At 41.0% G+C, this 56731-nt stretch carries 60 protein-coding genes and 5 tRNA genes (2 of these 65 only partly in view); 46 read left to right on the top strand and 19 right to left on the bottom strand.

The annotated features are described in order from the left end of the window. Positions 1–615 carry the 5' portion of a DMT family transporter gene (locus SDEL_RS10990; protein ID WP_012857932.1) on the bottom strand. 255 nt of this gene lie to the left of the window's left edge, so 615 of the gene's 870 nt are visible here — the first part of the coding sequence; its start codon is at positions 613–615; the stop codon falls past the left edge of the window. A gap of 148 nt (positions 616–763) precedes the next feature. Between SDEL_RS10990 and SDEL_RS10985 the strand changes: the two genes are divergently transcribed. The 10 genes from SDEL_RS10985 (at position 764) to SDEL_RS10945 (ending at position 9559) form a co-directional block, all read left to right on the top strand. Further along, on the top strand, positions 764–1078 hold the full coding sequence (locus SDEL_RS10985; RefSeq protein ID WP_012857931.1) for a hypothetical protein: 315 nt from the start codon (positions 764–766) through the stop codon (positions 1076–1078). Then, positions 1075–2256: an ABC transporter permease gene (locus SDEL_RS10980; protein WP_012857930.1), complete on the top strand. Its 1182-nt coding sequence runs from the start codon at positions 1075–1077 to the stop codon at positions 2254–2256. Before SDEL_RS10985 ends, SDEL_RS10980 begins: the two co-directional genes overlap by 4 nt. Beyond that, positions 2253–2921: an ABC transporter ATP-binding protein gene (locus SDEL_RS10975; RefSeq protein WP_012857929.1), complete on the top strand. Its 669-nt coding sequence runs from the start codon at positions 2253–2255 to the stop codon at positions 2919–2921. Before SDEL_RS10980 ends, SDEL_RS10975 begins: the two co-directional genes overlap by 4 nt. Then, a complete protein-coding gene (locus tag SDEL_RS10970; RefSeq protein ID WP_012857928.1) occupies positions 2918–3880 on the top strand; it encodes a hypothetical protein in 963 nt (320 codons plus the stop codon). The genes SDEL_RS10975 and SDEL_RS10970 overlap by 4 nt, the downstream gene beginning before the upstream one ends. Then, the gene (locus SDEL_RS10965; RefSeq protein WP_012857927.1) at positions 3877–4380 is read left to right on the top strand and encodes a hypothetical protein; all 504 of its coding nucleotides are present in this window, start codon (positions 3877–3879) and stop codon (positions 4378–4380) included. The genes SDEL_RS10970 and SDEL_RS10965 overlap by 4 nt, the downstream gene beginning before the upstream one ends. Positions 4381–4406: 26 nt before the next feature. After that, a complete protein-coding gene (locus SDEL_RS10960; protein WP_012857926.1) occupies positions 4407–5543 on the top strand; it encodes a nitrous oxide reductase accessory protein NosL in 1137 nt (378 codons plus the stop codon). 125 nt (positions 5544–5668) lie between these two features. Next, positions 5669–7264: an NAD-binding protein gene (locus SDEL_RS10955; RefSeq protein WP_012857925.1), complete on the top strand. Its 1596-nt coding sequence runs from the start codon at positions 5669–5671 to the stop codon at positions 7262–7264. Continuing rightward, on the top strand, positions 7261–7959 hold the full coding sequence (locus tag SDEL_RS10950; RefSeq protein ID WP_012857924.1) for a potassium channel family protein: 699 nt from the start codon (positions 7261–7263) through the stop codon (positions 7957–7959). The genes SDEL_RS10955 and SDEL_RS10950 overlap by 4 nt, the downstream gene beginning before the upstream one ends. A gap of 78 nt (positions 7960–8037) precedes the next feature. Continuing rightward, positions 8038–8172, top strand: coding sequence for a hypothetical protein (locus tag SDEL_RS12405; protein ID WP_280938027.1), 135 nt, complete (start codon positions 8038–8040; stop codon positions 8170–8172). 145 nt (positions 8173–8317) lie between these two features. Beyond that, on the top strand, positions 8318–9559 hold the full coding sequence (locus tag SDEL_RS10945) for an ATP-binding protein (protein WP_012857923.1): 1242 nt from the start codon (positions 8318–8320) through the stop codon (positions 9557–9559). A 75-nt stretch (positions 9560–9634) separates the two neighbouring features. Here SDEL_RS10945 and SDEL_RS10940 read toward each other — a convergent pair whose 3' ends face one another. The 14 genes from SDEL_RS10940 to tig all read right to left on the bottom strand — a co-directional run bounded on the left by SDEL_RS10940 (position 9635) and on the right by tig (position 18571). Further along, positions 9635–9958 carry a hypothetical protein gene (locus tag SDEL_RS10940; protein WP_041666376.1) on the bottom strand — a complete coding sequence of 108 codons (324 nt, stop codon included), beginning with the start codon at positions 9956–9958 and terminating at the stop codon, positions 9635–9637. A gap of 203 nt (positions 9959–10161) precedes the next feature. After that, positions 10162–10246, bottom strand: a tRNA-Leu gene (locus tag SDEL_RS10935). Between the two features lie 47 nt (positions 10247–10293). Continuing rightward, positions 10294–10370: transfer RNA gene (locus tag SDEL_RS10930), tRNA-Arg, on the bottom strand. Positions 10371–10386: 16 nt separating this feature from the next. Further along, positions 10387–10463: transfer RNA gene (locus tag SDEL_RS10925), tRNA-Arg, on the bottom strand. A gap of 21 nt (positions 10464–10484) precedes the next feature. Then, positions 10485–10561: transfer RNA gene (locus SDEL_RS10920), tRNA-His, on the bottom strand. Between the two features lie 33 nt (positions 10562–10594). Then, positions 10595–10672: transfer RNA gene (locus tag SDEL_RS10915), tRNA-Pro, on the bottom strand. 78 nt (positions 10673–10750) lie between these two features. Continuing rightward, positions 10751–11542, bottom strand: a complete 792-nt coding sequence (locus tag SDEL_RS10910) for a thiazole synthase (RefSeq protein WP_012857921.1) — start codon at positions 11540–11542, stop codon at positions 10751–10753. A gap of 2 nt (positions 11543–11544) precedes the next feature. Further along, the gene (gene purN / locus SDEL_RS10905) at positions 11545–12123 is read right to left on the bottom strand and encodes a phosphoribosylglycinamide formyltransferase (RefSeq protein WP_012857920.1); all 579 of its coding nucleotides are present in this window, start codon (positions 12121–12123) and stop codon (positions 11545–11547) included. Further along, positions 12114–13511: a bifunctional ADP-dependent NAD(P)H-hydrate dehydratase/NAD(P)H-hydrate epimerase gene (locus SDEL_RS10900; RefSeq protein ID WP_012857919.1), complete on the bottom strand. Its 1398-nt coding sequence runs from the start codon at positions 13509–13511 to the stop codon at positions 12114–12116. The genes purN and SDEL_RS10900 overlap by 10 nt, the downstream gene beginning before the upstream one ends. Before the next feature lie 8 nt (positions 13512–13519). Further along, positions 13520–15055 carry a YifB family Mg chelatase-like AAA ATPase gene (locus tag SDEL_RS10895; RefSeq protein WP_012857918.1) on the bottom strand — a complete coding sequence of 512 codons (1536 nt, stop codon included), beginning with the start codon at positions 15053–15055 and terminating at the stop codon, positions 13520–13522. 2 nt (positions 15056–15057) lie between these two features. After that, entirely contained in the window at positions 15058–15573 is a 516-nt protein-coding gene (gene def / locus SDEL_RS10890) for a peptide deformylase (protein WP_012857917.1), read from the bottom strand. Continuing rightward, complete coding sequence (locus SDEL_RS10885) at positions 15570–16667, bottom strand: GGDEF domain-containing protein (protein ID WP_012857916.1); 1098 nt, start codon at positions 16665–16667, stop codon at positions 15570–15572. The genes def and SDEL_RS10885 overlap by 4 nt, the downstream gene beginning before the upstream one ends. An 18-nt stretch (positions 16668–16685) precedes the next feature. Next, the gene (clpP, locus tag SDEL_RS10880) at positions 16686–17276 is read right to left on the bottom strand and encodes an ATP-dependent Clp endopeptidase proteolytic subunit ClpP (RefSeq protein ID WP_012857915.1); all 591 of its coding nucleotides are present in this window, start codon (positions 17274–17276) and stop codon (positions 16686–16688) included. Beyond that, positions 17276–18571 carry a trigger factor gene (gene tig, locus SDEL_RS10875; protein WP_012857914.1) on the bottom strand — a complete coding sequence of 432 codons (1296 nt, stop codon included), beginning with the start codon at positions 18569–18571 and terminating at the stop codon, positions 17276–17278. The genes clpP and tig overlap by 1 nt, the downstream gene beginning before the upstream one ends. A gap of 128 nt (positions 18572–18699) precedes the next feature. Here tig and folE point away from each other — a divergent pair, with 128 nt between their 5' ends. The 9 genes from folE to SDEL_RS10830 all read left to right on the top strand — a co-directional run bounded on the left by folE (position 18700) and on the right by SDEL_RS10830 (position 25936). Next, positions 18700–19275: a GTP cyclohydrolase I FolE gene (gene folE, locus SDEL_RS10870; protein ID WP_148209260.1), complete on the top strand. Its 576-nt coding sequence runs from the start codon at positions 18700–18702 to the stop codon at positions 19273–19275. Further along, positions 19275–20579 (top strand): flagellar protein export ATPase FliI, encoded by a 1305-nt coding sequence (fliI, locus tag SDEL_RS10865; RefSeq protein WP_012857912.1) that lies wholly within the window; start codon positions 19275–19277, stop codon positions 20577–20579. Before folE ends, fliI begins: the two co-directional genes overlap by 1 nt. A 92-nt stretch (positions 20580–20671) precedes the next feature. Then, entirely contained in the window at positions 20672–21862 is a 1191-nt protein-coding gene (locus SDEL_RS10860; protein WP_012857911.1) for a NifS family cysteine desulfurase, read from the top strand. Between the two features lie 43 nt (positions 21863–21905). Then, positions 21906–22895 (top strand): iron-sulfur cluster assembly scaffold protein NifU, encoded by a 990-nt coding sequence (locus tag SDEL_RS10855; protein ID WP_012857910.1) that lies wholly within the window; start codon positions 21906–21908, stop codon positions 22893–22895. A 72-nt stretch (positions 22896–22967) separates the two neighbouring features. Next, entirely contained in the window at positions 22968–23189 is a 222-nt protein-coding gene (locus SDEL_RS10850; protein ID WP_012857909.1) for a MoaD/ThiS family protein, read from the top strand. Positions 23190–23192: 3 nt separating this feature from the next. Beyond that, positions 23193–23639, top strand: a complete 447-nt coding sequence (locus tag SDEL_RS10845; protein ID WP_012857908.1) for a molybdopterin synthase catalytic subunit — start codon at positions 23193–23195, stop codon at positions 23637–23639. After that, entirely contained in the window at positions 23636–24850 is a 1215-nt protein-coding gene (locus SDEL_RS10840; protein WP_012857907.1) for a molybdopterin molybdotransferase MoeA, read from the top strand. The genes SDEL_RS10845 and SDEL_RS10840 overlap by 4 nt, the downstream gene beginning before the upstream one ends. 62 nt (positions 24851–24912) lie before the next feature. After that, positions 24913–25419: a hypothetical protein gene (locus tag SDEL_RS10835; protein WP_012857906.1), complete on the top strand. Its 507-nt coding sequence runs from the start codon at positions 24913–24915 to the stop codon at positions 25417–25419. An 82-nt stretch (positions 25420–25501) separates the two neighbouring features. Next, a complete protein-coding gene (locus tag SDEL_RS10830; RefSeq protein WP_012857905.1) occupies positions 25502–25936 on the top strand; it encodes a hypothetical protein in 435 nt (144 codons plus the stop codon). Positions 25937–26100: 164 nt separating this feature from the next. Here SDEL_RS10830 and SDEL_RS10825 read toward each other — a convergent pair whose 3' ends face one another. Together SDEL_RS10825 and SDEL_RS10820 are read right to left on the bottom strand one after the other, a co-directional pair. Then, positions 26101–26520, bottom strand: a complete 420-nt coding sequence (locus SDEL_RS10825) for a YqaA family protein (protein WP_012857904.1) — start codon at positions 26518–26520, stop codon at positions 26101–26103. Between the two features lies 1 nt (position 26521). After that, positions 26522–27838 carry an MFS transporter gene (locus SDEL_RS10820; protein ID WP_012857903.1) on the bottom strand — a complete coding sequence of 439 codons (1317 nt, stop codon included), beginning with the start codon at positions 27836–27838 and terminating at the stop codon, positions 26522–26524. Positions 27839–27985: 147 nt separating this feature from the next. Here SDEL_RS10820 and SDEL_RS12175 point away from each other — a divergent pair, with 147 nt between their 5' ends. From SDEL_RS12175 to SDEL_RS10805, 4 genes are all read left to right on the top strand, one after another. After that, positions 27986–28156, top strand: a complete 171-nt coding sequence (locus SDEL_RS12175; protein ID WP_012857902.1) for a hypothetical protein — start codon at positions 27986–27988, stop codon at positions 28154–28156. 44 nt (positions 28157–28200) lie between these two features. After that, positions 28201–29271 (top strand): murein transglycosylase A, encoded by a 1071-nt coding sequence (gene mltA / locus SDEL_RS10815; RefSeq protein ID WP_012857901.1) that lies wholly within the window; start codon positions 28201–28203, stop codon positions 29269–29271. A 48-nt stretch (positions 29272–29319) separates the two neighbouring features. Then, positions 29320–29910, top strand: coding sequence for an RdgB/HAM1 family non-canonical purine NTP pyrophosphatase (rdgB, locus tag SDEL_RS10810; protein ID WP_012857900.1), 591 nt, complete (start codon positions 29320–29322; stop codon positions 29908–29910). A gap of 207 nt (positions 29911–30117) precedes the next feature. Continuing rightward, the gene (locus SDEL_RS10805; protein ID WP_012857899.1) at positions 30118–31332 is read left to right on the top strand and encodes a saccharopine dehydrogenase family protein; all 1215 of its coding nucleotides are present in this window, start codon (positions 30118–30120) and stop codon (positions 31330–31332) included. Positions 31333–31403: 71 nt separating this feature from the next. Here the strand turns inward: SDEL_RS10805 and SDEL_RS10800 are convergent, their stop codons facing one another. After that, on the bottom strand, positions 31404–33530 hold the full coding sequence (locus SDEL_RS10800; RefSeq protein ID WP_012857898.1) for a methyl-accepting chemotaxis protein: 2127 nt from the start codon (positions 33528–33530) through the stop codon (positions 31404–31406). A 135-nt stretch (positions 33531–33665) separates the two neighbouring features. Between SDEL_RS10800 and nspC the strand changes: the two genes are divergently transcribed. From nspC to SDEL_RS10725, 15 genes are all read left to right on the top strand, one after another. After that, positions 33666–34808 (top strand): carboxynorspermidine decarboxylase, encoded by a 1143-nt coding sequence (gene nspC, locus SDEL_RS10795; protein WP_012857897.1) that lies wholly within the window; start codon positions 33666–33668, stop codon positions 34806–34808. Between the two features lie 27 nt (positions 34809–34835). Continuing rightward, entirely contained in the window at positions 34836–35546 is a 711-nt protein-coding gene (locus SDEL_RS10790; RefSeq protein WP_012857896.1) for a response regulator transcription factor, read from the top strand. Then, positions 35531–37081 carry a PAS domain-containing sensor histidine kinase gene (locus tag SDEL_RS11730; protein WP_012857895.1) on the top strand — a complete coding sequence of 517 codons (1551 nt, stop codon included), beginning with the start codon at positions 35531–35533 and terminating at the stop codon, positions 37079–37081. Before SDEL_RS10790 ends, SDEL_RS11730 begins: the two co-directional genes overlap by 16 nt. A 113-nt stretch (positions 37082–37194) precedes the next feature. Continuing rightward, positions 37195–38583, top strand: a complete 1389-nt coding sequence (locus SDEL_RS10780) for a membrane protein (RefSeq protein WP_012857894.1) — start codon at positions 37195–37197, stop codon at positions 38581–38583. Between the two features lie 10 nt (positions 38584–38593). Further along, positions 38594–39754 (top strand): MBL fold metallo-hydrolase, encoded by a 1161-nt coding sequence (locus SDEL_RS10775; RefSeq protein ID WP_012857893.1) that lies wholly within the window; start codon positions 38594–38596, stop codon positions 39752–39754. 50 nt (positions 39755–39804) lie between these two features. Continuing rightward, on the top strand, positions 39805–41595 hold the full coding sequence (locus tag SDEL_RS10770) for a CobW family GTP-binding protein (RefSeq protein WP_012857892.1): 1791 nt from the start codon (positions 39805–39807) through the stop codon (positions 41593–41595). 89 nt (positions 41596–41684) lie between these two features. Then, complete coding sequence (locus SDEL_RS10765; RefSeq protein ID WP_012857891.1) at positions 41685–42014, top strand: winged helix-turn-helix domain-containing protein; 330 nt, start codon at positions 41685–41687, stop codon at positions 42012–42014. Then, the gene (locus tag SDEL_RS10760; RefSeq protein WP_012857890.1) at positions 42011–42559 is read left to right on the top strand and encodes a hypothetical protein; all 549 of its coding nucleotides are present in this window, start codon (positions 42011–42013) and stop codon (positions 42557–42559) included. Before SDEL_RS10765 ends, SDEL_RS10760 begins: the two co-directional genes overlap by 4 nt. A 193-nt stretch (positions 42560–42752) precedes the next feature. Then, positions 42753–43676, top strand: coding sequence for an EF-hand domain-containing protein (locus SDEL_RS10755; RefSeq protein ID WP_012857889.1), 924 nt, complete (start codon positions 42753–42755; stop codon positions 43674–43676). 74 nt (positions 43677–43750) lie between these two features. Next, positions 43751–44422 carry a response regulator transcription factor gene (locus SDEL_RS10750; protein WP_012857888.1) on the top strand — a complete coding sequence of 224 codons (672 nt, stop codon included), beginning with the start codon at positions 43751–43753 and terminating at the stop codon, positions 44420–44422. Beyond that, positions 44415–45671, top strand: coding sequence for an ArsS family sensor histidine kinase (locus SDEL_RS10745; RefSeq protein ID WP_012857887.1), 1257 nt, complete (start codon positions 44415–44417; stop codon positions 45669–45671). Before SDEL_RS10750 ends, SDEL_RS10745 begins: the two co-directional genes overlap by 8 nt. Positions 45672–45728: 57 nt before the next feature. After that, positions 45729–46700 (top strand): DNA adenine methylase, encoded by a 972-nt coding sequence (locus SDEL_RS10740; protein WP_012857886.1) that lies wholly within the window; start codon positions 45729–45731, stop codon positions 46698–46700. 270 nt (positions 46701–46970) lie between these two features. Then, entirely contained in the window at positions 46971–48059 is a 1089-nt protein-coding gene (locus SDEL_RS10735) for a transglutaminase-like domain-containing protein (RefSeq protein ID WP_012857885.1), read from the top strand. Continuing rightward, on the top strand, positions 48060–48392 hold the full coding sequence (locus SDEL_RS10730; RefSeq protein ID WP_012857884.1) for a hypothetical protein: 333 nt from the start codon (positions 48060–48062) through the stop codon (positions 48390–48392). Continuing rightward, positions 48389–48670 carry a heavy-metal-associated domain-containing protein gene (locus SDEL_RS10725; protein WP_012857883.1) on the top strand — a complete coding sequence of 94 codons (282 nt, stop codon included), beginning with the start codon at positions 48389–48391 and terminating at the stop codon, positions 48668–48670. Before SDEL_RS10730 ends, SDEL_RS10725 begins: the two co-directional genes overlap by 4 nt. On the opposite strand, the gene SDEL_RS10720 is transcribed toward SDEL_RS10725, so the two are convergent. Continuing rightward, positions 48667–50418, bottom strand: coding sequence for a DEAD/DEAH box helicase (locus tag SDEL_RS10720; protein ID WP_012857882.1), 1752 nt, complete (start codon positions 50416–50418; stop codon positions 48667–48669). The two genes, SDEL_RS10725 and SDEL_RS10720, sit on opposite strands and share 4 nt — an antisense overlap. Positions 50419–50925: 507 nt before the next feature. Here SDEL_RS10720 and SDEL_RS10715 point away from each other — a divergent pair. The 8 genes in view from SDEL_RS10715 to SDEL_RS10680 are tightly spaced (at most 8 nt apart) and all read left to right on the top strand, a layout consistent with a single transcriptional unit that may run on beyond the window. Further along, positions 50926–51177, top strand: a complete 252-nt coding sequence (locus SDEL_RS10715) for a phosphopantetheine-binding protein (RefSeq protein WP_012857881.1) — start codon at positions 50926–50928, stop codon at positions 51175–51177. After that, positions 51152–52279: a beta-ketoacyl-[acyl-carrier-protein] synthase family protein gene (locus SDEL_RS10710; RefSeq protein WP_223295819.1), complete on the top strand. Its 1128-nt coding sequence runs from the start codon at positions 51152–51154 to the stop codon at positions 52277–52279. The genes SDEL_RS10715 and SDEL_RS10710 overlap by 26 nt, the downstream gene beginning before the upstream one ends. Continuing rightward, positions 52269–52910, top strand: a complete 642-nt coding sequence (locus SDEL_RS10705; protein WP_012857879.1) for a beta-ketoacyl synthase chain length factor — start codon at positions 52269–52271, stop codon at positions 52908–52910. Before SDEL_RS10710 ends, SDEL_RS10705 begins: the two co-directional genes overlap by 11 nt. Beyond that, positions 52907–53257: a hypothetical protein gene (locus tag SDEL_RS10700; protein WP_012857878.1), complete on the top strand. Its 351-nt coding sequence runs from the start codon at positions 52907–52909 to the stop codon at positions 53255–53257. Before SDEL_RS10705 ends, SDEL_RS10700 begins: the two co-directional genes overlap by 4 nt. A 1-nt stretch (position 53258) precedes the next feature. Then, positions 53259–54572 carry an alpha/beta fold hydrolase gene (locus SDEL_RS10695; protein ID WP_012857877.1) on the top strand — a complete coding sequence of 438 codons (1314 nt, stop codon included), beginning with the start codon at positions 53259–53261 and terminating at the stop codon, positions 54570–54572. A gap of 8 nt (positions 54573–54580) precedes the next feature. Continuing rightward, positions 54581–55528, top strand: coding sequence for a hypothetical protein (locus SDEL_RS10690; RefSeq protein WP_012857876.1), 948 nt, complete (start codon positions 54581–54583; stop codon positions 55526–55528). Continuing rightward, positions 55525–56667, top strand: coding sequence for a beta-ketoacyl-ACP synthase III (locus SDEL_RS10685; protein WP_012857875.1), 1143 nt, complete (start codon positions 55525–55527; stop codon positions 56665–56667). Before SDEL_RS10690 ends, SDEL_RS10685 begins: the two co-directional genes overlap by 4 nt. Beyond that, positions 56668–56731 carry the start of a DarG family dialkylresorcinol biosynthesis protein gene (locus SDEL_RS10680; protein WP_012857874.1) on the top strand. It continues 323 nt past the right edge of the window, so only the first 64 of its 387 coding nucleotides appear in the window; it begins with the start codon at positions 56668–56670; its stop codon lies off the right edge, out of view.

Here is a 56731-nt window from a genome sequence, read left to right as displayed (position 1 = left end):
GCCCCATTGAAGCAAAGAAGGGGACGTTTTTTCGAGGTTGGCAAAGAGTAAAAAGGCGATGAGGCTGACGAAAAAGGCGCCAAAGTGAAAGTAGCCAAAAATCTCTTTTTGAGAGATGGTGGGGTAGGACTCCATCACTTTTTTGTAGCCACTTTGACCGATAGCAAACGCGATATTTGCGCCTTGAACGAGTAAAAATCCAATGATAAACTCCGAGTTAATGGCATGATAGCGAATGATGTACGCTCCCAAAACCGCTACACCTGTGCTGATAAGATAGAGGGGTTTGAACTGCATTTTTAAGCCATCATACACAAGGGTGACGTACATGGGCGTAAAAATGGTAAATAAAATCACCTCAGGTACACTGATATATAAAAAAGAGTGGTAGAAAAAAAGGTACATGATGCCGATTTGAATGCTTCCGATGAGCATGATTTTAAGTGCTAAGGTTCTAGGGATGCCACGAAAACGGGTTAAAGGCAAAAAAATAAGCGAAGCGATGGAGACACGAATGAGTACAGCAAAATAGTTATCAATAGAACCTGATAAAAACTCGCCAATAAAACTAAATGAAAACGCCCAAATCAAAGTTACAAAAATCAAATAACGCATCACTGTTCCTCTAAAAATTTCATCCACACTATATCACGATATAGGCTTACATGTAAAACCCATTTAACACTAAATTTGCATATGAAGATTAAAATGTTACACTTATGTTTTTTAAAAGGCAAACATTTTTTGAAGGATTTATGCGTCAATGACACGAAGTATTCAGCTCTTGTTAGGATTTTTTATCAGCGTTTTGGTTTGCATTGTGGGGGAAGTTTCTTATCTTTATGCCACCCATACGCTGGATGTTGAGCGTTTAGAAAAAAAGGCGCTTTTAACTTCTGTGGTGGGTTTGCCCGATCTTGCACTCGCTTCTGAAGCACGTTATGTCAGGCATCGAAGTTTAAGTGATGTTTTTTCCATTTTTAGTGAGTCGCCTGAACTGCTGGAGTATTTTCCCTCGACCTTTGTTTTTCATCATGCACCCCATCTCTCATTAGATAAAGGGAGTATGGCACCATGAAATTTAACGTCTATTTACTGGAATTTGCGCTCTTTTCTTTGTTGAGAAAAGGAGGGAAAAGCGTTTTTGTGTTTATCTTACTGACTTTTTTGATTTTTCTACTCTCTTCGGTGCTTTTTATCGCCGATGGTATTAAAGCTGAACTCAATGGTACGTTAAAAACACTGCCTGACATTACGCTTCAGCGTCTGCAAGCAGGGAAGGTCGTCAATACGCCTTTGAGTCGAGTAGAAGCGCTTTTGGACATTGAAGGGGTGAGTTCGGTGATGCCTCGGGTGTGGGGGTATTATTATTTCAAACCTGCGGGGGTGAATTTTTCTGTGGTAGGCATTGATGATTTTACGCCCATTTATACAGAGGGGTTGCAAAAAATTGTCGATGAACACGATGTGAAAGCTTTAGAAAAAGAGGAAGGTATGTTGGTGGGTGTTGGCGTGAAGGAGGTTTTACAAGCTTTTCATTATGAGGACTTTTTTAACTTTATTACGGCTTCTGGAACGTGGAAAAAGGTGCAGATTTCAGGGGTGTTTGATACGGAGCTTAGTTTGCAAGCCAACGATATGATGCTGCTTCCTACCAAAAGCCTTTATGAGATTTTTGGCATTCCCAAAGAGGAGGCAACGGATGTGGTGCTTAGGGTTTCAAATCCTTTGGAAGTTGCCACGGTGGTCTCAAAAATCAACCGTCTCTATCCTGATATGCGTGCCATTACCAAAGAGGATATTCGGGTGAGTTACCAGAGTATTTTTGATTATAAAAGCGGGTTTTTTCTAAGCCTTTTTGTGGTGAGTGCGTTTACTTTTTTAATGATAGTGTATGATAAATTAAGCGGACTGAGCAGTGAAGAGCGCAGAGAAATAGGCGTTTTAAAAGCGCTAGGATGGAGCGTGGATGATATTTTGAAAGAGCGATTTTATGAGAGTTTTATACTCTGTTTTAGTGCTTTTTTATTGGCTTTAGCACTTTCAATGGCGTATGTTTTCTTTTTCGATGCGCCCCTTTTACGCTCCCTTTTTAGTGGGTATTCGACGCTTAAACCCTCTTTTGAGATTCCTTTTAGCTTTAATATTCCCATGCTTATCCTCCTCTTTTTGCTCAGTGTGCCTGTGTATATAGGTTCAGTCATGATTCCTTCATGGAGAGCTTCCATACTAGATGCCGATGAGGTGCTTCGATGATACGCTTAGACAATGTTTGCAAACGCTATGAAACGAGTACGCAAAAAATCGATGCGCTCTTAAATATCACGTTACATGTAAAACGTGGAGAGTGTGTGGTATTAAAAGGTGCAAGTGGAAGCGGGAAGAGTACCATTCTCTCTTTGATTGCGGGGCTTTGTAAGCCAAGTTCTGGCAATGTGATGGTCGATGATGTGGCGATTTCAAAACTGATAGAGCCTTTTAGCGCATATGTGAGGCGAGAGAAAATAGGGTTTATTTTTCAACGTTTTCATCTGATTCCAAGCTTAAGTGTTGAAGAAAATATTTTACTTCCCCTTATCCCGACTAATCCTGAGGCAAAGGTTTTGAAGGAGAGAGTGCATACGGTCATGGAGCAGTGTCATATAGTCCATAAAGCCCAAACGTTAGTGCGCTATCTTTCAGGCGGAGAACAACAGCGTGTGGCGATTGCAAGAGCGTTGGTGAATGCTCCTGTGCTCATTTTAGCCGATGAGCCAACGGCGAATTTGGATGAAGCACTCTCTTTGCAATTTCTTGAGATGATTGAGAGCCTTAAAAAAGAGGGTGTGACTTTGCTCATTGCCACGCACGATCCGCTCTTTTTTGATGCCAAGGTGGTTGATCGTATAATTGAGATTAAACATGGGATGATTGTTGCATGAGTCTAAGCCCTGAAGTCATCGCCCTTTTATTGCTCGATGTTCTTTTTCTTCTCTTTGGAAGCATTGCTTTTGTGCTCTCATGGAACATTGCTAGAGGGTGGGATAGAGATGCGACCACGCCTAAGCAGTATCAGCTTGAAAAAAATGCCTATTTGGTAGGCATTGTGGTGAAGTATATCTTTAGCCTTAAAGTGCCTTTGTTTCTCTTTTTTATTTATACGTGCGATCTTCTCTCGGGTATTATTACAGGAGCGATGTGTGCGGCTGGAGTGGTTAATTCGGTCGATTATGGGCTCTTTTTGTTGCTTTTTAAACTACTCAATCTCTACCTTTTTGGTTTTTGGCTCTTAATGCATTCTAAAGATACAGCGCTTCCCACCCAACCTTATATGAAGCTCAAATCGTCTCTTTTTTGTGGGGCATTTTTCGTTTTAGTCGCTGAAATTGCGCTGGAAATCGCCTTTTTTACCTCTTTAAATATCAGTAAAATTGTCAGTTGTTGTGGAACGCTTTTTTCCGCTTCGAGTGACTCTTCTTTGGCGTTTTTATTTCTTTTGGATGAACATGTGATCCTGAGTCTTTTTTACGCCTCATTTGTCTTGATGGGAGTGGCATTTTTCCTTAAAAATGGAGCCGTTTATCTCTTTAGTAATCTGTTGTTTTTGCTCTTTGGCATTGTTTCACTCATTCTTTTTTTTAGTACCTATGTGTATGAACTTCCTACCCATCACTGTCCGTTTTGTTTGCTGCAAGGGGAGTATTATGGGGTAGGATATGGTATGTATGTAAGCCTTTTTTTAGGGACATTTTATGGCACAGGGGGTATCGTGATGGCATTTGTGGGGGCTGAGCCTTATGCCAAACCGATGCGTATTTCGCTCTTTTTTAATACGCTTTACTTGCTTTTAACAGGAGCCTATCCGCTGGTTTATTTTCTGAAAAACGGGGTGTGGTTATGAAAAAATCAACGCTGATTTTAATTGGCTTTCCCCTGATTGCTTTGATGGTGATTTTTGGCTATTACATCAAAATCAACCAAAAACCAGATGAAATTAAGAACAAAGCACAACACCCTCTTGAGTTTAAAGACAATACCATTCAGTGTCCGCAGTGTCATATGTATTTGGTGGGTCAAAAAGATACCGCTCAGTTCATTACGGCTGAGGGAAAAACACACTTTTTTGATGATATTGGCTGTTTTATTTTATGGCAAAAGGAGCAAAATATTTCCCTAGAAGGAGGAAAACTGTGGGTGTTTAGTCGTGATACCAAACGGTATATCGATGGGTTTAAAGCGTGGTATTCCCTCATTGATGAGACACCCATGCAGTATGGTTTTGGTGCGTATGAAAATGTCAAAGAGGGTTTTGTACCTTTTGAAGCAATGCGTCTTCGTATGCTTCGAGGTGAAAATATGAGTGACCCACGAGTGAGAAAAGCACTTTTGGATGGACGTTAAATCTTTACATGTAAAAAGGAGAAAAAGTGGTAAAACGATGGATAATGGTCTGTTTAGGACTTCTTTTAGGAACGATGATGTATGCACAAGAGTTTAGTAAGGTAGCTTCCAAAGAGCCAGAGTTGATTCAAAAAGGGGAAGATAAGCTCTACTGCCCCATTTGCGGTATGAATCTAAAGCAATACTATAAAACCTCACACGGGGCGATTTTGAGCGATGGTACCGCCAAGCAGTACTGCTCGATTCGTTGTTTGGCTGCGGATTGGGAAGCCATAGAAGCGCGCCTTGTGAAAGTAGTGGTCACGGATGTGGTGAGCGAGAAGCTCATTGATGCGAAAGAGGCATTTTATGTGATTGGCTCAAAAATACCTGGCACAATGAGTCAGGTGAGTAAATTGGCGTTTGAAAAAGAAGCGGATGCGGTGGCGTTTATGAAAGAAAATGGCGGAGAGTTAGGGCGTTTTGAGAACGCATTTGCTAAAGCCAAAGCCTCTTTGAGTGATGATGTCGATGAATTTATTAAGAAAAAGCAAAAGGGTATGTACCCAATGGGCGAGAAGATTTACCATAAAGCGTGTGATAAAGAGAAGATTCATTTGCACGATTTTAATACCATTAGTGAGCTGAAGATTTTTGTGAAAAAATCACAGGCCTGTGGAGAACTTGAGGAGAAAGAGCTTCAAGCTGTTTCACTCTATTTGTGGGAAATTTTGCGTTTTGCAGAGCACAATCATACGCATAAAAGCGTGATTCATGTCGAAAAAAGTGAAAAATGCCCTGTGTGTGGGATGTTTGTTTATAAATACCCCAAATGGGCGGCACGTATGAGTTATGAAGAAAATGGTAAAAAAATGAGTCATGCGTTTGATGGGGTGAAAGATTTGCTTAAGTTTTATCATAATCCTTCACAATGGGGCAACTATACCAAACTCAATGATGAAGCCTATACGATTTTGGTGAGTGATTATTATACCCAAGAGGCGATTGATGGCAAAAAAGCGTTTTATGTGATAGGAAGTGATACCTATGGACCGATGGGCAAAGAGTTTATCCCCTTTGCAACACTTAAAAGTGCGCAGAGCTTTTTGAAAGACCATAAAGGCAGTGAAATTTTAAGTTTTGATAAAATTAGCGAAGCATTAGTGTACGCCCAAGATAAGTAAGACAAGGGGAAATTTCCCCTTGTTATTCATGATAGGCTATAATTAGGCATATAATGATGTTTAAATTCCTGAAAAGGCTTCAATATTCTCACTGAAAAAATATCGTTACATGTAAAGAGGTTTATGTGAACTATTTTGCAACACGGATCATACAGCTTGCCTATTTTATGGATAGTTCAAAGCGCTACTATCGCCTCAAAGAGTTTGCTCGTAAAGTCCTTGAGCATCCTAATTCAAAATGGAAATTTTACTTTGACCTTTTTATGGTTTTTTTGGTTGTTGGCAGTGTGCTTTTTCTACTTTATGAGGTCAAACATCCTGAAGGGAACCCTTATTTAGATGGGTTTATTCAGTTTTCTTTGGTTGTTTTTATTATTGAGTATCTTGCAAGGTTTTGGATTTACAGTGATAGCCATAAAATTATTTTAGACTATTATCAGCAAAGCCTAGAGAACCACACGCACTTTTCACTCCTCAAAGCAGTGGGAAAAGTCGTGCGTAAAAAAGTGGAATATATTATCTCTCCACTTGCCATTATAGACCTTTTAGCGATTATTCCAAGCTATCGTCCTTTGCGCTTTTTGCGTATTTTTCTTCTCTTTCGTATCTTTAAACTTTTTTGCTATGCCAAAAGTATGAAAACCTTTGCGGCGATTATCTCAGAGAAAAAATTTGAGCTTTTCACCCTCGCAACCTTTGCCAGTTTTATCATTTTTGCAGGTAGTTCGGCTATTTATATTTTTGAAACCCATCAAAACCCTAAAATAAACACACTCTACGATGCGGTTTATTGGGCGATTGTCACGATGGGGACGGTCGGTTATGGTGACATTGTTCCTGTAACGCATGAGGGTATGGCGGTTTCAATGATTTTGATTATTTTAGGGATTGCAACCTTAGCCTTTTTGACGTCCATTATCGTCTCCTCGTTTCAAACCAAAATCGCCGAACTCAAAGACGACCGTATCTTTACTGACATTGAAAAACTGGAAGATTACATCTTGATTTGTGGGTACGGAAGAGTTGGTGAAGTGGTTGCCAAGATGCTTCACGACGATGGGTATCCTGTTGTGATTATTGATACAGACCCAGAAAAAATCAAACTAGCCCTCCAACGCAATTACCTAGGTATCGTAGGCGATGCATCTAAGAGTAAACTCCTCATCAAACTGGGTACAAGTTCACACGTTTCTAAAATCATTTGTGTCACCAACAGCGATGAAATGAACGTCTTTATTACCCTAACTGCTCGTAGTTTAAGTCCTAACATCGAAATTATCGCCCGTGTGGTCAAAAAGCAAAACAAAAAGAAATACCTTTTAGCAGGTGCCAACTTTGCCTTTAGTGTCGATGAAACCATAGGGCTTATGGGAAGAGAATACATTGACCAGCCTATTTCTTATGCCGCACTCGATGAAATGCTCACCGAAAATATCGGTGTATTGTGTGAATCCATCACCATTCATCCGCACTCCATTTTTTTACATAAAACCCTTGCCGATATAAAACTTCACGAAAAACACCTCTTACTCTTTGGTGTGGCACGTAAAGAAAAAGAGCCTATAGAAGAGCTGACGTCTTACCCGATTGAAGATAAAACATTTTATTTTAACCCTCCCTTAGAATTTAAAATCCACAGTGGAGACAATCTCATTGTGATGGGTAAAAAACATTTTATTGCGCATCTGCGTAAACTTAGCGACCAAAGGTCTTCACTATGAGCACACCTACAACCATTCTTCTTTTTGGCTTTACACACTCAAGCATCGAAATAGCCAGACAACTTCAAGGTAAAAATCATGCATTTATGCTTGTGGATAATGATTTTTCATTACTTGAAAAAGCACATGCGCTTGGATTTGAGTTAATGATCGTTGATTACACCGATGATGAAGTCCTTCAAAAATTAGGCATTGGAACGCACGTCTCGTTTATTTTTACCCTCTTTGAAGATGATGCTAAAAATGTCTTTTTAACCCTCTCTGCTCGTTCTTTAGACCCTAAATTGCATATTGTTGCGATGACGCATACCAAAGATGCTATTCACAAACTTGAAATTGCAGGAGCGAGTACGATTTTAGACCCCTACCAAATCAGTGGGAAAAAGATTTATAAACTCATTACCCAACCTGAAGTGATGAGCATTATTGATGCAACCGTATTTGGATATCATAACATTAACATAGAACAACTGACGATTCATGAACACTCCCCTCTCAATGGTCTTATGATAAACGACATCTACCCGATAGAGCATTACAATCTTTTACTCGTTGGCATTCACGATAAAGAGCTTCAAAAACAGTTTATCTTTATCACAGAAGGGCACAATCACAAGCTAGATGCGGGAGATATTTTGGTTGTTATCGGGGAAAAAGAGGAGATAGAGCGCTATAAAAAAGAGGTCATACGTTAAAGCTATCAGGCGAAGAGCAATTTTCATCATATAAAATTTGCTAAAAAGCTTAAAATTCAAATAGCTCTTTGAAAATATATGTCTGTTTTTGCACTTCGTCTGACATCTGTTTTAGGACATACGTCTATCAGTGTGACAAAACGATATTCAAAAGTTCGTCAAGAAGTTGCAGCAGAATCATTGGAAGACTTTTTTAGTAGAGTACGAAAATAAAACAAGTATTATTAATATTTGATAATAAAAATATTTCTCAAAAATTGAATACATATGCTTTAGCACGATAAGAGAAGTTATTTATATGTATTGTATTACATATAAAATTGATGTATAATTGTTTTATAAAACATTAGGATAAACTATGTTAGAAGAACTCTTTATTAAAAGTCGTGAATTTATAGCACTCAATAACCAAGTATATAAGCGTTATTTTTTAACAATACAATCTTTAGAACATAGGCTTTCTATTATTGTTGGAGCAAGAGGTATTGGTAAAACAACCACTATTGCACAATATATGAGCTTGCATTACAAAGAGCACGAAGCTTTGTATGTTAACCTCGATGATATTCAAAACACCGCCCAATTTAGCATGACAGAGATTGCAGAAGAGTTTGTTCTTAATGGTGGAAAGCTGTTGTGTTTTGATGAGATTCACAAATACAACTCTTGGTCAGCTGAACTTAAAAATATTTATGATCGCTTTGGTGACCTTAAAGTGATTGCTACAGGCAGTTCGGCTTTACAAATCAATCAGGGTAGCCATGATCTGAGCAGACGAGCTATCGTCTATACAATGGTGGGTATGAGCTTTCGAGAATTTTTAGAATTGCACTATGGGTTTAAATTTAGTCCATATGGTTTATACGATATTTTAGAAAAGCATGTAGAGTTAGCAACAGAGATTAAAAAAAAGATTGAACAAAAAGAGCATAAGATTATCCCTTTGTTTAAAAATTATCTCAAATACGGTTATTATCCTTACTATTTATCAATGCCCAATATAACACTTTTCTTACAAACCCTTCAACAGAATATCAATGTCTCTATTGAAAGTGATTTACTCTATGTCTATCCAAAACTCAATGGTACCAGTATTAAAAAAATCAAAACCTTACTCTCTATTATTATCAAAAGCGTACCGTTTGAACCCAATATGAGCGATATGAAAAAAGCAGCTGATATCACCGATGATAGGACGTTAAAAGAGTATCTCTCAAAGTTGGATGATGCAGGGCTTATTAAGCTTTTGATGCGAAATGCTTTAGCCATGAAGTCTATCGATAAGCCAGAAAAGATTTATCTAGCCAATCCCAATTTAATGTACACGAAAGAGCCTGATATTGGTAACTTGAGAGAAACTTTCTTTGTAAATCAAATGGATAATTACTATAAAATCAAACAAAGTCTTAGTGATGATGGTATTTTTGCTGGTAAAAGTGGAGATTTTTACTGTGAGGATAAATATACATTTGAAGTGGGTGGTAAAAAGAAGGGTTTTAGTCAAATTAAAGACGTTCCTGATTCTTACGTTGTGAGTGATGATTTAGAAATAGGCATTGGGCATAAAATCCCACTATGGTTATTTGGATTTTTGTATTAGTTTTGCAAAAAAGGAGGTTGCAAAAGAAGATTTGAAAACGATTATAACATCTAATCAAACCACTTTGGAACACAACTATGATACGATGGATCTGGCAGATATGGGTTTGCTTTGTGCATTTGATTTAAAAAAGATTTGATTGTTTTTCAAGTTTTTCCATAAACATAAACCTGAACTATTGATATAGTTTAAAGCATCTTGCTGTAGTTGTAAAATTTTTTGTTTTTCACAAGCGAGCTGGAATGTTTTTCTTTCTTCATTAAGGCGAGCAGAGTCCAATTGTTTTTCAAGAGTCCAATATTTAGTTAAAACTAATTCCAATTGAGCGAAATAACGATTGATTTGTTTTTCATCAATAGGTGGAAGTACCTCTTCTTGAACTGTATCAGATGGATACATCGTTAAATTTTTTGAAGAATAATTTGTTAATGAATAATTATTGTCCATGCTATCAAGATTTCTAATCGGTTGGTCAGTTAGTATTTTATCAAAATAATATATGAAGAGTGAAAAAGAAAAATGTGTACCCTAATGTGTACTTTTGAGATTTTTGAAGAAAAATATTTTTCTAATTTTTTGTTTTGAAGTCCCTAAAATAGGGATGGTGCGGATAAAGAGACTCGAACTCCCACGCCTCTCGGCACCAGATCCTAAGTCTGGCGTGTCTACCAATTTCACCATATCCGCACATAACAGTAGCAAATTTTACGAAGCTGAAGCTCCGTCTTAAAAGGTGGTACGCCCTACACGATTCGAACGTGTGACCTACGCCTTAGAAGGGCGTTGCTCTATCCAGCTGAGCTAAGAGCGCATCTTCTCGGTTTGGGTGGTGCGCTCGACAGGAGTCGAACCTACAACCTACGGATCCGAAGTCCGTTGCTCTATCCAATTGAGCTACGAGCGCATAAACCGCTCCAAAAAACAATGGGGTGAGTGATGGGGATCGAACCCACGACCCTCAGAACCACAACCTGATGCTCTAACCGACTGAGCTACACTCACCATAATAATAACATTATTAAATTTTTTGGAAAATGGTCGGGGCGAAAGGATTCGAACCTTCGACCCCCTGGTCCCAAACCAGGTGCGCTGACCAGACTGCGCTACGCCCCGACATTTAAAAAAACTATTAAGTTTGTCTTTTTAAGGCTGAAATACTATCTAAATTTCAGCCTTTTGTCAAGGAAAACTTTATTTTTTATGTGAAAACTCAATAAGTCCTTCGGTAGGAGAACTTGCTGTTGCAAAAGGTTTTTTTGCAATACGTCCTGCAAGAAAGCTATTACGTCCTGCAATGACCGCATGTTTCATGGCTTCTGCCATTAAAATTGGATTTTTTGCTTGGGCAATAGCTGTATTGGTTAATACACCATCTGCTCCGATTTCCATAGCAATAGCCGCATCGCTGGCACATCCAATTCCTGCATCAACAATGACAGGAATGTTCACAGCTTCTTTAATGAAGAGAACATTGTAACGGTTTTGAATTCCCAGTCCACTGCCAATAGGCGAAGCAAGAGGCATAATAGCCGCACTTCCTGCATCTTCAAGGCGTTTTGCCATAATGGGGTCGTCATTGCTGTAGGTCATAATTGTAAAGCCATCTTTGGCTAAAACTTCACATGCTTTAAGGGTTTCCATCACGTCTGGGTAGAGTGTTTTTGCGGTATCACCGATGACTTCTAGTTTAATTAAATTGAGTCCTGTGGCTTCTTTTACCATTCTAAAAAGCGTGATGGCATCTTCAGCAGTCGTACATCCAGCAGAATTTGGCAAGAGTTTAATGTCCGTACCTTTAAAGTAGTCCATCAAATTCTCTTCATTCGGGTTAGTAATGTTGACCCGTCGAACCGCTACGGTAATCAGTTTAGACCCACTAGCCAGTGTGGCATCTTTTGTGGTTTGAAAATCAGGGTATTTTCCACTTCCTACAATCAAACGGCTTGCAAATTCAATATTGCCAACTTTTAAAATATCGTTCATGTTCACTTCCTATCAAGTAATTTTTTTACAGTTTGGGGTAATAATTCGTGCTCTAGCGCATGAATTTTATCTTCAAAGGCTTCAAAATTCATGCCTTCACTCTTCTCAAAACAGCGTTGTGCGATGATGTCACCACCATCGAGTTCTTCACTGACATAGTGTACGCTAATGCCAGCTACTTTCATGGGCGAATCAAAACTTTCTTTTATAGCATTGCTACCCTTAAAAAGTGGAAGTAAAGAAGGGTGTAAGTTGATAGCTTTAATATGGCGTGTAAAAATAGGTGTTAAAATACGCATAAAGCCTGCTAAAACGCTCAACTCTGCACCACTTTTGTCAATGGCGTGAACCAAAGCTTCATCGAAGGCTTCACGGCTAGGGTAGAGCGTATGGTCGATAATGAGTGGCTCAAGACCAAAACGTCTGGCTTTTTCAATGCCGGGTGCATCAGAGCGGTTGCAGATGACAAGTGCGACTTCAATGGTTGCATATTCAAAAGAGGTTTGGTGGAGAAATTCAAGCAATTTTTCAAGATTAGTGCCTGTTCCACTAAAGAGAATCGCAATTTTTTTTATAAGCATTTAAGACCTTTACAAATATCAATAGGGGTGAAAGCAAATGTATTACATGTAAGTTTTTTAGAGGCAAGAGCATGGGCGAGAGAGGCGTGAATGGTAGCTTCTTTAAGCGAATATCCTTGTGCGATTAAAGCACCAATCATTCCTGCTAAAACATCTCCACTGCCACCCTTAGCAAGGGCAGGTGTGCCATAGGTGTTGATATAAAGCTCTCCTTGGTGCGCAATGATGGTATTCGCACCTTTGAGTAGAAGCGTGATATGTGGAAACCGTTTACTAAAGGTTTTGGCATAGAAAAAGCGATTGGCTTGAATTTGTTCAACACTCACTTTTTCGTTACATGTAAAGTGCCAAATGGAGCTAAATTCTTTGGGATGGGGTGTAAGTACCAGTGGTTTTTTTGAGGCAAGTAATTCAAGCATGAGTTCATGGTGACACAATGAAGCATCAATGACCAGAGGCAGGGTATTTTCAAGCAAGAGATGACGGAGCCATACAGTGTCAAAAGGCATTTCAAGTCCCATCCCCGCAACGATGACACTGCTCTTTTTGGGTAGTGTGGATGCTTGGATAAGATAGGGAGGTGTTTTACGTTTACGCTCACCTAGAAGCGTTACTAAACCGGCACCAAAATGAAAAGCCCCCATGCCTGCTAATAGTGCAGCGCCTTCTTTATTCCCTTGTACGATGGCAACATGTCCAAATGTACCTTTGTTACAGTTTTTTTTCGTGCGAAGAGGAAGTTTTAGCTCATTTTTTTGCAAGAGATAAAACGGGGAGGGAAGCGCATAAAGGTTCCTTGAAAGTCCCAAAGGGGCGACTTTGATTTTCCCAACGCTATCTTTAAGCGCATCGTGAAAAAGGCACAGTTTTAAAGCTCCCATGGTAATCGTTTCATGGGCGTTAAAAATGGTCGAACTTAGACTTAAATCGTTCACAATGCCACTGGGCATATCACATGCAATTTTATACCCTTCTTTGGCATTGAGTGCGTCTATGAGATTACATGTAAAGCCATCCAACGGGCGATTGAGTCCTGCACCAAAGAGTGCATCCACATAAACATCCGCATCTATGAGGTTTTCAACGATGGGAACACCCGCTTGCATTGCACGTTTGAGTTGAAGTTTCGCCAGAGAGGATTTAGGTGGAAAAGGAAGATAGAGGCTAACATTATTTGCTCCGTGTAAAAGACGTGCAGCGACCATGCCATCAGCGCCATTATTACCTACTCCACAGACAAAGAGCGCTTTTTGTTGACAGGTAAGCTTTTTTTTCACTGCTTTAGCAAGGGCGCTTCCTGCATGTTCCATTAAGATTTCTGGGTTTAAACCAAAGGTTGTGTAGGCTCGCTCATCCAGGGTTTGTGTCTCTTCATAAATGTAATGCATACGCTCTCCTAACGTTTACGAAAACTCAGGGCTTCTAGCAGATGCTTTTCGCAAATGGTGTGACTCTGTGCCATGTCAGCAATGGTTCGTGCCATACGCAACACTTTATGTACACTTCTCTGGCTTAACCCAAAGCGGTTTTGTGCCATCTCTAAACGTTCTTTGGCAGAGGGCTCAAGCGTACAAAACTGAAGAGTGTCGTGTTCATTGAGCTTACCATTGAGCTCTTTTTGTCCTCTGTTTTTTTGCATCACAAAGGCACTGAGGACATTTTCAAACATCTCGTACGAGCTCAATCCTTGCTCGTTGGAGTTGGTTTCACTCATCTGAATGTAAAAATCAATGCGGTCTAAAATAGGCTCGGAAATGCGGTTTTTGTAGCGATTGATTTCAACCTCAGAACAGCGACATTCGTGTGTTTGACTGAGTAAATTACCGCATGGACAAGGATTTTGTGCGGCAGCAAAGAGGAATTTGGTGGCATAGCTGATTTTAGTATTCACCCGTGAGATGAGAACACGGTGGTCTTCTAAAGGCTCTCTCAAGCTCTCTAAAACGGCTTTTGAAAAGTTGGGAAATTCGTCAAAGAAAAGTAAGCCATTGTGTGCGAGGGCGATTTCACCTGCTTGGGCATGGGTACTTCCTCCACCAAAAATAGAGGGGCGTGATGCCGTATGATGGGGTGAACGGAAAGGGCGAAGAGGGCTTAATGCACACTCCTCTTCGTTGAGAGAATAGTAGGCGTTGGATTCTAAAATTTCCTCGATGCTCTGTGGCGGTAAAATGTAACGTAAGCGTTTGATGCTCATACTTTTACCACATCCTGGGCTTCCTTCCATTAAAAGATTGTGCATACCCGCTGCGGCAATGTTTAAGGCACGTTTGGCTCTGTGCTGTCCTAGAACGTCACTGAAATCAAGGGGAAACTCTTTAGGATAGAAGTAGGATTTTCCTTTAATTTCCAGATAGCTTTCGCACAGTGGACTAATAGACTTTGTTGTAAGTTTCTCAAAGCGTTTTTCTTTAAAAAAGAGCAGGGCTTCGTGAAGTGTCTCGACTCCAAAGGCTTGAATGTGAGGAATCTGTTCAATTTTTGGTAGTAAAGAGAGGGGAACTACAACCCGAAGATTAGAAATATGCGAAGCTAGTGAGAGAATAATGGGAAAAATGGCATTTGTTTTTTTCACTTTGCCATCTAAACCTAATTCACCAAAAATAAAAAAATCGTTACATGTAAAACGCTCTTTTTGAATGGCAACAAGCAGGGCGATGATTAAATCAAAATGGCTTCCCTCTTTTTTTAAGTCTGATGGGGAGAGATTGATGGTGATTTTTTGGGAGGGAAATTCAAAGTGAATGCTTGAAAGGGCTGATTTGATACGTTCACGTGATTCTTGAATGGATTGATCCGCCATCCCCACAATACTAAAGCCAGGAAGAGAGCGAACCAATGTGGATTCAACGGCGACTTCATGTGCTTTATTGCCATACAAAGTCGCACATTTGGCATGTTTTACTCTGGAGAGTTCAACGGCTTCCTCCACAATTACTTACCCGCTTTATACTTTTTTTTCCACTCTTTTTCAAATTTTTTACGTTTTAGATAAGAGAGTTTTTCAATAAAAAGATGACCTTTGAGGTGATCCATTTCGTGTTGAACAGCAATCGCCATCAGATCACGAAACTCTTCTTCATGCATCACGCCCATACGATCATAAAAGCGAAGTTTTATATGCTCTGCCCGTGTGACTTCATCGTAATACCCAGGTACGCTTAAACACCCCTCTTGGTAAACCGTAGAGCCATCTTTTTCAAGAATGACAGGATTGATAATTTCATAAAGATTCTCTTTTTTTTGAAGACCTGTTTCATCGACAAGGTTAATAATCAGTGCATTTTGTGCAACGCCAATTTGAATAGCAGCTAAACCAATTCCTTCTTTGGTAATCATCGTTTCATACATATCATCAAGCAACTCATGCAACGTTGCATCAAAATGGATGACATCTCTGGAGGTCTCTCTTAGAATTTTATTAGGATAAACTAAAATTTCACGAATCATTCTATTTCACTTTCATGTAAGGGCGTACATACAATATACGGTATGAGACTTCTCCCTGTTTTAGGTAATCCTTCCAACATTACGGCAAGGAATTCTTCGACACTGTGTTCTGTGTCAAGCGAGGTAATCGCAAGTTCTATATCGGTTTCAATTTCTGAACTTCCCACGAAAAAGCTGGTTTGATAGACCAATTCGCTAATGCGATCGCATGCTTTTTTGGCGGAATTTAAATCGGTATGTTTTAAAATCATTGCCAATATTCCATCTCCAAAATGAGCTACAATATCGCTTCTGCGAGATGTTTTGAGTAACAATTTAGCGATGTTACGCACAATGGTATCTTTCTCTTTTTTACTGGCAATTTTTTCTAAAGAGCTCTCTTTAACCCGAGAGAGGACGAGTGTACTTGGATGAGCATAGGTTTTGATAAGTTTAATTTCATTTTTAATTGATTTTACAAGATAACGTCTGTTGTAAATACCAAATTTTGCATCAAAAATTGATTGGTTATCGACCTCTTGTAAAATCGTTGTTGTTTTTTGGTAATACCCTTTAAGCAAATCAATTTGTTTGGTCGTTAATTCAAACATTTTATTGAGATCTTCTGTTAAAGAGGAGATGATATTTTGTGTGGCAAGAAAACTAGGATTGCTTTCAAGTTGGGTGGAGCGTTTTTTTATGATTTCTTGCATCACGTTAAGATTTCGATAAACGGTAGAAACCACTTGCATAATATTTTTAATTTGAGCAAATCCCTCTTTAATCTCGAGCTCAATGCGAGCATGACTTTCATCGTTGTTATTGTTTTCCAATTCTAAAAAGTCATTGATGCGTTTTTTAAAAGCCGTTGGTTTACTTTCCAAAAGTTTGTCAAAGTAAATTTGAAAATTTTGAGGCGTTGGGGGGATGCCTTCATCCCCCATGGTTTTTAAAACCAGCGCCGCAAATTTATCTAACTCATTATTGGTGCTATTTTGGGAAGCAATGGGCTCTTTTGTGATTGGTTTTGGAGGGGGTGTTTGCGCAACGATATCTTCTTTTGTATCGATGTTGTAAACACCTACATTTCCTTTTTCTCTGTTAAAACGAACCATTGCTTACCTTTTAAATCATTATTTAAAACTTTTATTGAGTACTTTGTCAATTAACCCATACTCACATGACTCTTCTGCACTCATAAAGAAATCGCGCTCTGTGTCTTTGATAATTTTAGGCAATTTTTGATTACAATTTTTTGCCAAAATTTCGTTGAGGACTTGCTTCATGCGCAAAATTTCTTTGGCTTGAATTTCGATATCGGTTGCTTGCCCTTGTGCTCCACCTAAGGGTTGGTGAATCATAATACGAGCATTAGGAAGCGCATAACGTTTCCCTTTCGTGCCCGCACTGAGTAAAAATGCGCCCATAGAGGCAGCTTGACCGATACAAATAGTGCTAATATCAGGCTTGATATAATTCATAGTATCGTAAATACTAAAACCACTGGTAATGACACCACCAGGGGAATTAATATACAAATAGATATCTTTTTCAGGGTCTTCTGCTTCGAGAAAAAGAAGTTGTGCGACAATCGAAGATGCCACAACATCATTGATTTCGCCACTGAGCATAATAATACGATCTTTTAAAAGGCGAGAATAGATATCATAACTTCTCTCACCTCTCCCTGTTTTTTCAACAACGACAGGAACATAGTAGCTCATTAGTTACCTTTTGTAAAAAGCTGGTTGAAGAGTCTCTCTTCAATCATAGACATTTTAATCGCTGGAAGAACGCCTTGTTTTTGGTAAAATTCTAGGTATTCTTTTGGGTTTGCACCTTGTTGCATTGCTTCAAAGTAGATCATTTGAAGAACTTCTTGGTCGTTGACCATGATGTTTTCTTGACGTGCAAGTTCATCGACGATAAAAGTTAATTTAACGCTTTTTTCAGCATCATTTCTAAACTCTTCTCTTTTTTCTTTAATTTTTTCTGGATTTTCAGAGTATTCTTTAATGGTTGCTTCATCCATCTTTCCAAAAACACTTCTCATTTGAAGATCAATCTCTTGATCAACAATATTTTCTGGAAGATCTAGCGCAACTTTTGCCAATACATTTTCAACAAATTGAGGTTTTAACTCTTCGTTAAATAGTTTTGCTAATTTTTCGTTACGAATTTCTGTTTCAATTTGCTCTTCTAATACTTCTAAAGAGGCATTTTCAACACCTGGAAGCAGTTTTTGAATCATCTCTTCACTTGGCGTTTCTGGAACATCTTTGACTTTAATTTCATGAAGCGTTACTTTAAAGATAACCGGTTTACCTGCAAGTTCTTTGTTGCCATAGTTTTCAGGGAATGCAACTTCGATATCTTTACTCTTTCCTGCTTTCATCCCAACGACACCATCTTCAAAACCAGGAATAAAAGAGCCACTACCAATCTCTAGGGTATATTTTTCCGCTTTACCTCCCTCAAATGCAACACCGTCTAAAAAGCCTTCAAAATCAATGACCGCAAAATCACCTGATTTAACAGCTCTTTTTTCTTCTACAGTTTTAAGGTCGGCAACCAATGCCAATGTCTTTTCAAGTCTTTCACTAATTTCTTTTTTAGTCACTTTAGGTGTTTTGTACTCAGGAATGCACTCTTTATAGCCTTCAACATTCACACTTGGTTTGAATGAAAGTTTCATGACAAGCTCTAGTCCACCATCTTTTTCTTCAAATTTTGAGAAACTAGGCTCACCTACTACAAGCTCAGCGGTTACATTGAGTTCGCTCAGTGCTTGAGTATAAAGGTCTCTAAGTGCTTCTGTTTGGGCATCATCTTTGAGTTGTTTCCCGTAACGTGCTTTTACGATATGTGCAGGAACTTTTCCTTTTCTAAAACCATCAACTTTCATATTAGAAGCAGCAGAAGTGATCAGTTTCTCTTCTTTTTTTTGTAAAAGTGCAGGTGAAATAGTTGCTTCAACAGCAGCATTGGCACTATTAGTACGGTTAACTTTAATTTGCATAAAATCCCTTTTCGATATAAAATTTTTCTCAAATATACCAAAAAATTACTTTTAAGTCGCTTTTTATCCATTAAAAAGCAAAATGAAGATAAAATATGTCGTCTTAATTTTAATCAAAGTGAATGATCATGGAACGAAAAGAAGAATTTGAAAATGCTGTAAAAACGATGTTAGAAATTATTGGTGAAAACACACAGCGTGAAGGTCTTTTAAAAACGCCTTCTCGAGTCTTTAAGGCATATGAATACATGACACAAGGGTATCATCAAAGCCCTACTGAAGTCTTGAATGAAGCACTGTTTGAGAGCGATAATAATCAAATGGTTTTAATTAAAGATATTGAATTTTATTCGATGTGTGAGCACCATCTTTTGCCGATTATTGGAAGAGCGCATGTGGCCTATATTCCTAATGGGAAAGTGGTAGGGCTTTCTAAAATTCCTCGTATGGTGGATATCTTTGCACGTCGTTTGCAAATTCAAGAACAACTGACTGAACAGATTGCCAAAGCGATTGATGATGTCATTGCTCCTAAAGGAGTGGGGGTTGTTATTCAGGCGCGTCATATGTGTATGGAGATGCGAGGTGTGGAAAAAACCCACTCCAATACAACCACATCAGCGCTTCGAGGGCTCTTTTTAAAAGCAGATACCAGAAAAGAGTTTTTTGACATTATTAACGCACCACAGGCTAATCGTTACTAATGCCACTTCAACGCCTCAGACATAAACTTCAAGAAAAAAGCCTTTCTCCAATGTTTGGTACGATTACCAAAATTAGTTCTACCACCATTGAGGCGTGTGGTTTAAGACCTAGCATTGGAGATATTGTTAATATCGTTTCCTTGGACAGTGATAAGAATGAGTTAGGCATGGTCACCGAAGTGGATCGCAATGCCTTCTTTATCTCCCCGTTTGGATTTATTGAGGGGTTTAAGATTGGAGATAAAGTTTTTATCAGTGAACAAGGAATGATGATTCCTGTGGGCGAAGAGTTATTAGGACGGGTGGTTGATCCGTTTATCCGCCCAAAAGATGGCAAAGGAGCGATAGGCGCACGCTCGTCCGCATCCATTATGAAAGCACCCTTAGACCCAATGAAAAGAGGATTGATTAACGAGCCATTTTGTGTTGGAGTCAAGACGATTGATGGGCTTTTAACCTGTGGAAAAGGTCAAAAAATGGGCATTTTTGCAGGGAGTGGTGTGGATAAATCAACACTGATGGGGATGATTGTAAGAGGCTCTGAAGCGCCCATTAAAGTGGTGGCTTTAATTGGTGAACGTGGGCGTGAGGTGCCTGAGTTTATTGAGAAAAACTTGGGTGGCAATCTTGAAAATACGGTCATCATTGTAGCGACCAGCGATGATTCCCCTCTCATGCGAAAGTATGGTGCTTTTAGTGCGATGAGTGTGGCAGAATATTTTAAAAATCAAGGAAGAGATGTGCTCTTTATGATGGATTCAGTGACCCGTTTTGCCATGGCGCAGCGGGAGATTGGTTTAGCATTGGGTGAGCCTCCAACTTCTAAAGGGTATCCGCCTTCGGTGTTAGCCCTTTTGCCACAACTGATGGAACGTGCGGGAAAAGAAGAAGGTAAAGGTTCCATTACCGCTTTTTTTACCGTTTTGGTTGAGGGTGATGATTTAAGTGATCCTATTGCGGATCAGTCTCGTAGTATTCTTGATGGGCACATTGTGTTAAGTAGGGAATTAACGGATTATGGGATTTATCCGCCGATTAATATTCAAAACAGTGCTTCAAGGGTCATGGGGGATGTGATAGAAACAGAGCACAAAAAAGCAGCGATGCGGTTTAAGCGTTTAAATTCGATTTTAAAAGAGAATGAAGTGTTAATTCGCATTGGCGCATACGAGAAGGGTAACGATAAAGAGCTGGATTTAGCGATTAGTAAGAAAGAAAAAATGAACAGTTTTCTACAGCAAGCTCCTGAGGAAGTTGTGCCGTTTGAAACAACCGTAAGTGAGTTAAAACAAATTATTGCCTAAAACATTTTAGTTTTTTTTAATATAGAAAGTAATAGTATTCAAAAATTAATTAGGATAAACTTTATCCTATATGGAAATGGAGAGAGAAGACAATGAGAGTCTATTTAGATAATAACGCGACAACCATAGTTGATCCTAAAGTGTTTGCAGAGATGGTTCCGTATTTTTGCCAAATGTATGGCAATCCAAATTCATTGCATCAATTTGGGAGTGAGAGTCACCCAGCACTTAGGGCTGCAATGGATCAACTCTATGCTGGTATTAACGCCAGTGATGATGACGACATTGTTATAACATCCTGTGCGACCGAGAGCAATAACTGGGTCATCAAAAGTATCTATAACGACACTATTTTAAATGGCGATAAAAATCATATTATTACCAGTGAAGTGGAACATCCTGCGGTTGGGGCATCCTGTAAATTTTTAGAGAGTTTGGGTGTTAACGTGACCTATCTTCCTGTCAATAGCGATGGTGTCATTAATGTAGAAGACCTAAAAAATGCAATTACCGATAAAACAGCGCTTGTTTCCATTATGTGGGCGAACAATGAAACGGGTATGATTTTTCCGATTGAAGAGATTGGGGCGATTTGTAAAGAAAGAGGAGTACTTTTTCATACGGACGCAGTTCAAGCGATTGGTAAAATTCCTGTGGATGTGCAAAAAGCCAATGTTGATTTTTTAAGCTTTTCAGCGCATAAATTTCACGGACCTAAAGGGGTCGGTGGGCTTTACATTCGCAATGGACAAACTTTGTCACCTTTCTTTCATGGTGGAGAGCATATGGGGGGCAGACGCAGTGGAACCCTCAATGTTGCGGGGATTGTCGGTATGGGAAAAGCGATGGAATTTGCCGTTGAAGCCCTTGATTTTGAAAAAAATAACGTCAGACGTTTGCGGGATAAACTAGAAGATGCTTTGCTTCAAATTCCTGAAACCTTTGTGGTGGGCACGAAAGAACAACGTGTTCCCAATACGATTTTAATTAGTGTTAAAGGTATTGAGGGTGAAGCGATGCTGTGGGATTTGAATCAAAATGGCATTGGAGCCAGTACCGGCAGTGCGTGTGCGAGTGAAGCGCTTGAGTCCAATCCTGTCATGGAAGCTATTGGCGCAGAAGCGGATTTGGCACATACAGCACTTCGTCTTTCGTTGTCTCGTTTTACCACAGAAGCTGAGATTGATTATGCGATTGAAGTGATTAATAAAGCCGTTCTTAGACTTCGTGCGATTTCGAGTACCTATGCGTATGCGCCTGAGTGGCACGTGAGTAAGTTGTAACAATCTATTTTGTTTTACATGTAAAGATTTTAAAGGATAGAAAATGGGAAAAAATAGTTTAATTGGCGGCTCTATTTGGGAAGAGTACAGCCAAAAAGTGCAAGATTTGATGAACCATCCTAAAAATATGGGTGAGCTGACAGAAGAAGATGCAAAAAATATGGGCGGAAAGCTTGTGGTTGCGGACTTTGGTGCGGAGAGCTGTGGCGATGCGGTGAGACTTTACTGGATTGTCGATGAAGCAACGGAAATGATTAAAGCGGCAAAATTTAAAAGTTTTGGCTGTGGTACCGCCATTGCAAGTTCGGATACGATGGCAGAGCTGTGCATTGGCAAAACCGTTTCTGAAGCGGTTAAAATCACCAATATTGACGTTGAAAAAGCGATGCGTGATAATCCTGATATTCCTGCCGTCCCGCCTCAAAAAATGCACTGTTCGGTTATGGCGTATGATGTCATTAAAGCTGCTGCGGCTTCATTTAAAGGCGTGGACGCAGCGTCTTTTGAAGATGAGATTATTGTGTGTGAGTGTGCACGGGTCAGCCTTGGAACGATTAAAGAGGTGATTCGTCTCAATAACCTGACCACCGTAGAAGAGATTACCAATTACACCAAAGCGGGTGCATTTTGTAAATCCTGTGTGAAGCCTGGCGGGCATGAAGAGAAAGAGTATTACTTGGTCGATATTTTACGAGACACGAGAGCTGAGATGGAGCATGATCGTTTATTGGCGATTTCCAATGCGCAAATCGAAGGTCACAGCAGTGTTGATTTTGATGACTTAACGGTGGTGAAAAAATTCCAACAGATTGAAGCCGTCATTGATGAAAACATTCGCCCGATGTTGGTTATGGATGGAGGAAATCTTGAAATTCTTGACATCAAAGAGGGTGATGATAAAGTCACAGATGTTTACATCCGCTATCTTGGTGCGTGTAGTGGCTGTGCGAGCAGTTCAACAGGCACACTTTTTGCTATCGAATCTGTTTTACAAGAGAAATTAAGTAAAAATATACGAATATTACCTATCTAAAAAGTATAAAACGAGAGGTCTTTTCTTCTCGTTTTCCTCGTTTTAAATTCTTACATGTAAAAAGGAATCATTGTGGCAAAAGTCGAATTTTTAGGGCCGATTGGGCGTCCTAGCCTTGATGTGGATATTGCAAATTTGAATGAACTCAAAGACTATTTTAAAGAGGACAAAGCACTTCAAGAATGGCTAGGAATTTGCGCTGTTGCGGTCAATGATACGTTGGTGTGTGATTTAAACATGCCGATTGCTTCTGAGGATAAAATCTCCCTTTTACCTCCTGTGTGTGGAGGCTGAAGCATGTTAGAATTACATGAAGGCTCTTTACATGTAAAAGAGATTTTGGCTGCGTGGTACGATAAAATCTGCGATAAAAACTACGGTGCGTTTATCCCTTTTGTGGGCATCGTGCGTGATGAAGATGGCATTGAGGGTCTTAGTTTTGATATTTATGAGCCTATTTTGCAAAGCTGGTTTGATGCGTGGCAAGAAAAAGCAAAGGCGCAAAATGCCGTGCTTTTAATGGCACACGCTAGGGGTGACGTGCCCAATCACACGTCAAGTTATATCTCTGCCGTGGTTTCGCCTAAACGAAAAGTTGCCTTAAAATTGATTAACGATTTTGTGGAAGATTTTAAAGCCAATGCGCCCATTTGGAAGTATGATTTGATTGAGGGGCAACGTGTTTATGCTAAAGATCGCTCCCATCTGCTTCAAGGACATGGGCTTTTAAAGGCGGATGCATGAGTCAAAATTTTCCTCCTTTTGATGAAACACTCAGAGCGCTTGAGGCTTCTATTTGCACACAATTTGGTGTTGAAAACCTGTTTGTGGGTGAGGCTTTGGGACGCTTTTTGGCGGTGGATATTGTCGCTGTTGAAAATAACCCTACCCATGAAACTGCCTCAATGGATGGCTATGCCATCGCTTTTAGTGACCAAGACTTAGGGAAGTTACATGTAAACGCTTTTGTGCCTGCTGGGAGTGAAACAACCGGCGTGGTTGCGCAAGGGCAATGCGTGAAAACCTTTACGGGTACACTTATGAGTGAAGGGACAGATACGCTTATTCCGATTGAAAATGTGGAAGTTGAGGGCGAGAGTATTCGCATTACCACTCCTGTTTTCAAAGGACATGCGGTGCGACCTGTGGGAGAGAACTATAAAGCGGGTGAAGTGCTCATTCAAAAAGGGACAAAGATTGGTTTTGCAGAAATTGGGGTGATGGCAGAACTGGGCATGGTACAAGTTGAAGTCTTTATGCGCCCTCGCATTGCTATTCTCTCCACGGGCAATGAAATCTTAGATTTTGGTGAAGTGAAAACCTCTCACGCACAAATTCGAAGCTCCAACCATGTCACCGTTGAAGCCATCTTGCGCCAAATGGGTTGTGAGACGATGCGTTTTAAACTCATCCGTGATGAGCGAGATGTTATTGAGCAACAGCTCCGACAAGCACTCATGTGGAGCGATATTGTCGTAACCACAGGTGGGGGAAGTGTGGGGGATTTTGATTATTTGCAAAGCATCCTCACCGATATGAAGATTCAAAATATCATTGATGGCTCCTACATGAAACCAGGACGACACATTCGTGTGGTCAAAACTGGGCACAAATATATCTACGCACTTCCTGGCTTTCCTTACAGCGCCTCAGTGTGTACCTTTTTGTTTATCGCTCCCTTGTTTCGTAAAATGCGCTCTCAAAAATTTGCTCTACCTACCATCAAAGCTAAAATGGGCGAGTTTTACAAAAAACGCTCTAAATTTGTTGAATTTACTGCGTGTAATCTTCGTTTTTGTGAGGGTGAATTGGTGGTGGATTTGAAAGGCAAAAAAGAGGGCAGTAGCGCCATTTTAAATAACCTTTTAGATAAACCCTCTTTGCTTCGAGTGGAAAAAGATGTTTTAAAGATTGAAAAAGGCGAGATGGTGGACGTGGTATTGCTGGACGTGTAAACGTCTAGCAATAGCCTTTTAGCTTTTTACATGTAAAAACATTGACGCTTAAAAGGAGTCCTATGTCTTTTCAAATCTCTAATGCTTCTCAAAAAAGTTTATCAACGCTCATGGTGATTTGGTTTACTATGGTGAGTGCGTTGTTTGTGTATGTTTTGGTTTGCTATATGCTACTCTCTCAAGGTGGAATCAACGTTTTATACTCGCCTGAGATACTGCGTAGTACGTTTTTTCTCAATCTCAATCTTCTTGTGTGGGCATATCTTTTTGCGGGTGTTGTTTTGGGTGTGGGAATTGTTCACTTTAAAAGTGCCTATGCCAAAATGGTAAAAGAGATTCTAGCTCAAACCTTTGAGAGTAAGGAAGAGGAATTTAATACGTTTAAAACCCGTTATGTAACGCTTATGTTTGTGCATCTTGCACTCTTTGAGAGTATCGCTATTTTGGGAATTGTTGTGTTCTTGACAACGGGTGATTTTACAACGATGGTGAATCTTACGTTGTTTGCTTTGGCAGGTTTTTTAGTGGTTGTTCCCTCTCGGGCAAAATTTACCTCTTTAAAAGGGTAGATTTCTCTTTTTTTGTTACATTTGCATAACTGTTTAAGATTTTATTATACTATAGTGAATCCAAAATTTTAAAGGAGACGGTATGAAAAAAGTTTTATTATCTATGGTTGTAGCAGGTGCTTTGGTGTTGCCACTGAGTGCGCAAGAGGTTAAAGGCTTAAATGTACTCATTACATCAGGGGATACTCAAACCCAAATGATGGGGATGGTGCTCTCTACCAGTGCACTTAAAGACCACAGTAAAGTTGTAAACATTACTCTTTGCGGTCCTGCGGGTCAGTTAGCCCTTAAAGAGTTTGAATCAGGAAGTGTCAAGCGTGGCGATGGTCAAAGTGTGAATCCTAAAAGTGCGCTTCAAGGCTTAATCAAAGCAGGCGCATCCGTGCAAGTGTGCCCACTCTTTTTACCTACAGCAGGCAAAGAAGTATCTGCTTTAGTCGAAGGTGTGAGTGTTGCTAAACCACCGATGGTAGCTAAAAATTTAGTGGATGCATCGTTTCAAAACATTAGTTTCTAATAGGTATCTTGCAAAGCTCCTTTTGCAAGCAAAAAAAGCACCAAGGGTGCGTGGGCATTCTGCCGAGGAAAACCCAGCGTTAGCGTAGCCTTTAGAGCTTTGCTTTAAAGGCGTGTTTAGAGTTCTTGCAGAACTCTAATGTGAAAACAAGGTTTACATGTAAACTAAATCCATGCCAAAAATCCCGCATACACAAACAGATACCGTGCCAATTTGGCAATGCTTACAATGAGTAAAAACTTCCACCACGTATACCGTACCACTCCAGCCACGAATGTGAGCGGGTCACCAATAATGGGAAGCCATGAGAAGAGCAGGCTCCACATGCCATAGCGCTCAAAAAGAAGCGTGGCTTTGTGCTGATGTTTGGCTTTGATGTAGCCTTTTGAGAGGGAAAAATCTGAGGCGTATTTTCCTAATATATAATTGACAAAAGAGCCTAACGTATTGCCAAGCGTGGCAATGGTTAAAAGTGTGTAAGGGTTTAATTTTTGATCTAACAGGTAGAGAAAAAAAGCTTCGCTTCCTCCTGGTAAAAGGGTGGCAGAAGCAAAGCTAATTCCTAAAAGGCTGAGAAGTTCCACCTTACTCTAAAACCGCTAAGATGGTCTCTTTATCGGTGAGTTGTGAGTCGTATTTGATGACTAAAAGTTGTTCACTTTCATTGCGATACCATTCGATGATACCTTTAACATGGCTAAGATGTAAAACTCTTGTCAAATCAATGGTTTCAAAAGGGAGGTAGAGGTTTTTATTGATGCTTGGATTGTGTAAGGTCGCAATTAAAAAAAGCCACAAAATACAGGCGATAAACATCACCCATGCAATTTCCATAATACCAAAGTGCTGTAAAAAGAAGCCTCCAAAGACACCACCCACAAAGGTTCCCGCATAGCCAAAGGAGTTAAAAACGCCTAGAGCTGCACCTTTTTGGTGAATCTTTGCGTATTTGCTTGCCATCGATTGCATCAAAGGCTCATGTATATTAAAGCCAATAAAAAAGAGCACAACTCCTACAATAAACCATGGCGCACTTTTGGCGTAGCCCATCATGACATAGCTGATACCAAAAAAGACAATACCAATCATCAGCATCTCTTTGGCTTTATGCTTTTTTTCTCCCAAAATAGCTGAAGGCGCCATCGCTAGTACGCCACAAATCATCGCAGGTAAATAGACCATCCAGAGCTCTTTTTTCTCAAAACCAAACTCTTTAAACATAATGATAGGAATGACCATAAACGCTAGGGTCATCATCCCTTTTTGAAGCATGTTGGTGATGTTCATTTTCATAAGATTTTTATCTTTAAAAATGTGTTTAAGCTCTGCCTCATCGGCACCGTAATGATGGACAATTTTAGGAGGATTGGGAACTTTAGTGTAGAGAATAATAATCGCTAAAAGACAAAAAAGAGCGGTCAGAAAAAAGAGTTTATCCACCCCATAGTACCCGCCAATGAGTGAGCCTAGCATCATGGAAAGCGCAAAACTTGCCGCAATACTTCCTCCCATAATCGCCATGGCTTTGGCACGCACTTCTTCTTTGACCATATCGCTAATCATCGCGGTTCCAACCGCACCAATCGCACCAGCACCTTGTAAAAAACGACCTATCATCAAACCATAAATGCTCTCACTCAAACCACACACCAGTGAGCCTATCATAAAGATAACTAAGCCAATAAAAATGGTGACTTTACGTCCAATTTTATCGGAGAGAATCCCAAAGGGAATTTGCAAAAACATTTGGGTTATGGCATATCCACCAATGGTAATACCCACTAAAAATTCATTGGAACCTTCTAAGTGAAGCGCATAAACAGAAAGCACAGGTAAGACGATAAAAAGACCTAAGAAACGAAGCGAAATAATCAGGGTTAGGGGGAAAACAGTTTTTAACATGAATGCACTATTCCTCGAAATTTAATCACGGTTGATTTTACCTTTGTTAAACTTTGAAAAGTCTATGAAATTTTAAAATCACACTTGGCTCAAGCTTCTTTTATGTTATAATCTTCAACAGTTAAAACAAACACGGAAGGAGTTAGCATGGAATTTAATATTACACATATTTTAGGGTTTGCTGGGTGCGTGTTGGCGTATTTTATTACGCTTTATTATATTGGTTTGAATCACTGGGTTGTGATGGAACACAACAAAATTTATGCGGAATTTGATGCGATTAAACGTGAGCTTAATACGCTTAAACAAAAGGCTTAAATAAATTTAATGGGGCGCTTAGCGCCTCTTTTTAATGGATGTGAATGCGCTATTTTCTTTTTTCTTCGTTTGTTTTTATGGTCGTTTTTTCAGGCTGTGCTTCTAAACTCTCTCCCACATCGCAAGATGATACATTTGCTACAACGCTTCAAGAACAAACTAAACAGTTTGAACGCTTTAGTCATGAGGAGAATTTTGATGAGCTTTTGATGCTTTTTCGTGAAAATTGTAAGGCACCCCAGACGCAAAAAGTTTATGCCAAAGTGTGCGAACAATCTTTACATGTAAAGGATGCAAAAGCCTTTTTTCAAAACGCTTTTGTACTCAAAAAGGTTGAGCCTAACGAGCAACGCTCTATGCTCACAGGTTATTATGAACCCCTTTTACATGGAAGTATGAAAAAGAGTAAACGCTTTGCGTATCCTGTTTATGGTAAACCCAAAGATTTGATTAAAATTGTGGGTGAAAAGGACGCAAAAATGCGTGGACGCTCTGTAAAGGGAAAGGTTGTTCCTTATTTTACGAGAGCAGAAATTGCCAAGCGTAAGATGAAAGCAGAGATTTTGTGTTACGTGGACGATAAAATTGACCTCTTTTTTATGGAAGTACAAGGCTCAGGCAGGGTAGAGCTTGAAGATGGAAGAGTAATGTTTATAGGCTACGCTGATAGTAACGGACACACATACAAATCACTCGGACGAGAGATGGTCAATAGAGGGATTTTTGCAACGCCTGAAGAGGTCTCTATGCAAAAAATCAAAGCGTGGTTAGAAGCACACCCCACAAAAAGAGATGAACTTTTAAATACTAACCCAAGTTATGTCTTTTTTCGCAAAATGGAACAAAAAGCAACGGGAAGTTTGGGCGTTGTGTTAACGCCTGAGCGCTCTGTGGCAGTGGATAGAGCGTTTATTCCTCTAGGTTCACTTTTAGCACTTAAGAGCGAATCGCCTCAGTATAAGGTTGAAAAGTTTGTGTTTGCGCAAGACACGGGTGGGGCAATTAAAGGACCCAATCGTGCGGATATGTTTATGGGGTATGGGGAACGAGCCAAATGGGTTGCTGGTGAGCTTCAAGCGCCATTGGAAGTATGGATTATGGAGCCGAAGTTTTAAACAAAAAATGGATAGAATAAAAGCTTATATAAGCAGGGGGAATGAGCGTTGAAAATTGTATTAGCTACGTCCAATCAAGGCAAAGTTAAAGAGTTTCGCTCGTGGATTAGCGAGTATGAGGTGGTGGCATACAGCGACATTATGGAGCCTTTCGAGATTGAAGAAACAGGAAGCACGTTTAAAGAAAATGCGCTGATTAAAGCACGTGCTGTTTATGAAAAACTAAGCGATAAAAATGACATGGTGCTGAGTGATGATAGTGGCATTAGTGTGCCTCTCTTAGGCGGAGCACCTGGTATTTACAGTGCCCGTTATGCGGGCGTGGGGGCGACTTCAGAAGCCAATTTAAACAAACTGATTGCAACTTTGAAAGAACAAGGTGTCTCAAAAACACCCGCTTTTTACACCGCTGCCATTGCGCTCGTGTGTGCTAAGGGTGAATTTTGTGTGCATGGCTGGATGCACGGCAATGCGATAATGGAAGCTAGAGGTCACAACGGCTTTGGGTATGACCCAATGTTTATGCCCTACGGTTATGACAAAACCTTAGGTGAGTTAGACGAAAGCGTGAAAAAAGCCTTTTCGCACCGAGGAAGAGCGCTTGAGTTGGCGCACATCATCATAAACTCTTTGAAATAAAACAGTAATAAACAAGACATATAATAGGCTTTTTTGATAATGGCTATGGTGCATAGCTCTTATTAAAGAAGCCTCACCATAAACTTAATTCTGCCAACGTGTTGGCAAGCTTCAGTGCCCTAGTGGCTAACGTAGCCAAAAGAGCTTTGCTTTTTTGGCGTGGCTTAGACTTTTGAAAAAAGTCAATTAAAAATGAGAAGGAAAATCATGGCAACAGTATTAATTATCGGTGCGGGCGGTGTGAGCCGTGTTGTGACCAAAAAATGCGCAATGAACAGCGGCGTGTTCAGTAAAATTGTTTTGGCAAGCCGAACCAAATCAAAGTGTGACCAAATCGCAAGTGAGATCAAAGAATCTTTACATGTAAACATCGAAACTGCGGCGATTGATGCGGACGATGTGGACGCATTGGTGGCTCTCATCGAAAACGTAAAGCCTGCTTTGGTGATGAACATCGCACTTCCGTATCAAGACTTAATCATCATGGACGCATGTGTGAAAACCAAAGTGCCTTACCTAGACACGGCTAACTACGAGCATCCAGACCTCGCAAAGTTTGAGTACAAAGAGCAATGGGCACGAGATAACGCCTTTAAAGAAGCAGGCATTATGGCACTTTTGGGCAGTGGTTTTGACCCAGGTGTGACCAATGTTTACTGTGCCTACGCACAGCAGTACCTTTTTGACAGCATTGAGAGCATTGATATTTTGGACTGTAATGCGGGCGATCATGGTTACGCCTTTGCAACCAACTTTAACCCAGAAATTAACCTTCGAGAAGTCAGCTCCAAAGGGCGTTATTGGGAAAATGGTGAGTGGATAGAAACTGAGCCAGTGTCTGTGAAAATGGTTTGGGATTACCCTGAAGTGGGACCAAAAGATAGTTATCTCCTTTACCATGAAGAGTTAGAATCGTTAGTTCAAAACATTAAAGGGCTTAAACGTATTCGTTTTTTTATGACCTTTGGTCAAAGCTATCTTACGCACATGAAGTGTTTGGAAAATATCGGAATGTTGCGCATTGATGAGGTCGAACACAAAGGGATGAAAATCGTCCCTATCGAATTTTTGAAAACCTTGCTTCCAGACCCTGCAAGTTTGGGACCTAGAACGGTTGGTTTTACGAACATTGGGTGTGTGTTTGAAGGTCTAAAAGATGGCAAAAAACGCAAAATCTACATCTACAACGTGTGCGACCATCAAGCGTGCTACCGTGAGACGGGTGCACAAGCGGTGAGTTACACCACAGGAGTTCCAGCGATGATTGGCGCAAAACTGATGTTAGAGGGCACATGGTCTGGCAAGGGTGTATTCAACATGGAACAATTCGACGCCAAGCCTTTTATGGACGAATTGAACACACAAGGGCTTCCGTGGAAAATCATCGAAATGAAACCCGAAGAGACTTTTGAGGTTAAATAATATTATTTGCTCAAGGCTTTACATGTAAAGCCTTGAGCCTCCTTCTTTAAAGAAGTTACTCTCCCATACGCTTACGTTCTAAACTTATTTAAAATGCCGTTGAGTTTTTCAGTCAAGGCATTAAGATGCTCACTCGCACCTGCGATCTCCTCGACACTTCTGGTGTTTTGGGTTGAGAGGGTATTGATTTCTGCGATTTTTGTGACAATCTCATCAATTTTCTCTCCTGTTTTCACATAATCTTCTACGGTTTTATCGTTCAGTTTGGTTGCTTTATCCATAATATCAACGGTTAGATTGATTTTTTGCTCAACCTCATGTGCAATGGAAGAGAGCTCTTGAATTTCACTGGAATTGTGATTCATCTGATCACTGCTGTCATTGATGGATTGGACGATGACATTAATCGTTGCGTTAATCTCAACCAAACTTTTTTGAGTGCGTTCTGCTAATTTTCGCACTTCATCGGCAACGACGGCAAAGCCACGTCCATGCTCTCCCGCACGTGCGGCTTCAATGGCGGCATTGAGCGCTAGAAGGTTCGTTTGATCGGCAATATCGCTAATGACTGTTAAGACATTTTTGACTTGTTCCGCATCAGAGCTTAGTTGTTGAATACGGTGTGCGAGCTCCATCTCCGTTGCAGCGCTATTTTGAACACGTCTTCCTAAAACCTCGATGTGTTCACGGGCGCTTTTGAGTTCACGGTTGGCTTTGATGACCTCTTCTTTACTCTCTTTTGCCTCTTTGACAGAAACGACGATCTCTTCTTTGGTTTCATGGGACATTTGCGTCGCTTGATGAATAATCATCGTCGAATCCTCAACCCGTTTGCCTACTTGAAGGGTTGTAGCAGAGAGCTCATGCGCAATGGAAGCGTTTTCACTGCTCGTCTCTTTGGCTAAAGCGACTGTTGAGCGTACTTTCTCGATAAAGTTGTTAATTTCATGTGAGGCATCACCGATTTCATCGTTTGTTTTGACTTCTAATTTTTTAGTGAGGTCTCCATCTCCGACGGCTACATTGTGAGCGGTGTTTTTGAGATTGACAAGAGGAGAGGCTATCATGGTGTTAATCATCATGTAGACTATGCCCAGTACAATGAGTGCTGCTACGGAACTAAAGGCTATCATGGAGAAAATCATTCCATGAATATTGGAAGAGCTTTTTTCTCCTTGCTCAAGGACACGTGCTTCTACGCCATCGATATAAAGCCCTGAAACAATAATCCAATCCCACTCTTTAAAATACTTAGCATAAGTGAGTTTGTCCGCATTTTTTTTGGTAACGGGATGAGGGTAGTTGTAGGTGACAAACACTCCCTCACTTGGATATTTGAGTGCGCCATCAACAATCTCTTGACGATAGACTTTACCTTTAGCATCTTTGACATCGAGTTTAATTTCGGTATTTTTGAGTTTGGCTTGTGTGCCATGAAACGCATAGGTGTAGCCTTTGCCTCCTTTTTTGTAGGCAAAGAAATAGCCATCTTCTGCGTAGCGTAAACTCTCTAAGACTTTAATCGCTTCATTTTGATAAAACTCTTTAATGCTCGAAGCATAATCACCCGTACCAAAGACAATATCTAAAGGCTCAAAATAGAAGTTATAAGCAATCTTTGGCTCATCCACTTTGGTTTTTGGATGTGGAAAAAGAAATTTGCTAATACCTGTGCCATCTTTGGCTGTTTTGATAACATCTTTGATAATAAACGTACCCTGCTTGTCTTTCATATCTATGAGATTTTTACCGACTAAAGAGGGATTGATAGGATGAACCACGTTGACACCCTCAGGTGTGTACGCATAAAAATAACCTATATCGTTGTTGTAACGATAACCGTTTGTGACGCTGTAAATGAGCGTACGCAACTCTTCTTTGGAGAGCTTATCTTTGTTTTTTGCATAGATATCTTCAATGATTTTTTGAAACTCTAAAGCGTCTTCTTTGATTTTATGCGCAATATTTTCATCTAATGTCATTTTGTAAAACGAGGCTATCGCCTTTTCCGCCATCATGGTATGGGCTTTAAGCTCGTTTTTGTGCATCTCTAAAATGAGTTCTCTTTCATCATTTATCTGTGTTTGCACTAAGGTATTGGATTTATAAAAGATAATCCCCAATGAAATGAGCGTTAAAACCCCTAAACTGACAATAAATAAAATAAGCGTTTTAATTTTAATGCTTATTCCTTGCATATGATTGTTCTCCTTCTTCCCTCAACAATTTTTAAATGTTAATAATCGTATCGTCTTTTCTAATAATTTATGTAGGTTTTTTTTGTTAAGGGGAAACATGTTACATTATGTGAGTAAAAATCGGAGAAACTAATCATGAAAATAAGTAAAATTGAAACGGTTTTAGCGCAGATAAACACGCCTGCGTATGTGTGTGAAGAAGCACTTTTGGAAGAAAATTTAAAGCTTCTAAAAGAGGTGAGTGAGCGCTCAGGGGCGACCATTTTACTAGCCCTTAAAGGCTTTGCGTTTAAAGCACTCGCTCCTTTGGTGGACACATATTTGAGTGGCTGTACGTGTAGTGGACTTCATGAAGCCAAATTTGCCAAAGAGTTTTTTAAAGGCTCGGTGTGTACCTATTCGCCTGCGTACAAAGAAGAGGACATCGACGAAGTCATCGCTTTGAGTGAGCATTTGATTTTTAATTCCTTTAACCAATGGGAAAAATACAAACATAAAGCTATGGGAAAAACCAGTTGCGGTTTGCGTTTGAACCCTGAGGTCTCTTCCTCTCCTGTGGATTTGTACAATCCGTGTGGTTTGTATAGCCGTCTAGGCATTACCAAAGAAAATATGCAGTATGACAAACTAGAGGGCATTGAGGGGCTTCATTTTCACGCCCTTTGTGAGCAAGACGCAGATGCGCTTGAAGCGGTTTTAAAAGGGTTTGAAGAGCGTTTTGGGGAGTTGATTTCTCGCATGAAGTGGATTAATTTTGGTGGAGGGCATCACATCACCCGTGAGGGGTATGATGTGGAAAAATTCATCACATTAATTCGTGATTTTAGAGAGCGACACAATGATATTACGGTCTATTTAGAACCAGGGGAAGCGGTGGGGTGGCAAACAGGGCCTTTGGTGGCGAGTGTGCTGGATATTGTGCATAATGGCATGGACATTGCCATCCTTGATATCTCCGCAGAAGCGCATATGCCAGATACGCTTGCTATGCCCTATCGAGCACAGATTCGAGGAGCAGGTGAGCTGGGTGAAAAGCCACACGTGTACCGACTCGGAGGGCCTACCTGTTTGGCGGGGGATATTATGGGTGATTACACTTTTGACGCTCCGCTTCACATCGGAGATAAACTCATTTTTGAAGATATGATTCATTATACCATTGTGAAAAATACGACGTTTAATGGCGTAAAATTGCCTGATTTAGCCGTTTTAAGAAAAGATGGAGCGTATGAAGTCGTAAGTCATTTTGGGTACGATGAGTATAAAAGACGCAATTAATATGTTTTACATGTAAAAAGGGAAAAGATGGATTCAGAAGCGCTTTTATCGCTTAAAGAGGCATGTAAGAGTAAACGTGTGCTTTATGTGGAAGATGACCCTGATGTTAGAGGGCAGACTGCTAAAATGCTTCGACTCTACTTTCACGAAGTGGTGGAAGCGTATGATGGCGTAGAAGGATTGCACTGCTTTGAGAAAGAGCCTTTTGATCTTATTTTTACGGATATTACGATGCCAAAAATGGATGGTTTGTGCATGATAGAAGCCATCCGCAAGCGCAATGCATCGATTCCTATTGTGATTTTTTCTGCGTATGACACGACAGAGTATTTTCTAAAAACGATTGAGCAGGGTATTTCAGGTTATATTTTAAAGCCGTATGGATTTCATGAGATTTTATTCACCCTTGAAAAGGTTGTGAAAGCTTTACCTAAAGAGAGAGCGCATACGCTTTTGATGATTGAGGGGTATTATTGGGAGAGGGCAACGCACTGTTTATGCCAAGAGGAGAAGGAAATTAAATTAAGTAGGCATGAACGTGCTTTATTTGATTTGCTGACCTCTTCAAAACAGCGCATTTTTTCCAGTGAAGAGATAGAAATAGCCGTGTTCGATGATGACCTGAGTGATAATAAACGTGTGCGTAACCTTTTGTCTCGTTTGCGCCAAAAATTAGGATGCGATCTCATACAAAGTATTTACGGAGAAGGGTATAAACTTCGATGGCTTCACCTCTAAGTAGCACAGCAACGCTCAAACAAAAAGCCGAACGGTTCGAGCAACTTTTTAGTAACAGCGGTGTGGGAATTTTTATTGTCAATAAGGAGCGTTTGATTATTGAAGCCAATGAGGCATTTTGTAAAATCTTTGGTTATAGCACGGATGAGATTTTGCATCATTCAGCGTTTGAATTACATTTATCCTATGCAGCGTATGTCAATTTTGCTGAGATCGCTTTTAATAAAGTAAGGCAAAATGAAGCGCTTAATTTAGAGTACCCTTTTAAACACAAAAACGGCAAAGTTATTTGGCTTCGCATTGCAGGCGATTCGATTCCCTCTAATGAAGAAGTTTTGTGGACGATTACGGATATCACAGAGCGCATTGAGACCCAAGAGCGTTTAAGGCAGAGTGAGGCACTTTTACGTAATGCCGAGGCGATTGCGCATTTTGGAAGTTGGGAAATTTTATTGGATGACGTACATCATATGAAGTGGTCTGAGGAGATGTATTATATTTATGGTGAAAATCCACTCTCTTTTGTTCCAACGCTGGAGTGCTTTCAACGCTATTTAAGTCTTGAAAATCTGAAACGTATGCATGCCATTAATGAAAAAGCCCTGCAAAGTGGAAAGAGTGAAGTGTTGGATTATGAAATTATGCGTCAAGATGGGCGTCGGGTGTTTATTAATACCTATCGTAAAGCGATTTATGATGAAAATGGTGTACCCACTAAATTGATAGGAACGACGCTTGATATTACCAAACAAAAAGAGAATGAGCGAAAAATCAAACAGCTCAATGAAACCTTGCATCAAGAGGTGCAAATCCAGCTTGAAAAATTGCGTGAAAAAGACAAACAGCTTCAGTACCAATCCCGTCTGATTCAAATGGGTGAGATGCTCAGCATGATAGCCCATCAGTGGCGACAACCCTTAGCCGCCATTGGCGCTACGACGAGTTATTTATCAGCACGTATTGCGATGGGTGAGATAGAAAAAGAAGCGTTTCAAGAGGAGGTGGAACACATTGAAGGATACGTGTTGCATCTCTCCAAAACGATTGATGATTTTCGCAATTTTTTCAAATCACTCAAACAAAAAGAGAAGGTCACCTTAGAGGCGTTGGTTGAAAGAACGCTGAGTATCGCAAAACCGCTTTTAACAGCAAAAAATATCTCTATTCTCACAGCGTTTACATGTAAAGAAGCGATAGAGACGTATGGGAATGAGTTAGCGCAGGTGATTTTAAATATTATCAAAAACGCAGAAGATGCGTTGATAGATAATGGTGTTAAAGAGCCTATGATTTGGATTAAAACGTACAGCAATGAGCAAGCCCTCTTTTTAGAAATCAAAGATAACGCTGGAGGGATTGAAGAGGCGTTGTTTGAGAAAATCTTTGAAGCCTATTTTTCAACCAAACTTGATAAAGACGGTACAGGAGTGGGGTTATGTATGTCTAAAACCGTGGTGGAAGAGCACTGTAAGGGTGCCTTAAAAGTCCATAACGAAGATGGGGGTGCAGTTTTTACCATTGTGCTTCCTAAATGAGACATTTGCGAGACATTTTTTCTTCTTTTCTTCTTTTTAATTGAGACAATCCCCAGACACTCTCCTCCTATAATAACTCTATGCATTTAAAATATTACTGCAGGAGGTTTCTCATGGAAACACCGCTTTATCTCGAAGAGAGAAGTTTGGTGAAACGTTTTAGTGGTCCTTTACCCATACTGCTCAATACTCTTTTTGTCTTGACATTGTTTTATATCTCATGGTGGATATTTCAAGACCCAAGGGGTATTATGCGTATGTACACGCCGTATGTGGGCTACATGTGGTGTCGTTGGCTGTTGGTCATTATGATTTGGATCGCGTATATTTTTGACTTTTGGCCTTTTAGTAGGTCATGGCTGAAAAACACGCATCCTGTGTTAAAAGGGGTTATTTTAACCACGCTCACCGTAGCGTTGTTTATGATTGTTTTAAAAGGGTTTTTTGAGACGATTTTAGGTGAGTATGCCATTGCGTATTTTAGTCCTGAGCGTCTCACTAAAGAGGGCATTGTTGAATTTTACGCCCTTGAATACTCCGCACAAGCGATTTTGATGTTTGCAGCGATTGCTTCGTGGCTTAGCCCTGCGTGGGTGGTGGCGATGGAGAGTTCACCGTGGGATAAACTGACTCAGCCTGTGAAAGGCTTTTCGATCTTAATGTTTACCTTTTTTATCAGTGTGATTGTCTATTTTGTGGCATTTCACTCTCACATGGCGATTTTGTTTGATCCATGGCAAAAATTTGCGGCGATTACGCCTCCGTGGTGGGAAGATTTTGCGGGAACCGTACATGGTAACTTTAACATCGCATGGATTATGTGTTGTACGGTGATTGTGTGGATGCATGAGACGATTTGGGAGCGTTATCCTTTCTCTATGATCGAAACACCGTGGATTCGCCGTGTGGCTTCTTTCTTTGGGATTATTGTGATTGCCGTAGCGCTTAGCTTCTTTCTCTACTTTGCACAAGAGTTAGTCTGGGGTGAGGCGATTCGAGGAACCAGAAGAGATGCTTCTCCTGATTGGCGTTGGTTGCATGTGGGTGAAATGGCGATTTTCTGGCTTTTACCAGCGCTTTATATGCACTTTTACATGAAAAACGGGTTTAACGCTTACGGTAAAGTGATGAATGTCTTTTTACGAACGGTTGCGTCTATTGCTGGGGCGGTGGTGCTCTATTATGTCTATTACAAAACAGCGCATCTTTTCTTAGGGACACAAGAGGGTTTCTCGCATCCACAACAATTTCCGATGATTCCACTGATTTGGTTGATTAATATTATGTTGATTAACTACTGGTTTATGGATGGCTGGCCAGGATGGCGTTTGGCGGAGGCGAGTGAGAAAGCACCGATTACGCATGTAAGTTATGAACGTGTTGCTTTGAGCGGTTCGTTTTATCGAGGGGTTGCAGGTGGAACACTTGCGGGGGTAGCGCTTTATTTTGTGATTGTCTATCTTATCCCATTCATGGGCTCAGCGCTCATTATCTTTAAATAAGGAGAAAATCATGTCAACAGAACAAACAACTAGACGGGATTTTCTAAAGGGTGCGGTGACAGGACTTGGTTTTGGAACGATGGCGACCATGGGAATCTTCTCGTATTCGCCAATGCGCTCCATTTTTCTTCCTGAGATTGAGCGTAAGATGGTGGATTTTGGCGCATGTAAAAGTGTAAAAATTACCAATATCTCAGAGACGAGTTGGTTTGATAACTCTATTTTAATGGGCGATATGAAAGGTGCGGGTGGACTTTTGGTTGACCAATACCTGTATAACTGGCCTCCTTTTGGAGATGGCTCAGGACTTGCGAAGGGCAGTTACGAAAGAGGCATTGCCAAAATTAAGCATCTTTTGCCACACAATCTTGAAGAGGCATGGAAAATTGTAAAAGCCAATAGCATCCACTCTGATAACGCAGGGGGATTTGCCGCACTTATTGAAGTTGAGCGTTTGGATGGTGTGAAGAAAAAATACCTTTTAGATACAGGTTGGTCGTATGAGTGGATGGATCAGTGCTTTAAGCGTGAGGGCATTGATAAGATGCTTGCGAACAATGAGATTGAAGCGCTGATTATTTCGCATGAACATTTTGACCATTTTTGGGGTTTGCCTGTGACGATGAAGTATGCGCCTAACATCAAAATCATTATTCCCGATGGTTTTTATAAAGAGGGCTTGCAGTACATCAAAGATTCGGGGCATAAGGGTGAATTGGTCGTGCATAAAAAAGGTAAAAATGACATCGAACCAGGGCTTTGTACCTATACGTTTGATGTGCCCATTATCTCACGGGTGTTTGGCGAACAATCTATCTTTGCCAATGTTAAAGACAAGGGTTTGGTGAGCATTTCTGGGTGTTGCCATCAAGGGATTATTCAGTTTATTACCACGGCAAAGAATGAGCTTAAATACGACAATGACAAAATGCACGGCATTTACGGCGGGCTTCATATCTCTCCGTTTGATGATTGGGATCCAAAGTACGATGATTTGGTGATTGCTTTAGGTGGTTGGGGTTTTGATATTATTGGATGTAACCACTGTACGGGACTTTTAACGGCAGAAAAATTTATACGAGCGGGCTATCCTGTGGTTAAAGGTACGGCGCAACATCGCTCTAAAAGTCATGCCTATTTGGGCAATGGAGATACACTCACTTTTGGGTAAATTTGAAGAGCCAAAGTATGACGCTTTGGCTCTTTTTTGAGGAGAATCGTATGAATCTTTTAGAACTCTATCCCTCATCGTTTGATGGCTCATTTGAGGATTATCGGGCGTTTATGCGCTCTGTATTGATTAAAGGCTCGTATGATGGGATGTTAAAAAAGCTTACAGGTTATAAAGGGATGTATCTGTGCCAACAGCCTAAAGAGTGTTGGACGTTGAAGTTTGATCAGTTTGAAGGCATTTTTGGGATGGTTTTAGTGGAGGTCAATGAGGGATTTGGGACGTTTTACCTCTACTATTTTCCTTCTCCAGATGAGCCGCTGCTGGATAAATGTTCTTTGAGTGAAGCGTTGGTTGCACACGATAAAGATTACCGTGAAAAGATACGCTCTTTTGCCTTGTATCCTGAGCTTTTAGAACAGTTTTGCATCGGGAGTTTAAGCTTACATGTAACGATGGCATCGCAGAGTTTACTGCTGTTTTATGAGAGTGTTTTAAGAGAGCGTGTGTATGCCAAAGAGGGGGTTTTAACCAAGGATAAACGCTATGTCATTGAGCCTGAGGGATTGGATAAAGATGTGCCTTCGTTTCGTTTGTTGCTTCCCATTATGAATTTTCTCAACACCACACTTTCTCGCATTGCCACAGAAGCGCCTTCGTACTTTGAGCTGTTTAAAAAACGAGAGAAAAGCATGATGTACGATGGCAAAGGGGTTTTTACATGTAAAGAAGATGCACCTACGCTTAAACTTTTTATCGCTTTGGGATATGGGGATGACTCCTTTGATAGCTCTATGGAGCAACTTTTGATGGGACGGCATGTGGAGGTTATGCATGAGCGTATGAGCCTCAATGCCTTTTTGCAAAAAGCACCGTGGTATGACCTCTCTGAGACACCTTTGGGGAGTATCGCACGCACTTCTAGTCGTGGTGTAAAGCCTAAAATGGTGGTGGTCACAGGATTTTTAGGTTCGGGGAAGACGAACTTTTTACAAAATTACATTGAGTATGAGACGGAGAAAAACCGTTTTGTGGGGATTATTCAAAATGAGATAGGTAAAACGGGGTTGGATGGGAAGTTGGTTGATTATGATTATTCGCTGGTGGAAATGGATGAGGGGTGTGTGTGCTGCTCTTTGGCAGGACAGCTTCGAGCAGGGGTAAATACACTGATGAGTAAAACCTATCCCGATACCATTTTGCTAGAAACCACAGGGGTGGCAAACCCTTTTAATCTTTTATCGGAGCTTCATGAGCTTGAAGATGTGGTGGATTTGGAAGCCATTGTCACGGTGGTGGATGGGTGCAGTGCGCTTTATTTGGCGGAGGAATATACGATTTTTTTAGATCAAATTCGCTCAGCTGATGTCATTTTGCTTAACAAAGTGGACAGAATGCATGAGGAGGAGATTGTCGCGGTGGAGCAGTTTTTGTACGAAAACAATCGGTGTGCGAAGGTGATTCGAACCATTCAGTGCGATGTCCATCCCCATACACTCTCAAATGCCTTACATGCCACCACTGCGCAGATTGCTTCATTGGTCGCCGAAGAAGATGAGGTGATTCACACACACTTACACGATAACCTCTCAAGCATAAAACTGAGTGTCGCACACGTTTTAAATAAAGAACGCTTTGAGAGCTACTTGCAACACCTACCTTCGACTGTTTTTCGGGTGAAAGGAATCGTGCAGTTTGAAAATGAACCCACACAATCGGTGGTGCAATACGTCAATGGCACCTACGAATTTGTCGCCCAACATGAAGACCAAGTCAATGAGATGTTTTTGGTGTACATCGGAAAACATATGGATAAACTCTACCTTCAAGCGCCAGTGTAAAGTGTTACATGCTCAATGCGGTGTGGTCGTTATTTGTGATATAATACTTGTGTCATATGACATAAATATTATATCAAAATGGAAAAATAATGTTGGAAGCACTTTTGGGCACAAAAAATCGAGAACTCACCTTACAGTATCTTCTTGTATTTAACGAGGGATATGCACGAGAAATAGCAAAATACTTTGATGTCTCTTTGCCCTCTATCCAAAATCAATTACAGCATTTTGAAGCGAATGGTTTGGCGTTGAGTAAAATGTCGGGTCGCACCAAAGTCTATTTTTTAAACCCTAGATATGCTTTTTTAGAAGAATTAACGGCGCTACTTGTTAAAGCACGGTCTTATTATAAACCTGAATTAAAAGAGAAGTTTGAGATGCAAAGAAAACGCCCCAGAAGAGTAGGTAAACCTTTATGAAAAAGCAGATAAAAGCGATGGATTTAAAAGAGTTGGGTGGCTTTATCTGCGATGCTCTTATGACTCAGGGTATAGATGTTGTGCTCTCTGGAGGTTCGTGTGTTGAGATATACAGCAGAGGTGAATATAGTTCGTGGGATTTGGATTTGATTAATCGGTACAATGAGCAGTATAAAAAAATTCATCATGTTATGTTAAAACTAGGCTTTAGAGAACATAACAAATACTTTATTCATGAAGATACAAAGTATTTTATAGAGTTTCCTTCTGGCCCTCTTGGCGTTGGTGATGCCCCCGTTGAGAAGATAGCAGAAATAGCTACAGAAGCTGGGGTATTAAGACTTCTAACGCCTACGGATTGTATTAAAGATAGGCTTGCTGCATATTATCACTGGGACGATGAACAAGCGTTACAACAAGCGGTTTGGGTTGCTGAACAAAATGATTATGATTTGGTGTCTATAAGGGAATGGTCTCATAAAGAAGGAGCAGATAAAAAATGTGATCATTTCATTCAACACTTAACCCTAAAAGGTTCAAAGTAACCTACGAATGTGTCCCCCAACACGAAGACCACGTGCATGAGACGTTTTTGGTGTATAGAGGCAAAAACCTCGATAAACTCTACCTTCAAGTCCCTGCGTAATTCTTTACATGTAAAAATGTTACCCACCGTTTACCGCTTTGGTATTAGGATGGCATGTGGGAAATTTCCCAAGCCAAACAAAGGAGGAGACTATGACCGTTGGTTCAAGTTCTCTTTACGAAACCTACCTTTCGTACGGTAGCACGACTAGCTCGAGTCGCTCTAGTAGTTCAGATTTTGCAGAAGCGTTGCTTACTTCTATGGATTCTGATAGTAGCGGTTCGGTTGATAGTGCTGAGTTTAGTAGTGCCGCTCTAGCACTCTCTATCAGCGATGAAAGTGCTATTAGCAGTGCTTTTTCATCGTTAGATAGTGATGGAGATGGTACGATTTCGCAAGAGGAGCTAAGTGCTTCACTTTCTGAAAGCTCAAACATGGTTGCTGGAAGTATGCCCCCACCTCCGCCACCACCTTCCAGCAGTGAGAGTGAAGATACAGGCTATACACAAGAGGAACTGACCGCTATGGCGGAAGACGTTGGCTCAAGTGATAGCAATTTGGCTTCCTTGTTGGCATCTGTGGTGGAAAACTTTGATGCCGCAGACAGTGATGGTGATGGCAAAGTAACCGCCGCTGAGGCGATGGCATACCAGCAATCCACCAGTGAAAGCACTGAGAATGCTGAAGCAAGCAATGTTGCAAGCTCAGGCATGATGCCTCCACCTCCACCACCGCCTTCAAGCAGTGAGAGTGAGGAGGAAGATACGGGTTATACCATTGATGAGCTAACAGCGATGGCAGAAACCGCCGCATCTACGGATAGCAATCTTGCTTCTTTATTGGAATCGGTCATTGAAAATTTTGATGAAGCCGATGCGAATGAAGATGGCAAAGTAAGCTCAGCAGAAGCACAAGCGTATAAAGAGTCTACCAAAGCAGAGAGTATTGGCACTGAAGACGTTGCTAGTAGCTCCAGCGAGGAGGAGTCTTTGATGAGTGCGCTTTTAGCACAAATCGTCTCACGCTACTCTACCCAAACCAGCCTTTCAGGCTCATCGTTTAACCTAAGCGCATAAGCCCTAAACCACGCTCTAAGCAAGGCGTGGTTTAGTGTTACTTTTGGTTTACTTTTTCTTCGTTATAATCAAGCATGATGAATATATTGATGATTGAAGATGATATAGAACTAGGGCAACTTCTGCAAGAGTCGCTTTTGCAAGAGGCTATTCAAACCACGTTGGCATGTACGCCTTTGGAGGGTTTAACCGCTTTGCAAAATGGTTTTTTTGACGCACTCGTGCTTGACCTCTCACTCCCCCAAATCGACGGACTTGAAATTTGCCGTATTGTGCATCAAAGCCTACCCAATCTTCCGATTATTATCTCTTCTGCACGCTCCGATATGAACGATAAAGTGATGGGTTTTGAGCGGGGAGCGGATGATTTTTTACCCAAACCTTACGACCCAAGAGAGCTTGCTTTTAGACTTCGAGCCATTTTAAGACGTGGTTCAAGTGTTCAAGAACAGGGTGTTCCAGCTTTTGTGATGGATGAAGAGCGTCATCTAATTAAGCGTGGCAAAGAGGCGCTAAAGCTCACGCAAGCCGAATATGACATTGTGGCGTATATGCTTAAAAAAGAGGGCTTTGTTATCTCACGAGAGGAGTTACTCTTAAACATTGGCTCCATCAAGTATGAGAGCAGTTTAAAAAGCATTGATGTCATTATGGGGCGGATTCGTCAAAAAATAGGCGATGACCCCAAAAAACCACGCTTTATTCTCTCGGTGCGAGGGGTGGGTTATAAGTTTGTCAATGCGTAAAATTTCTATTATTACCCTTATTTCTACTTTTTTTGCGCTCTGTTTGGTGGTGATTAACATCGCTTTAGCGCTAGAGTATAAGCGTCAAAAGAGTGAGCTAAGTTACTTTGCGTTTCAGCGTTTTGTAATGGCGGTACGACTTTTAAAGGATGTTCCTTTGGAGCGTTTTAATGAGCACCTCAAACCTTTACATGTAAAGATAAGTTCCATGCCCACACAAACACTTCATGATAGGGGTGAAGTGCTTTTGGAAGACCCTTTGTTTGAGATGATGCGTTATGAGAAAAAGCTCTACTTTGTGCCTAAAAAAGATTTGCCACCACCACCGCCACCGCATGCTTTTGGAGGGTTTGGGATGCCTCCACCACCTTTACCTATACGTTTGGTGCATGAAAAAATAGTGTTAGAAGATGAAGGACTCTTTAGCCCGTATCGGGTATGGATTTTGGGTGGGGTGATTAACCTTTTGATGCTGCTTTTTTTTGGCGTGGTGCTTAAAAAGTTGCTTAGATTGCGCCATCTTAAAAGTGCCATTGAACACGTGGGCGATGCACAAACCTTTCAAGCCATTGGCGTTGAGAGCGAGGATGAACTAGGAGAAATTGCTACGGAGTTTAACCATGCGGTGGAGAAGATTCACCACCTTAAAGAGGCTCGCACGCTTTTTTTACGCAATATTTTGCATGAGCTTAAAACGCCGATTATGAAAGGTAAAATTGTCTGCCATAGTTTGGAAAATGTCAAACACCAAAGCCAAATGGAGCGCATTTTTGAGCGCTTAGAAACCCTTTTAGAAGAGATGGTGAAGGTGGAAAAGCTAAGCTCTAACGAGTGGGTTTTAGAGCCAAAGGCGTATCGGATGATCGATGTGCTAGACCATGCGAGAGATTTGTTGTTGTGTGATGCGAGTCGCATTGAGGTGCATTCAGAAGAGTTTATTCCTCTCATTTTAATCGATTTTGAGCTCTTCGCCACCGCCTTGAAAAATCTTCTGGACAACGCTTTGAAGCACTCCACGCAGAAGGTGGATGTGGTCATAGAAGAGGGGATGGTGAGCATTGAGAGTGTGGGAGAGGCGATTGCCAAAGAGAAGATGGACTTTTCACGTCCGTTTAACCGTGCGGTGGAGAGTTCTAGTGCGGGTTTAGGGCTAGGGCTTTACATCGCTAATGCGATTGTTGTGAAGCATGGCTTTGCTTTGGAGTATTTACATGTAAAGGGAAAAAATTGTTTTAGGATTCGTTTTTAAGCGTTTACATGTAAACCTATTTTTTTGCTATGATATAAAAAATTGTGCAGGAAAAGAATGAACTACATAGGCTCCAAAGCAAAACTTTTAGCGTTTCTTGAACATCACATCCTAGCGCTCATTAACGATACTTTTGAGGGGAAAATCGTCTGTGATTTGTTCTCAGGCAGTGGGGTCGTGGGAAGCTTTTTTGCGCAAAAAGGGGCAGTTGTTTTAAGCAACGATAGGGAGTATTATAGTTATCTTCTAAGTAAAGCGCAGTTGCAAACGGGCGTGTTGGAGGGCGTAGAGGCTGATTTTCAGGCGTTAAATGCGCTCAGCCCTGTGCAAGGCTGGCTTTATAAGCACTACTCCAAAAGTAGTGGCAGGTCTTATTTTTCCGATGAAAATGCTCAAAAAATCGATGCCCTACGTCAAGGCATTGAGGCGTACAAAGAGGATGAAGAGCGTTACACCTATCTGCTTGCCTCCTTGCTTCACAGTGCGGACGCTGTGGCAAATACCGCTTCGGTTTACAGTGCCTTTTTGAAAAATCTCAAATCTCAAGCCTGTGAGCCTGTGTGCTTAAAACCGCTTTTTTATACGCCAAGTTTTGCGGCTCATCAGGTATTTTGTGAGGATGCTAATGCGCTGATTTCTAAGCTCAAAGGGGACATTCTCTACCTCGATCCGCCTTACAATCGCAGGCAATATGGGGCAAATTATCATCTCTTAAATACCATTGCGCATTACGACACCTTTGTTCCCAAAGGCAAAACAGGGCTGAGAGCTTATGCAAGCTCACGCTACTGTAAAGCGACCACAGCGCTTGTGGCGTTAGAGGAGATTGTTCAAAAGGCAGATTTTTCTTATGTGGTGTTAAGCTACAACGATGAGGGGCTTTTGTCGCATGAAAGTATTGAAAAAATGATGAAAAAATATGGCAATTTTTCCTTTGTTCAAATCCCGCATCACCGTTTTAAAGCCTACCACAATAAAGCACGTAAGTCCCTAATTTACGAGTATCTCTATCTTCTTAAAAAAGCTTAATGGAAAATGTAACTTTACTAAATATGACGATTTTAAGTTTCAAATTTGTACAATCCCATCATGCACGGCGTCTAAGGTTTAGACTGACATAATCGTAATCACTTCTTTTTTCTACGACCACTATGTCCCAACTCTTCGTGCCACATTGAATTTTTGCAAAATATATTTTGCAAGTGGGCATTCTGCCAAAGAAAACCCAGCGTTAGCGTAGTTTTTAGAGCTTTGCTCTCAAAACGTGTCAAGAGTTTTATTATCAAAAAAGGATTTTTTATGCAAAGAAGAGCATTTATAAAAGGGTGTGTGGCTTTAGGTGCGAGTGGGGTTATCCTCCCTCACGTTTCCATCTTAGAAGCGAGTGAGTCCACAGGTAAAAAGCGTATTTTTCAGGTAAAAAATAGTTATAACCTACAACATGAAAATGTCAAAGCACATACAAAACTCTGGGTTCCACTTCCTTTAGAGAGTGAATTTCAAAAAGTGAGCGATTTTAAATTTAGCTCCAATGCGACCAACGCTTTTGTAACCGATAAAAACAGCTATAAAGCTAGAACGCTTTATGCGGAGTGGAAAAATGGCGGTGAGAAACTTTTGGAGGTAAGCTACACCGTTACCACGTATGAACGCAATGCTGACCTCTCAAAAGCTACCGCTTCGACAAAATACCCCAAAGAGGTTGCGCACTATCTCAAACCTACTGCACACATTCCAACCAGTGGAAAAGTTAAAGAGTTAGCCCAAAAAATTACTCAAAATGCTAAAACACCCCTAGAAAAAGCCAAAGCGGTTTATCTGTGGGTCACAGAAAATATGTACCGTGATAACAGTGTAGTAGGTTGCGGTGTGGGCGATGCGGGTAAGGCGATTGAGCAAAACATCATGGGTGGAAAATGTACCGACATCAGCTCTGTATTTGTAGCACTTCTTAGAAGTGCGGGTGTGCCTGCTCGTGAGATGTTTGGTATTCGTCTGGGCAGTTCTCGTTTTTCAAAAGCGTGTGGAAGCAGTGATGAGAAAGGCTTAGCAAAAATCACAGGGGCGGAGCATTGTCGAGCGGAATTTTACATCGATGGATGCGGATGGATTCCGTGCGATCCTGCGGATGTCACCAAAGTGATTTTAACAGAAAAAATGACGTTAAATGACCCACTCGTTAAAGAAGTGCGTGCGTATTTCTTTGGAAATTGGGAGATGAACTGGATGGGATATAACACCGCACGTGATTTTATCTTAGAGCCAAAACCTGCGCAAATACCGCTTAATATGTTTGGCTACCCTTACGCTGAGGTCGAAGATGAGGTGCTAGACTACTACGCTCCAGCTTCCTTTCGTTACAGTTTTGTCTCTCAAGAGAAACGCTAAATGAAAAAAGAGATGCTAAGTATCTTTACAGCGCTTTTTACGGCGGTTTTAGCAACCACATGTTGCTTGCCGCCTCTACTTTTTTTACTCTTTGGCATCTCGTTTGGATTTTTAAGTTTTGCTGAAGCACTAAGCCCGTTTCGTATACCGCTTTCGTTGGTTTCTTTGCTGATTTTATGGCTTTCATGGCGAAGTTACAAGGCGCAATGCGTTACATGTAATTTTCAAAAACGTAAGGTTTATGCATGGACGTACGCCACGGTTTTAGGGGTCATTTTGCTAGTTTTGCTTTATCCAGAGTTTGCGCAGTTTTTTTTAGAAGGGAATGAATGAGGTCTATTTTTATGCTTTTAATAGCAAGCGTGTTATTCGCACAAGAAGAAGTCGTTATTTTGGTTGCTAGTATGCACTGTCCTTTATGCACCACGGCGGTGAAAAAAGCACTTAAAAATGTACAAGGCGTTGAAAGCTTAAAAGTCACACTTCAGAGTAAAAAAGCGGTGATTGTTGCTGAAGAGGGGATTGAAGATAAGGTCTATTTGGATGCGGTAAAAACAACGGGATATGAGGGCGTGATAGTATCACGCACCTCAATAAAAGCGAAAAATTAATCTTTTTTGTAAGCGTTACGAGGTGCTGTTTTTGGAGCACGACCTGCATCACTGCGTGGTGCAGAAGGTCTATCAGTTCTTGGAGCGCGTGGTGGTCGGCTATCGGTATCACGATTGCCTTTGTAGCCACCGCCATCACGTGAACCTGTTGAACTTCCCTCTTTCGCAAAAGGGTTGCGGCTCTCACCACGTGGTGCGCTATCCCCTCTTGGAGGACGGGAATCTCTGCTTCCCGCATCTCTAGGGTTAGAGCCTTTGTATCCGCCACCATCACGTGAACCACTTGACGTTCCTCTATAGCTACCGCCATCACGGCTTCCACTAGAGCTTCCTCTATAACCGCCACTGCTTCTACCACCTGAGTTTCCTCTATAACCGCTACGTCCGCCACGGCTGTTTTCACGCTCTTCAATGTTTTTAACAACACTTTCTAAGGTTTTCTTATCCAAACCGATTTTATCTGGACCGACGGGTGTGTTCTCTTTGAGAAGATTTGAGAGAAGTTTCAGTGCGATTTGAGACATATCCATCTCTTCTTCCAAAATAGCAAGAAGTTTTGACGCATTTTCATTTAGCTCTGCGTTTTTGATGTCGTCTGCAATTTTAATGAGCTTATTTTCTTTAACGTCTCGTAAATTTGGCACAATTCTGTGCTCAATTTTTGAGCCGACTTTTTTACCAATTCTTTGCATAGAGTGAAACTCAATAGGTGTCACCAATGTAATTGCTGTACCTTTTTTACCCGCACGTCCTGTTCTACCAATTCTATGTACATAACTCTCTGGATCAAATGGCATATGGTAGTTGAAAACGTGGCTGATGTCCGCAACATTTAAACCACGTGCGGCAACATCGGTTGCGACGAGGATTTCGATTTGTGAACTACGAAACGCTTTAATAACGCTCTCACGTTGATTTTGCTCCATATCACCGTGTAAGCCTTTGGCTGCGTAACCGACTGCCATCAGTTGAGTGGAGAGTCTATCAACCTCTTTTTTGGTACGGCAGAACACGATGGATTTTTCAGGCTCAAGAGCGTCTAAAAGACGAATCATCGCATCGTCTCTCTCATATTCGTTAATGACATAATAGAGTTGTTCAATGTCTTCGTTGGTGGTATGGTCTTTTGGCGTGATGCTGACAAATTTTGGTTCGTGTAAAATTTTACTCGCCAATCGTTTAATAGGCTCAGGCATTGTTGCTGAAAAAAGTAGGGTTTGACGCTCTTTTGGAAGGTAAGTGAAAATCTCTTCAATATCCTCTAAAAAGCCCATGTCTAGCATCTCATCGGCTTCATCTAAAACCACCATTTTAGGGGCGAAACCAGGGAGTCTGCCATTTTTAAGTAAGTCTAACATACGACCAGGGGTTGCAACAATAACGCTTGCCCCTTTTTCGATAAGACCAATTTGACGGCTGTAAGAGCTACCACCATAAATGGTTACGGTTTTAATGCCACAAAAACGACCTAATGAGTAAAGTTCATCGCTGACTTGGGTGGCAAGTTCACGGGTTGGGGTGATGACCAAAAGTTGGACTCTGTTTTGATTGGCATCAATCATACTCATCGTTGGAAGACCAAACGCGGCGGTTTTACCTGTACCTGTTTGCGCTTGTGCGACAATGTCGTGACCTTGAAGAACGAGAGGAATTGCCTCTGCTTGTACGGGACTTGGCTCTGTAAAGCCTGCCTCGTTGATAGCTTTGAGAATATCTTGGTGAAGACCAAAGGATTCAAATGTTTGCATGTTTTATTCCATTATTATAAATTTTTCAAAACAAAACTAAGGTGCATCAAGCACAAAACTCATGTACATAAAAATTTTAATGGGGAATGAACCCGTCAATATCGTATGCAAAAACCTACATACTCACTGAGGGCATCTCAAATCTGGTAGGTTTTAGGTGAAGTTCTTTTTTAATGAAGTTCTGAAATTAAGGGCATTATAGTAGAAATTAATTAAAACAATATTAAGGTTTAAAAGTGGTTTTACATGTAAAAGGTTTTTGATAAAAAAATGTCATACAAATGTTATGACATTCTTATTAAAGTTCTTGCCGAACTCTTAACACGCCTTTGAAGCAAAGCTCCAAAAGCTACGCTAACGCTGGGTTTTCCTAGACGGAATGCCCACGCACACTGGGTGCTTTTCTTTCTTGCAAAAGGAGTTTTGCAAGATGTCTATTTTTTATAAAATTAAAAGTGATATTAAAGTACACTTAAATACAAAATTGAACGTAAAGGTTAGTGGTCAATGGTTGATATGATAACACTCAAAGAAATTTTAATTCGTAACTTAAAACTAGAAGATATGACGCCTGAAGATATTGATGATGAAATGCCTTTGTTTGGGGAAGATGGCTTAGGATTAGATTCGGTGGATTCGATTGAGTTGGTGCTCACGATTGATAAAGAATTTGGTATTAAAATCGTAGATTCTAAAGAATATCAGACTATTTTTGCCACTGTAAAAAGTTTGCTTGACTTCATTAATGCAGCAAAATAGTGTTTTTATTACGGCGTTTGAATCTGCGTGTTGTGCAGGTTTGAGCTGTGAAGCTTTATTTGAAGCCATTTGTGCGCATCAAAGTGGTATTGGGTGCTACGAGGGTTATGTTCACGATAAAGTAGTTGCTTTAGGAAAAATTTCTCATGAAGAGTCCCGCAAGAGGCTCTTGCATCAGGTGTGTGAGGCTGTTCGTATACAAAGAGGTTTAGAGCATTTTCACGACACGCTTTTGGTGGTGGGCTCATCTGTGGGTGGTATGCAACGTACGGAGGAAATTTTTTTTCATGACCACTCGTATGTGCGGATTGATCCCAAAGGGCATATCATTCACACGATTGCTTCATCTTTGCATGAAGTGTATGGGTTTAAGGATGATATCTCTTTTTCTACCGCTTGTACCTCTAGTGCCAATGCGCTGGGTTATGCGTATGAAGTGATGAAGAAAGGGGTCTATCAACGTGTGTTGGTTGTGGGATTTGATACCCTCTCTTCTACGACCATTTTAGGCTTTGACGCACTAGGTGTGTTAAGCACACAACCGTGTCGTCCTTTTGATGAAGCACGTCAAGGGATGAATGTCTCTGAGGGCATTGCGGTTTTACTGCTTGAACATGCGCCAACAAAGGGGTGTGTACAGCTCAAAGGTGTTGGATATAGCTCGGATGCGCATCATATGGCACAACCCTCTCCTCATGGAGAAGGTGCTATAAAGGCGATGCAAAATGCTTTGGCGTGTGAGGGTATTTTACCAGAAGAAGTGGCGTATATTAATGCTCATGGTACGGGAACACAGGCAAACGATAAGAGTGAAGCTTGTGCGATTGAAGAGCTTTTTGGTGCTCAGCCCTTTGTGAGTTCTACCAAGTCGATTACGGGACATACCCTAGGTGCGTCGGGGGCTCTTGAAGCGATTATTTGCGCAATGGCGCTTCAAAAGCAGATCATTCCACCGAGTACTGCTTTGCAAACCCCTGAAAATAAGGCGTTACAGTTTGTTTATGAGCCATGCTCCATGCCGTTTCGTTATGCACTGAGTAACTCCTTAGCCTTTGGAGGCAATAACACGTCACTGCTTTTGGGGGTTTTGCATGAAGGTTAATTTGGAAATTTTAAGCAGTGCCTATCTTTTGGGAGAGAGTAGTGCACCGATTCCTCGCATTAAAGAGTTGGTTCCCAATATGATGTTTCGAAGAAGGCTGACGCCTGCCTCCAAACTTTTGGTGGAACTTTTAGGCACTCTGGAGCATTTTGAAAAAGGGCGCATTGTATGTGGAAGTGCGTATGGTGAGCTGGGTGTGAGTGCGTCATTGCTAGAAGCGATGAAAGAAGGAAGTGGTGTTAGCCCGAGTGATTTTCAAAACTCTGTTTACAATACCGCCGTTTCTTACCTCTCCATTTTGACACAGAATCAAAGTGAAATTTTGACACTCTCAAGTGGCGATAAAACCGCACGCAATGTCTTAAAAGCAGGAGCACTCAAAGCCCTCGATGGGGATGTTTTACTGCTGGTGTGTTTTGAAACACTCAATATGCCTCGTATCGCTGAGGTAAATCGTTGTATTGACTATTTGGAGAGTGCGGTGGCGTTGGTGGTACGCCAGAGTGATAGGCAAGCCAATTTACATGTGCAACAAAGTAAGATCAAAGGCATTCCGCTTTCCATCAGTGAAATGCTTTTTATTGCGCAAGAAGCGGAGAAAAAAGCGTGTGTGGTGGAGGTTGTGTTATGAATCTGCCCCATTTAGCACCTATTTGTTTTGCTAAAGAGGTGCTTGAGCGCACGGAAAATGGCGCAAAGGTGCTGTGTGAATTTCCCTTCGCTCCCACACTTGCCATGATGGTGGAAGCTGCGGCGCAATCCTTTGGTGCTTTTGGTGAAGATGAAAAACCTCGCATGGGTTTTTTGGTTTTAATGAAAGAAATTACGTTACATGTAAACGCAAAAGAGCGCTCTTTGGTGATGCACTGTGAACACAAAGGCTCGTTGGGTAGCACCTCAGAACTCTTTTTTGAAGCCTACATGGGCGATGAAAAAGTAGCCGATGGCACGGTTATGATAGCCTTACAAGAGGTGTAGTGTGCGTCTGTTTTTTCTCTTTTCTCTTTTGTGCGCTACGCTTTTATCTGCCAATACCTTAGGGGGTGTCTATGTCACAGAGCCTATCTTTAACAGCTCTGTGTACCTTCAAACATCAGGCAACCCCAAAAATAAAGCGGTTGTTTTAGTCCATGGTTTGGGCGATGAAGCTTCTAGCATTTGGGAGAAAACCGTTGCGCTTTTGGAGAGAGAGTACTATGTGGTTACTTTTGATTTACCAGGATTTGGGCATTCGAGTAAATCTAATGAGCTCTATTCTCCTGAAAATTATGCTAAGGTCATTCGTTTTCTCACTCAAACCTATCTGAAACGCCCTTTTCATTTGGTGGGGCACTCGATGGGTGGGGCGATTTCGCTTTACTACACCCATGCGTACCCCTTGGATGTGGAGAGTTTGGTATTGGTTGATGCGGCGGGTATTTTGCATCCTTTAGCGTACAGCAATTTTCTAACGCACCGCAAAGTGAACCACTTTTTTGAAGAGCAAGGCGAACTCTTTCAAGGCATTCAATCGCAACAGTTAAATCGTTTTGTCGATAGACTGAGCGATAAAATTAACGCTAAAATGGAAAATATGGAGACCGTTTTACATTCCCCAGCCCTAAGAGAGAGTGTGCTAGGTGGAACGCCTGCAAGTATCGCTGCGGTGGCATTGGTGCAAACGAGTTTTAATGCGATTCCGCAAAGCGTGATGCAAAGAACGACCATTATTTGGGGAAAAAATGATGAGATAGCACCACTACAAACGGGTTATGTTTTAGACAAACTCATCCCTCACTCCACACTTGCTATCATGCCAGAGGCCGCACACGTGCCGATGTTATCGCATGAGAGGGAATTTCATGCTTTACTCTTAGCCCATCTTGAAAACAGAAGTGTCGCAAAGCTTCCCCCTAAAATGGGCAACGATGCTTACACCATTAAGGTGCGCCATGTCTCCAATCAGCGCTATTCGGGGCGTATTAAAAACCTTGTGATTTATGATTCGCAAAAGGTCGTTATTGAAAATGCCATCATTGAAAATTTAAGTCTCTTTAACGCTGAGGTAGAAATACTCAACAGTGTCATTGAAAACAAAGACGCACCTCTAAGGGTTGAAAATTCGGCACTTTCGATTGTGGCGAGTGACATTGTGGGAAGTTTTAAACTTTACAACAGCCGTTTGAATTTAGCGGGAGTAAAAATGCAAAGTCGTGCCAAGCCCATTGTGGCGGCGAGCCCTTCACGGGTGATTTATTCGTTGTGTGAAATCAATGCAAAGCGCATTCATGGCAAAGAAATTTTAGGACGATAGGAAAAGATGTGAAAAAAATTTTAGTCATCTCGTATTCGCAAACAGGACAGTTAAATAAGGTACTCACACAGATGATACGCCCTTTGGAAGAGCAGAGCTGTTATGAGATGGTGTATCGCACCATTAAGCCTACCAAAGCCTATCCCTTTCCGTGGGATTTTTTAACGTTTATGGGGGTTTTTCCTGAAGCGGTTGCGCTTGAGCCGTGTGAGATAGAGCCTTTTGAAGCCGATGAAAATGTGTATGATGTGGTGATTTTAGCCTATCAGGTGTGGTTTTTATCGCCTTCTATTCCTACCACTGCTTTTTTAAAATCATCCTATGCCAAAGAAAAACTTGCCAATACCCCTGTTATCACGGTGATTGGGTGTCGCAATATGTGGATTATGGCGCAAGAGAAGGTGAAAATGCTTCTTAATGCCATAGGAGCAAGGCTGATAGATAATATTGTACTGGTGGATCAAGGAAGTTCTTTAGCGACGTTTATTACCACGCCACGTTGGATGCTTACGGGCAAGAAAGAGGCGTTTTGGGGATTTCCAAAAGCGGGGATTAGCGAAGAGGAGATAGAGCGTACGTCTCGTTTTGGTCGGGCGATTCATCAAGGTTTACAAAACGATGAGGAAAAGCGCTTTAAGCCTTTGTGTGAGGGCTTAGGTGCAGTCAAGGTGGATGAGAAACTCATTCGCAGTGAGAAGATTGGCACACGCAGTTTTACCATTTGGGGAAAGCTCATTCGGGCGTTTTCCAAACAAGGAGAGCTAAAACGCCATGCGTTTATTTGGCTGTATACGCTTTTTTTGGTGGCAATCATTATCACCGTGGTGCCTTTAAATATGCTCATTCAAACGCTCTATCGAAAAATCAATAAAACAGCAGTGGAGAAGGAAAAAGCTTTTTATGAGCTTCCCTCAGGCGCAAACACCGATAAACTAAAGGAATTTTTAGCATCATGAACAACGCAGTTTACATTAATGATATTCAAACATTTATGCCCAACCAGCCTGTCTCTAACGAGGAGATGGAGGAATATTTAGGGTACATTGGCGGTAAAAAATCCAAAGCAAAAGCGATTGTTTTGCGCAGTAATGGGATTAAACAGCGCTACTATGTGCTTGAAAAAGGAACACAAAAAGCGCTTTTTTCCAATGCTCAAATCACCGCCAATGCGATTAAAAAACTTGAGAGTGAGCACTTTAAACTTGAAACGATAGAAGCGCTCTGCTGTGGTAGTACCACGCCTGATCAGCTGATGCCTAATCATACCTTAATGGTACAAGGGGAGTTGGGTATTAGTGAGATAGAAACACTGAGTGCTTCGGGGATTTGTTTAAGTGGCGTGAATGCGCTCAAATACCTCTATTATGGCATTAAAAGTGGGGAGTTAAGCGTGGGTGTTGCGACAGGCTCTGAGGTGGTTTCTCCTATCTTAAGTGCGAAAAATTTTGAAGAGGAGTCTAAACAGTGGGCGCTTTTAGAAGCGAATCCTACCTTGGCGTTTGAGAAAGATTTTCTACGCTGGATGCTCTCTGATGGTGCGGGAGCGATGGTGCTTCAAAACAGACCCAATGAGAAGGGGATTTCTTTAAAAATTGAGTGGATAGAGGTGCTCTCTTATGCAGGGCAAATGCCAACGTGCATGTACAGTGGATGTGAGATGGTAGAGGGAAAGCCTGTGGGTTGGCGCAATTACACGCAATCAGAGATTATGGAAAAATCGCTCTTGAGCATTGCGCAAGATGTGAAACTTTTAAATGAAAACATTGTAGAGTACACCGTAGTGAAGCCTTTGAAAAAAATTCTAGCCAAAAGAGCGTTAGTAGAGAACGAGATAAATTACTTTTTACCGCACTACTCCTCACACTTCTTTAGGGATAAACTCTATGCAGGCATGGTAGAAGCGGGACTGGAAATACCTTATGAGAAATGGTTTACCAATTTACCTTATTGTGGCAATACGGGTTCTGCTTCCATTTACATTATGCTTGAGGAGTTGTTTCACTCCAAAAGCCTCAAAAAAGGGGAGAAGATTTTGTGTTATATTCCTGAGAGTGGGCGTTTTTCCACGGCGTTTATGTTGTTAGAAGTAGTCTAAATGATAGAGATTCCACACGAAAAAAATGAGACCCTTGAGGGAATACAAAAGGTCATGTATGCCC

Origin of the sequence: Sulfurospirillum deleyianum DSM 6946 (assembly GCF_000024885.1) — a bacterium.
Lineage (GTDB): Bacteria > Campylobacterota > Campylobacteria > Campylobacterales > Sulfurospirillaceae > Sulfurospirillum > Sulfurospirillum deleyianum.
The sequence above is the reverse complement of the archived record's forward strand: the minus strand, read 5'-3'. Positions and strand labels throughout refer to the sequence as shown.

Coding starts and splice junctions, on each gene's coding strand:
- SDEL_RS10985 (WP_012857931.1), top strand. CDS start 764: ATGACACGAAGTATTCAGCTCTTGTTAGGATTTTTTATCAGCGTTTTG.
- SDEL_RS10980 (WP_012857930.1), top strand. CDS start 1,075: ATGAAATTTAACGTCTATTTACTGGAATTTGCGCTCTTTTCTTTGTTG.
- SDEL_RS10975 (WP_012857929.1), top strand. CDS start 2,253: ATGATACGCTTAGACAATGTTTGCAAACGCTATGAAACGAGTACGCAA.
- SDEL_RS10970 (WP_012857928.1), top strand. CDS start 2,918: ATGAGTCTAAGCCCTGAAGTCATCGCCCTTTTATTGCTCGATGTTCTT.
- SDEL_RS10965 (WP_012857927.1), top strand. CDS start 3,877: ATGAAAAAATCAACGCTGATTTTAATTGGCTTTCCCCTGATTGCTTTG.
- SDEL_RS10950 (WP_012857924.1), top strand. CDS start 7,261: ATGAGCACACCTACAACCATTCTTCTTTTTGGCTTTACACACTCAAGC.
- SDEL_RS12405 (WP_280938027.1), top strand. CDS start 8,038: ATGTCTGTTTTTGCACTTCGTCTGACATCTGTTTTAGGACATACGTCT.
- SDEL_RS10945 (WP_012857923.1), top strand. CDS start 8,318: ATGTTAGAAGAACTCTTTATTAAAAGTCGTGAATTTATAGCACTCAAT.
- SDEL_RS10940 (WP_041666376.1), bottom strand. CDS start 9,958: ATGTATCCATCTGATACAGTTCAAGAAGAGGTACTTCCACCTATTGAT.
- SDEL_RS10910 (WP_012857921.1), bottom strand. CDS start 11,542: ATGAACGATATTTTAAAAGTTGGCAATATTGAATTTGCAAGCCGTTTG.
- purN (WP_012857920.1), bottom strand. CDS start 12,123: ATGCTTATAAAAAAAATTGCGATTCTCTTTAGTGGAACAGGCACTAAT.
- SDEL_RS10900 (WP_012857919.1), bottom strand. CDS start 13,511: ATGCATTACATTTATGAAGAGACACAAACCCTGGATGAGCGAGCCTAC.
- def (WP_012857917.1), bottom strand. CDS start 15,573: ATGATTCGTGAAATTTTAGTTTATCCTAATAAAATTCTAAGAGAGACC.
- SDEL_RS10885 (WP_012857916.1), bottom strand. CDS start 16,667: ATGGTTCGTTTTAACAGAGAAAAAGGAAATGTAGGTGTTTACAACATC.
- clpP (WP_012857915.1), bottom strand. CDS start 17,276: ATGAGCTACTATGTTCCTGTCGTTGTTGAAAAAACAGGGAGAGGTGAG.
- tig (WP_012857914.1), bottom strand. CDS start 18,571: ATGCAAATTAAAGTTAACCGTACTAATAGTGCCAATGCTGCTGTTGAA.
- folE (WP_148209260.1), top strand. CDS start 18,700: ATGGAACGAAAAGAAGAATTTGAAAATGCTGTAAAAACGATGTTAGAA.
- fliI (WP_012857912.1), top strand. CDS start 19,275: ATGCCACTTCAACGCCTCAGACATAAACTTCAAGAAAAAAGCCTTTCT.
- SDEL_RS10860 (WP_012857911.1), top strand. CDS start 20,672: ATGAGAGTCTATTTAGATAATAACGCGACAACCATAGTTGATCCTAAA.
- SDEL_RS10855 (WP_012857910.1), top strand. CDS start 21,906: ATGGGAAAAAATAGTTTAATTGGCGGCTCTATTTGGGAAGAGTACAGC.
- SDEL_RS10845 (WP_012857908.1), top strand. CDS start 23,193: ATGTTAGAATTACATGAAGGCTCTTTACATGTAAAAGAGATTTTGGCT.
- SDEL_RS10840 (WP_012857907.1), top strand. CDS start 23,636: ATGAGTCAAAATTTTCCTCCTTTTGATGAAACACTCAGAGCGCTTGAG.
- SDEL_RS10835 (WP_012857906.1), top strand. CDS start 24,913: ATGTCTTTTCAAATCTCTAATGCTTCTCAAAAAAGTTTATCAACGCTC.
- SDEL_RS10830 (WP_012857905.1), top strand. CDS start 25,502: ATGAAAAAAGTTTTATTATCTATGGTTGTAGCAGGTGCTTTGGTGTTG.
- SDEL_RS10820 (WP_012857903.1), bottom strand. CDS start 27,838: ATGTTAAAAACTGTTTTCCCCCTAACCCTGATTATTTCGCTTCGTTTC.
- SDEL_RS12175 (WP_012857902.1), top strand. CDS start 27,986: ATGGAATTTAATATTACACATATTTTAGGGTTTGCTGGGTGCGTGTTG.
- mltA (WP_012857901.1), top strand. CDS start 28,201: ATGCGCTATTTTCTTTTTTCTTCGTTTGTTTTTATGGTCGTTTTTTCA.
- SDEL_RS10805 (WP_012857899.1), top strand. CDS start 30,118: ATGGCAACAGTATTAATTATCGGTGCGGGCGGTGTGAGCCGTGTTGTG.
- SDEL_RS10800 (WP_012857898.1), bottom strand. CDS start 33,530: ATGCAAGGAATAAGCATTAAAATTAAAACGCTTATTTTATTTATTGTC.
- nspC (WP_012857897.1), top strand. CDS start 33,666: ATGAAAATAAGTAAAATTGAAACGGTTTTAGCGCAGATAAACACGCCT.
- SDEL_RS10790 (WP_012857896.1), top strand. CDS start 34,836: ATGGATTCAGAAGCGCTTTTATCGCTTAAAGAGGCATGTAAGAGTAAA.
- SDEL_RS11730 (WP_012857895.1), top strand. CDS start 35,531: ATGGCTTCACCTCTAAGTAGCACAGCAACGCTCAAACAAAAAGCCGAA.
- SDEL_RS10780 (WP_012857894.1), top strand. CDS start 37,195: ATGGAAACACCGCTTTATCTCGAAGAGAGAAGTTTGGTGAAACGTTTT.
- SDEL_RS10775 (WP_012857893.1), top strand. CDS start 38,594: ATGTCAACAGAACAAACAACTAGACGGGATTTTCTAAAGGGTGCGGTG.
- SDEL_RS10770 (WP_012857892.1), top strand. CDS start 39,805: ATGAATCTTTTAGAACTCTATCCCTCATCGTTTGATGGCTCATTTGAG.
- SDEL_RS10765 (WP_012857891.1), top strand. CDS start 41,685: ATGTTGGAAGCACTTTTGGGCACAAAAAATCGAGAACTCACCTTACAG.
- SDEL_RS10760 (WP_012857890.1), top strand. CDS start 42,011: ATGAAAAAGCAGATAAAAGCGATGGATTTAAAAGAGTTGGGTGGCTTT.
- SDEL_RS10755 (WP_012857889.1), top strand. CDS start 42,753: ATGACCGTTGGTTCAAGTTCTCTTTACGAAACCTACCTTTCGTACGGT.
- SDEL_RS10750 (WP_012857888.1), top strand. CDS start 43,751: ATGATGAATATATTGATGATTGAAGATGATATAGAACTAGGGCAACTT.
- SDEL_RS10745 (WP_012857887.1), top strand. CDS start 44,415: ATGCGTAAAATTTCTATTATTACCCTTATTTCTACTTTTTTTGCGCTC.
- SDEL_RS10740 (WP_012857886.1), top strand. CDS start 45,729: ATGAACTACATAGGCTCCAAAGCAAAACTTTTAGCGTTTCTTGAACAT.
- SDEL_RS10735 (WP_012857885.1), top strand. CDS start 46,971: ATGCAAAGAAGAGCATTTATAAAAGGGTGTGTGGCTTTAGGTGCGAGT.
- SDEL_RS10730 (WP_012857884.1), top strand. CDS start 48,060: ATGAAAAAAGAGATGCTAAGTATCTTTACAGCGCTTTTTACGGCGGTT.
- SDEL_RS10725 (WP_012857883.1), top strand. CDS start 48,389: ATGAGGTCTATTTTTATGCTTTTAATAGCAAGCGTGTTATTCGCACAA.
- SDEL_RS10720 (WP_012857882.1), bottom strand. CDS start 50,418: ATGCAAACATTTGAATCCTTTGGTCTTCACCAAGATATTCTCAAAGCT.
- SDEL_RS10715 (WP_012857881.1), top strand. CDS start 50,926: ATGGTTGATATGATAACACTCAAAGAAATTTTAATTCGTAACTTAAAA.
- SDEL_RS10705 (WP_012857879.1), top strand. CDS start 52,269: ATGAAGGTTAATTTGGAAATTTTAAGCAGTGCCTATCTTTTGGGAGAG.
- SDEL_RS10700 (WP_012857878.1), top strand. CDS start 52,907: ATGAATCTGCCCCATTTAGCACCTATTTGTTTTGCTAAAGAGGTGCTT.
- SDEL_RS10685 (WP_012857875.1), top strand. CDS start 55,525: ATGAACAACGCAGTTTACATTAATGATATTCAAACATTTATGCCCAAC.